General features: G+C 63.4%; 53 protein-coding genes (2 of these 53 only partly in view). 41 read left to right on the top strand and 12 right to left on the bottom strand.

Annotated features, from left to right (window positions below; translation table 11 throughout):
- The 7 genes from sdhA to ACVOLV_RS02470 all read left to right on the top strand — a co-directional run.
- On the top strand, positions 1–103 hold the 3' portion of the coding sequence (sdhA, locus tag ACVOLV_RS02500; protein WP_481552985.1) for a succinate dehydrogenase flavoprotein subunit. 1,688 nt of this gene lie to the left of the window's left edge; the window shows 103 of its 1,791 coding nt (coding positions 1,689–1,791); its start codon lies beyond the left edge, outside the window; its stop codon occupies positions 101–103.
- An 18-nt stretch (positions 104–121) separates the two neighbouring features.
- Complete coding sequence (locus ACVOLV_RS02495) at positions 122–907, top strand: succinate dehydrogenase iron-sulfur subunit (protein ID WP_481517949.1); 786 nt, start codon at positions 122–124, stop codon at positions 905–907.
- A 161-nt stretch (positions 908–1,068) separates the two neighbouring features.
- Positions 1,069–1,323 carry an FAD assembly factor SdhE gene (locus ACVOLV_RS02490; RefSeq protein WP_481552984.1) on the top strand — a complete coding sequence of 85 codons (255 nt, stop codon included), beginning with the start codon at positions 1,069–1,071 and terminating at the stop codon, positions 1,321–1,323.
- A 31-nt stretch (positions 1,324–1,354) separates the two neighbouring features.
- Positions 1,355–1,723 carry a hypothetical protein gene (locus ACVOLV_RS02485; protein ID WP_481552983.1) on the top strand — a complete coding sequence of 123 codons (369 nt, stop codon included), beginning with the start codon at positions 1,355–1,357 and terminating at the stop codon, positions 1,721–1,723.
- Between the two features lie 24 nt (positions 1,724–1,747).
- Positions 1,748–2,989 carry a lipoprotein-releasing ABC transporter permease subunit gene (locus ACVOLV_RS02480; RefSeq protein WP_481552982.1) on the top strand — a complete coding sequence of 414 codons (1,242 nt, stop codon included), beginning with the start codon at positions 1,748–1,750 and terminating at the stop codon, positions 2,987–2,989.
- Positions 2,982–3,692 carry a lipoprotein-releasing ABC transporter ATP-binding protein LolD gene (gene lolD, locus ACVOLV_RS02475; protein WP_481552981.1) on the top strand — a complete coding sequence of 237 codons (711 nt, stop codon included), beginning with the start codon at positions 2,982–2,984 and terminating at the stop codon, positions 3,690–3,692. The genes ACVOLV_RS02480 and lolD overlap by 8 nt, the downstream gene beginning before the upstream one ends.
- Positions 3,693–3,798: 106 nt before the next feature.
- On the top strand, positions 3,799–4,260 hold the full coding sequence (locus ACVOLV_RS02470; protein WP_481552980.1) for a DUF6491 family protein: 462 nt from the start codon (positions 3,799–3,801) through the stop codon (positions 4,258–4,260).
- A 205-nt stretch (positions 4,261–4,465) separates the two neighbouring features.
- On the opposite strand, the gene ACVOLV_RS02465 is transcribed toward ACVOLV_RS02470, so the two are convergent.
- The 4 genes from ACVOLV_RS02465 to htpG form a co-directional block, all read right to left on the bottom strand.
- Positions 4,466–4,741: an oxidative damage protection protein gene (locus ACVOLV_RS02465; protein ID WP_481552979.1), complete on the bottom strand. Its 276-nt coding sequence runs from the start codon at positions 4,739–4,741 to the stop codon at positions 4,466–4,468.
- Between the two features lie 17 nt (positions 4,742–4,758).
- Positions 4,759–5,814 (bottom strand): A/G-specific adenine glycosylase, encoded by a 1,056-nt coding sequence (mutY, locus tag ACVOLV_RS02460; RefSeq protein WP_481552978.1) that lies wholly within the window; start codon positions 5,812–5,814, stop codon positions 4,759–4,761.
- 153 nt (positions 5,815–5,967) lie between these two features.
- The gene (ftsY, locus tag ACVOLV_RS02455; protein ID WP_481552977.1) at positions 5,968–7,368 is read right to left on the bottom strand and encodes a signal recognition particle-docking protein FtsY; all 1,401 of its coding nucleotides are present in this window, start codon (positions 7,366–7,368) and stop codon (positions 5,968–5,970) included.
- A 226-nt stretch (positions 7,369–7,594) separates the two neighbouring features.
- Positions 7,595–9,499, bottom strand: a complete 1,905-nt coding sequence (gene htpG / locus ACVOLV_RS02450; RefSeq protein WP_481552976.1) for a molecular chaperone HtpG — start codon at positions 9,497–9,499, stop codon at positions 7,595–7,597.
- Between the two features lie 203 nt (positions 9,500–9,702).
- Here htpG and rsmD point away from each other — a divergent pair, with 203 nt between their 5' ends.
- The 7 genes from rsmD (at position 9,703) to ACVOLV_RS02415 (ending at position 15,903) form a co-directional block, all read left to right on the top strand.
- Positions 9,703–10,323: a 16S rRNA (guanine(966)-N(2))-methyltransferase RsmD gene (gene rsmD, locus ACVOLV_RS02445; RefSeq protein ID WP_481552975.1), complete on the top strand. Its 621-nt coding sequence runs from the start codon at positions 9,703–9,705 to the stop codon at positions 10,321–10,323.
- Positions 10,320–10,823 carry a pantetheine-phosphate adenylyltransferase gene (coaD, locus tag ACVOLV_RS02440; protein ID WP_481516224.1) on the top strand — a complete coding sequence of 168 codons (504 nt, stop codon included), beginning with the start codon at positions 10,320–10,322 and terminating at the stop codon, positions 10,821–10,823. Before rsmD ends, coaD begins: the two co-directional genes overlap by 4 nt.
- Positions 10,824–10,863: 40 nt before the next feature.
- Positions 10,864–11,352 carry a hypothetical protein gene (locus tag ACVOLV_RS02435; RefSeq protein WP_303746713.1) on the top strand — a complete coding sequence of 163 codons (489 nt, stop codon included), beginning with the start codon at positions 10,864–10,866 and terminating at the stop codon, positions 11,350–11,352.
- Between the two features lie 360 nt (positions 11,353–11,712).
- The gene (locus ACVOLV_RS02430) at positions 11,713–11,997 is read left to right on the top strand and encodes a YfhL family 4Fe-4S dicluster ferredoxin (protein WP_481510864.1); all 285 of its coding nucleotides are present in this window, start codon (positions 11,713–11,715) and stop codon (positions 11,995–11,997) included.
- Positions 11,994–13,736 (top strand): gamma-glutamyltransferase, encoded by a 1,743-nt coding sequence (gene ggt / locus ACVOLV_RS02425; protein WP_481552974.1) that lies wholly within the window; start codon positions 11,994–11,996, stop codon positions 13,734–13,736. Before ACVOLV_RS02430 ends, ggt begins: the two co-directional genes overlap by 4 nt.
- A 342-nt stretch (positions 13,737–14,078) precedes the next feature.
- Entirely contained in the window at positions 14,079–14,969 is an 891-nt protein-coding gene (locus ACVOLV_RS02420) for an MBL fold metallo-hydrolase (RefSeq protein ID WP_481552973.1), read from the top strand.
- Positions 14,970–15,066: 97 nt separating this feature from the next.
- Positions 15,067–15,903 (top strand): alpha/beta hydrolase family protein, encoded by an 837-nt coding sequence (locus ACVOLV_RS02415; protein ID WP_481552972.1) that lies wholly within the window; start codon positions 15,067–15,069, stop codon positions 15,901–15,903.
- 136 nt (positions 15,904–16,039) lie between these two features.
- Here ACVOLV_RS02415 and ACVOLV_RS02410 read toward each other — a convergent pair whose 3' ends face one another.
- Together ACVOLV_RS02410 and upp are read right to left on the bottom strand one after the other, a co-directional pair.
- Positions 16,040–16,450, bottom strand: a complete 411-nt coding sequence (locus ACVOLV_RS02410; RefSeq protein ID WP_481552971.1) for a g-type lysozyme inhibitor — start codon at positions 16,448–16,450, stop codon at positions 16,040–16,042.
- Positions 16,451–16,505: 55 nt separating this feature from the next.
- The gene (gene upp / locus ACVOLV_RS02405) at positions 16,506–17,138 is read right to left on the bottom strand and encodes a uracil phosphoribosyltransferase (RefSeq protein WP_481552970.1); all 633 of its coding nucleotides are present in this window, start codon (positions 17,136–17,138) and stop codon (positions 16,506–16,508) included.
- Positions 17,139–17,413: 275 nt separating this feature from the next.
- Between upp and ACVOLV_RS02400 the strand changes: the two genes are divergently transcribed.
- The 7 genes from ACVOLV_RS02400 (at position 17,414) to ACVOLV_RS02370 (ending at position 25,080) form a co-directional block, all read left to right on the top strand.
- Positions 17,414–17,923: a hypothetical protein gene (locus ACVOLV_RS02400; RefSeq protein WP_481552969.1), complete on the top strand. Its 510-nt coding sequence runs from the start codon at positions 17,414–17,416 to the stop codon at positions 17,921–17,923.
- A gap of 28 nt (positions 17,924–17,951) precedes the next feature.
- Entirely contained in the window at positions 17,952–18,464 is a 513-nt protein-coding gene (locus ACVOLV_RS02395; RefSeq protein ID WP_481552968.1) for a hypothetical protein, read from the top strand.
- Positions 18,465–18,732: 268 nt separating this feature from the next.
- Complete coding sequence (locus ACVOLV_RS02390) at positions 18,733–21,279, top strand: TonB-dependent receptor (protein WP_481552991.1); 2,547 nt, start codon at positions 18,733–18,735, stop codon at positions 21,277–21,279.
- Positions 21,276–22,385, top strand: a complete 1,110-nt coding sequence (locus tag ACVOLV_RS02385) for a phytase (protein WP_481552967.1) — start codon at positions 21,276–21,278, stop codon at positions 22,383–22,385. Before ACVOLV_RS02390 ends, ACVOLV_RS02385 begins: the two co-directional genes overlap by 4 nt.
- 59 nt (positions 22,386–22,444) lie before the next feature.
- A complete protein-coding gene (locus ACVOLV_RS02380; protein ID WP_481552990.1) occupies positions 22,445–23,773 on the top strand; it encodes a purple acid phosphatase family protein in 1,329 nt (442 codons plus the stop codon).
- Positions 23,774–23,777: 4 nt separating this feature from the next.
- Complete coding sequence (locus ACVOLV_RS02375) at positions 23,778–24,389, top strand: inorganic diphosphatase (protein WP_481552966.1); 612 nt, start codon at positions 23,778–23,780, stop codon at positions 24,387–24,389.
- Positions 24,390–24,591: 202 nt separating this feature from the next.
- Positions 24,592–25,080 carry a hypothetical protein gene (locus ACVOLV_RS02370; protein WP_481552965.1) on the top strand — a complete coding sequence of 163 codons (489 nt, stop codon included), beginning with the start codon at positions 24,592–24,594 and terminating at the stop codon, positions 25,078–25,080.
- Positions 25,081–25,215: 135 nt separating this feature from the next.
- On the opposite strand, the gene ACVOLV_RS02365 is transcribed toward ACVOLV_RS02370, so the two are convergent.
- Complete coding sequence (locus tag ACVOLV_RS02365; RefSeq protein ID WP_481552964.1) at positions 25,216–26,238, bottom strand: LysR family transcriptional regulator; 1,023 nt, start codon at positions 26,236–26,238, stop codon at positions 25,216–25,218.
- 513 nt (positions 26,239–26,751) lie between these two features.
- On the opposite strand from ACVOLV_RS02365, the gene ACVOLV_RS02360 reads away from it, so the two are divergent.
- The 4 genes from ACVOLV_RS02360 (at position 26,752) to ACVOLV_RS02345 (ending at position 33,510) form a co-directional block, all read left to right on the top strand.
- Positions 26,752–27,948, top strand: a complete 1,197-nt coding sequence (locus tag ACVOLV_RS02360) for an efflux RND transporter periplasmic adaptor subunit (RefSeq protein ID WP_481552989.1) — start codon at positions 26,752–26,754, stop codon at positions 27,946–27,948.
- A gap of 105 nt (positions 27,949–28,053) precedes the next feature.
- The gene (locus tag ACVOLV_RS02355; protein ID WP_481552963.1) at positions 28,054–31,224 is read left to right on the top strand and encodes an efflux RND transporter permease subunit; all 3,171 of its coding nucleotides are present in this window, start codon (positions 28,054–28,056) and stop codon (positions 31,222–31,224) included.
- Between the two features lie 130 nt (positions 31,225–31,354).
- Positions 31,355–32,092 carry an SDR family oxidoreductase gene (locus ACVOLV_RS02350; RefSeq protein WP_481552962.1) on the top strand — a complete coding sequence of 246 codons (738 nt, stop codon included), beginning with the start codon at positions 31,355–31,357 and terminating at the stop codon, positions 32,090–32,092.
- Positions 32,086–33,510, top strand: a complete 1,425-nt coding sequence (locus ACVOLV_RS02345) for an efflux transporter outer membrane subunit (protein ID WP_481552961.1) — start codon at positions 32,086–32,088, stop codon at positions 33,508–33,510. The genes ACVOLV_RS02350 and ACVOLV_RS02345 overlap by 7 nt, the downstream gene beginning before the upstream one ends.
- A 74-nt stretch (positions 33,511–33,584) precedes the next feature.
- Here the strand turns inward: ACVOLV_RS02345 and ACVOLV_RS02340 are convergent, their stop codons facing one another.
- Entirely contained in the window at positions 33,585–35,081 is a 1,497-nt protein-coding gene (locus ACVOLV_RS02340) for an aminotransferase class III-fold pyridoxal phosphate-dependent enzyme (protein ID WP_481552960.1), read from the bottom strand.
- Between the two features lie 118 nt (positions 35,082–35,199).
- Here ACVOLV_RS02340 and ACVOLV_RS02335 point away from each other — a divergent pair, with 118 nt between their 5' ends.
- From ACVOLV_RS02335 to fabV, 10 genes are all read left to right on the top strand, one after another.
- Positions 35,200–35,631 (top strand): Lrp/AsnC family transcriptional regulator, encoded by a 432-nt coding sequence (locus ACVOLV_RS02335; RefSeq protein ID WP_282271858.1) that lies wholly within the window; start codon positions 35,200–35,202, stop codon positions 35,629–35,631.
- Between the two features lie 149 nt (positions 35,632–35,780).
- Entirely contained in the window at positions 35,781–36,824 is a 1,044-nt protein-coding gene (gene queA, locus ACVOLV_RS02330; protein WP_481552988.1) for a tRNA preQ1(34) S-adenosylmethionine ribosyltransferase-isomerase QueA, read from the top strand.
- 93 nt (positions 36,825–36,917) lie between these two features.
- The gene (locus tag ACVOLV_RS02325) at positions 36,918–37,994 is read left to right on the top strand and encodes a Fe(3+) ABC transporter substrate-binding protein (RefSeq protein ID WP_481552959.1); all 1,077 of its coding nucleotides are present in this window, start codon (positions 36,918–36,920) and stop codon (positions 37,992–37,994) included.
- A 72-nt stretch (positions 37,995–38,066) separates the two neighbouring features.
- A complete protein-coding gene (locus ACVOLV_RS02320; RefSeq protein WP_481552958.1) occupies positions 38,067–39,719 on the top strand; it encodes an ABC transporter permease in 1,653 nt (550 codons plus the stop codon).
- Positions 39,709–40,710: an ABC transporter ATP-binding protein gene (locus tag ACVOLV_RS02315; protein WP_481552957.1), complete on the top strand. Its 1,002-nt coding sequence runs from the start codon at positions 39,709–39,711 to the stop codon at positions 40,708–40,710. The genes ACVOLV_RS02320 and ACVOLV_RS02315 overlap by 11 nt, the downstream gene beginning before the upstream one ends.
- Before the next feature lie 74 nt (positions 40,711–40,784).
- On the top strand, positions 40,785–41,924 hold the full coding sequence (tgt, locus tag ACVOLV_RS02310) for a tRNA guanosine(34) transglycosylase Tgt (RefSeq protein ID WP_481552956.1): 1,140 nt from the start codon (positions 40,785–40,787) through the stop codon (positions 41,922–41,924).
- A gap of 126 nt (positions 41,925–42,050) precedes the next feature.
- A complete protein-coding gene (gene yajC / locus ACVOLV_RS02305) occupies positions 42,051–42,380 on the top strand; it encodes a preprotein translocase subunit YajC (RefSeq protein ID WP_303746693.1) in 330 nt (109 codons plus the stop codon).
- Between the two features lie 57 nt (positions 42,381–42,437).
- Positions 42,438–44,282 (top strand): protein translocase subunit SecD, encoded by a 1,845-nt coding sequence (gene secD, locus ACVOLV_RS02300; protein ID WP_481552955.1) that lies wholly within the window; start codon positions 42,438–42,440, stop codon positions 44,280–44,282.
- Positions 44,283–44,343: 61 nt separating this feature from the next.
- Positions 44,344–45,312 carry a protein translocase subunit SecF gene (gene secF, locus ACVOLV_RS02295; protein WP_481552954.1) on the top strand — a complete coding sequence of 323 codons (969 nt, stop codon included), beginning with the start codon at positions 44,344–44,346 and terminating at the stop codon, positions 45,310–45,312.
- 189 nt (positions 45,313–45,501) lie between these two features.
- A complete protein-coding gene (fabV, locus tag ACVOLV_RS02290) occupies positions 45,502–46,761 on the top strand; it encodes an enoyl-ACP reductase FabV (RefSeq protein ID WP_481552953.1) in 1,260 nt (419 codons plus the stop codon).
- A 314-nt stretch (positions 46,762–47,075) separates the two neighbouring features.
- On the opposite strand, the gene ACVOLV_RS02285 is transcribed toward fabV, so the two are convergent.
- The 3 genes from ACVOLV_RS02285 to ACVOLV_RS02275 form a co-directional block, all read right to left on the bottom strand.
- Positions 47,076–49,145: an EAL domain-containing response regulator gene (locus ACVOLV_RS02285; protein ID WP_481552952.1), complete on the bottom strand. Its 2,070-nt coding sequence runs from the start codon at positions 49,143–49,145 to the stop codon at positions 47,076–47,078.
- Positions 49,146–49,338: 193 nt separating this feature from the next.
- Positions 49,339–50,529 (bottom strand): BaiN/RdsA family NAD(P)/FAD-dependent oxidoreductase, encoded by a 1,191-nt coding sequence (locus ACVOLV_RS02280; protein ID WP_481552951.1) that lies wholly within the window; start codon positions 50,527–50,529, stop codon positions 49,339–49,341.
- Between the two features lie 6 nt (positions 50,530–50,535).
- Positions 50,536–51,084, bottom strand: coding sequence for a YaeQ family protein (locus tag ACVOLV_RS02275; protein WP_481552950.1), 549 nt, complete (start codon positions 51,082–51,084; stop codon positions 50,536–50,538).
- 63 nt (positions 51,085–51,147) lie between these two features.
- On the opposite strand from ACVOLV_RS02275, the gene ACVOLV_RS02270 reads away from it, so the two are divergent.
- On the top strand, positions 51,148–52,017 hold the full coding sequence (locus ACVOLV_RS02270) for a pseudouridine synthase (protein WP_481552949.1): 870 nt from the start codon (positions 51,148–51,150) through the stop codon (positions 52,015–52,017).
- Between the two features lie 3 nt (positions 52,018–52,020).
- On the opposite strand, the gene ACVOLV_RS02265 is transcribed toward ACVOLV_RS02270, so the two are convergent.
- Positions 52,021–52,506, bottom strand: coding sequence for a YaiI/YqxD family protein (locus ACVOLV_RS02265; protein ID WP_481552948.1), 486 nt, complete (start codon positions 52,504–52,506; stop codon positions 52,021–52,023).
- Positions 52,507–52,815: 309 nt separating this feature from the next.
- On the opposite strand from ACVOLV_RS02265, the gene ACVOLV_RS02260 reads away from it, so the two are divergent.
- The 5 genes from ACVOLV_RS02260 to ACVOLV_RS02240 all read left to right on the top strand — a co-directional run.
- Positions 52,816–53,025: a cold-shock protein gene (locus ACVOLV_RS02260; protein WP_054659637.1), complete on the top strand. Its 210-nt coding sequence runs from the start codon at positions 52,816–52,818 to the stop codon at positions 53,023–53,025.
- Between the two features lie 178 nt (positions 53,026–53,203).
- On the top strand, positions 53,204–53,896 hold the full coding sequence (locus ACVOLV_RS02255) for a glutathione S-transferase family protein (protein WP_481552947.1): 693 nt from the start codon (positions 53,204–53,206) through the stop codon (positions 53,894–53,896).
- A gap of 37 nt (positions 53,897–53,933) precedes the next feature.
- The gene (locus ACVOLV_RS02250; protein WP_481552946.1) at positions 53,934–55,496 is read left to right on the top strand and encodes a protein adenylyltransferase SelO; all 1,563 of its coding nucleotides are present in this window, start codon (positions 53,934–53,936) and stop codon (positions 55,494–55,496) included.
- Positions 55,497–55,511: 15 nt separating this feature from the next.
- Positions 55,512–56,054: an adenine phosphoribosyltransferase gene (locus tag ACVOLV_RS02245; protein ID WP_481516195.1), complete on the top strand. Its 543-nt coding sequence runs from the start codon at positions 55,512–55,514 to the stop codon at positions 56,052–56,054.
- A gap of 35 nt (positions 56,055–56,089) precedes the next feature.
- Positions 56,090–56,541: the 5' portion of a thioesterase family protein gene (locus ACVOLV_RS02240; RefSeq protein WP_481552945.1), read on the top strand. 331 nt of this gene lie beyond the right edge of the window; only the first 452 of its 783 coding nucleotides appear in the window; it begins with the start codon at positions 56,090–56,092; its stop codon lies off the right edge, out of view.

Raw genomic sequence — 56,541 nt, 5'->3', positions numbered from 1 at the left:
TGTCGACGACAAGGGCAAGTGCAGCTTCGATTACCGCCCGGTGCACATGTACACGCTCAGCGATGACGTGTCCGTGGTGCCGCCGAAGCCGCGCGTCTACTGATCCGGGGAACTTACGAACATGGCTGAATTTGCACTCCCGAAGAACTCCCGGTTGACCAAGGGCAAGCACTTCCCCGCCAAGGGCGGCGCGAAGAACACGCGTACCTTCAAGATCTACCGCTGGAGCCCCGACGACGACCAGAATCCGCGTACCGACACCTACGAGATCGATCTCGATGCGTGCGGCCCGATGGTTCTGGACGCGCTGATCAAGATCAAGAACGAGATTGATCCGACCCTGACCTTCCGTCGCTCCTGCCGCGAGGGTATCTGCGGTTCGTGCGCGATGAACATCGACGGCACCAACACCCTGGCCTGCACCCGCGCCATTGCCGATTGCGGCAAGGCCGAGGTGCCGATCTACCCGCTGCCGCACATGGACGTGGTCAAGGATCTGGTTCCGGACCTGACCCACTTCTACGCGCAGTACGCCTCGATCAAGCCGTGGATCCGCACCCAGACCCCGGCCCCGGCAGACCGCGAACGCCTGCAGTCGCCGGAAGACCGCAAGAAGCTGGACGGGCTGTACGAGTGCATCCTGTGCGCGTGCTGCTCGACCAGCTGCCCGAGCTACTGGTGGAATGGCGAGCGTTACCTGGGCCCGGCGATCCTGCTGCAGGCCTATCGCTGGATCATCGATTCGCGCGATGAAGACACCGGCGCACGCCTGGACGATCTGGAAGATCCGTTCAAGCTGTACCGCTGCCACACCATCATGAACTGCGCACGTACCTGCCCGAAGGGCTTGAACCCGGCACTGGCAATCGCCGAGATCAAGAAATTGATGATGGCGCGCCGCGCTTGATGCGTTATGCCTTCTCCCTTCGGGAGAAGGTGCCCCGTAGGGGCGGATGAGGGTACGGGCGAAGCCTGCTGCCCTCGATTTCGCGGGAGCTTCGCTCCAACCCTCACCCCAACCCCTCTCCCGGCGGGAGAGGGGCTTTGGTATCAGAGGTACCCGAAGCCATGCAGACTGAAGACGAAATCCTGTTGAAGAAGCTGCGCTGGCGCTGCCGGCGTGGGATGCGCGAGCTGGATCAGCTGTTCGGGCGCTATCTGGACCGTCGCTGGCTGGATGCACCTGCCGCCGAACGCGAGGTATTCCTGCAGTTGCTGGAAACCGAAGACGATAAATTGTGGCGCTGGTCCATGGGCTACGAGGTCTGTTCGGATGCGTCGCAGGCGCAACTCATCGCCTATATCCGCGCCCTTCCGGTGTGAGTGGCGCCCATCGCGCTGGCTGAGCTGCGCCTTGCTGGGTCTGGCGGTATTTGCCGCCATTTCGATAGTGAACTGTAGATTGGAGCCGGGCCATGCCTGGCCCTTGGCTGTGTGCGTGCTTGGTTGGGGGCTGCTGCAGATGCGCGCAGAGGCGCGCAAGCCAAGCCGGAACATCCTCATACCGTCGCCACCAAGTCCGCCCTGTATCGACGCCGAATCCATGGAGCAGATCGAACTGCTCGAGCGCGGCCCGCTGCTGGTGCTGCGCTGGCGGCTGGGCAAGCAGCGCCACCAGCTGCTGTTCTGGCCCGATACGCTGCCCAGGGCGCGGCGACGTGAACTGCGACTGGCCGTAAAGGCGCATGGCGTTTCCCGCCAGCCGCCGGGAATGGCACCATAGCGACCAGTTCACGGGCAGACACGCATGTTCAAACCCTTACCTGTCGCAATCGGATTGCGCTATCTGCGCGCCAAGCGCCGCAATGGCTTCATTTCCTTCATCTCCATGGCCTCCATCCTTGGCATCGCGCTCGGGGTGATGGTGCTGATCACCACCTTGGCGGTGATGAGCGGGTTCCAGAAGGAGATCCGCGACCGCCTGCTGCAGATGTCGGCCCATGCCACGGTCAGTGCTGACGGCGAGCCGATGGCCAACTGGCAGCATGCCATCGACGTGGCGACCAAGGACCCGCGTGTAGCCGGTGCCGCGCCTTACATCGAGATCCAGGGCATGTTGAGCGGCCTGCGGGTGCAGGGCGCGATCATCCAGGGCGTTGATCCGGCACAGGAGTCCAAGGTCTCGGTGCTGGCCGAGAAGATGACCAAGGGCAAGCTGGACAGCCTGCAGCCCGGCGAATTCAACATGGTGGTCGGCAAGGAATTGGCGATCTGGTTGGGCGTGGATGTCGGCGACAGCGTGGTCGCGACGCTGGCCGAAGTGCAGGGCACGCCGATGGGTGCCATGCCGCGGGTCAAGCGCTTCAAGGTCAGTGGTATCTTCGAGGCCGGCTCCAATGAAGTGGACCGTGGCGTCGCCTTCACCAACATGCAGGACATGGAGCGCGTGCTGCGCATGGACGGCGTCACCGGCGTGCGCCTGAAGATGCACGACATGGACCAGGCCTATACCGTGGCCCGCGATCTGGCAGTCAACCTCAACGGCTATTACCGGGTGAGCGATTGGACGCAGGAGAACGCCAACCTCTACCACTCGCTGCGCATGGAAAAAACGGTGATGGGCATCCTGCTGTCGCTGATCGTAGCGATGGGTGCGTTCAACCTGGTGTCCTCGCAGGTGATGCTGGTCACCGACAAGCAGGCTGATATCGCCATCCTGCGCACGCTTGGCCTGACGCCTGGCGGAGTGATGCAGGTGTTCATGGTGCAGGGCACTTTGATCGGTGTGTTCGGCACCATTGTCGGCGTGATCAGTGGCATCACCTTGACCCTTAATCTGGAGCGCATCCTCGGCCTGATCGAGACCGTCTTCAACATCAAGCTGCTGCCGGAGGATGTGTACTACATCACCGGCCTGCCGACCGACATGCAGACCGGTGACATCGTGGTGATCACCATTGTCGCGCTGCTGATGAGCTTTGCCGCGACCCTTTACCCGGCGTGGCGCGCAGCCCGCACCCAGCCGGCCGAGGCGCTGCGCTATGAATGAGAACGCATTGATGGAATCGGTAATCCGCGCCGAAGGCCTGGGCAAGACCTACGCCGAAGGCAAGATGCACACGCCGGTATTCGACGGCCTGGACTTGAACGTTGCTGCGGGCGAAACCGTGGCCATCGTCGGCGCGTCCGGCGCGGGCAAGAGCACCTTGCTGCATCTGCTGGGCGGCTTGGATATCCCGACCGCTGGTGAGGTTTATGTTGCCGGCCAGCGCATGTCGGCGCTGTCCGATGCCGCGCGCGGCAATCTTCGCAATAGTTCGCTTGGCTTCGTGTATCAGTTCCATCATCTGCTGCCGGAATTCACCGCGCTGGAGAATGTGATGATCCCGGTGATGCTGGGTGGTAGTGATGTTGCCGGCGCCAGTACCCGGGCCAAGGCATTGCTGGAGTCGGTTGGGCTAGGCCACCGCCTGGATCACAAGCCTGGCGAGTTGTCCGGTGGCGAGCGCCAGCGCACCGCGGTTGCGCGCGCCCTGGTCAACCAGCCGGGCTGCGTGCTCGGCGATGAGCCAACCGGCAATCTGGACGACAAGACCGCCGCCACCGTGTTTGATCTGATGCTGGAGTTGAACCGCGAGCAGCGCACCAGTTTGGTTCTGGTCACCCATGACCGCAGTCTGGCGCGCAAGCTGGATCGCGTGCTGGAGCTGCGTCAGGGCCGCCTGCACGAGTTGGCCAGTAGCGGGGTTTGAATCCGCCCGGCAGCATGGCTCCGACGAGCTGGTGGAGCTACGATGCCAGTACGGTGCTCGTTTCGGCTGTGAAAGCAGGTTGTTTCCTTCAATGAGGATTGCCGCCATGAAGAAAGTGCTTGTTGCGATGGTGCTGACTGCCGTTCTCGGCGGTTGTGCGACGACCGGAAAGCTGAGCAGCACCGAACGGCTTGAGCTGTACCGGGCCCACGCCGGTGCGCCGGTGAACAATTTCAAGTATTTCGGTTCGTTGAACGGCTGGACCGAGTTGGGCGACAGCGCCCTGGCGGTCTGGACCAAGCCGGCCGAAGCCTGGCTGTTGAATCTGAGCGGGCCGTGCATGGATTTGTCCTATGCGCCGGCCATTTCCATCACCAACATGATGGGCCAGGTATCTGCGAGGTTTGATCGTGTGATCGTGCACGGCGGTGGCCCGATGTCGCACGTGCCATGCCGCATCGAAAGCATCCAACCGCTGGATGTAAAGGCGCTGCGTGCATCCGAGAAAGAGCTGCGCGAAGCCAAGATCTCCGAGCGCGCCGCAGATCAGGGCACCGAAACGAATTGAAGCACCATCTGTAGTGCCGAGCCATGCTCGGCAGGGCTTCACCGGCAATGTTTCGCAGCCCAGGCCGAGCCATGCTCGGCAGGGGCTTCACCGAAAATGCATTCTGTAGGAGCGGCGTAAGCCGCGAAGCCCGCAATCCAATCGATCGCGGGCTTTTCTTCGTGCTTTCATTGATGTCAGCTTCGCGGCTTACGCCGCTCCTGCATCAATCCGTTTCCGGTGCGACGTAACCCGCCGGCTTTTCCGCGCCGCCGGAGAACAGATACTTCACCAACTCTTCCTCAAGGAAGGCGCGGTGCTTCGGGTCGCGCGGCGACAAACGGTTCTCGTTGATCAGCATGGTCTGGTGCGCCAGCCATGTTGCCCAGGCCGGCTTGCCGATGTTGGCGAAGATGCGCTGGCCCAGCTCGCCGGGGTAGGGCACGAAATCCAGGCCCTCGGTTTCGCGTTGTTCGTATTGGCAGAAGACGGAGCGGGGCATGATGTGGTCCTGTCGAATCAGTGCGCCGGATGGCGTTCCAGCAGTTTGCGGATGGGTGCGGGCAGGCCGATTGCGGCGAGCTCGTCACGCGCTACCCAGCGTAGCTCGGCATTGTCGCCGACCTTGGATTTGAGTGCGACCTTGCGCAGGTGCAGTGGCTGCAGATGCAGGCGATAGTGGCTGAAGGTATGCACGATCAGTGGCAGCTCATTGGCGTTGTCGTAGTTGCCTTTGATGCTGGCGGCAAACCACTCGCGCAGCGCGCTGTCAGTATCGGCCTGCGGCAGCGTCCACAGCGAGGCCCAGATACCGGTTGGCGGACGCTTGAGCAGCAGGATGCGGCCTTCGGCGTCTTCCAGCAGCAGGGCGCTGGCTTCGCGCTCGGGCAGCACTTTGCTGGGCTTGGGGGTAGGCAGCGAATCGACCAGTCCCTGCGCATGTGCGGCACAGCTGCCCTGCAGCGGGCACAGGATGCAGGCCGGCTTTGCCCGGGTGCACAGGGTTGCGCCGAAATCCATCTGCGCCTGGGTGTAATCGGCCATGCGCCCGGCCGGCACCTGCGCGACGTGTGCTTCGGCCTGCGCCCAGAGCTGTTTTTCGATAGCCGGCAAGCCGGGGAAGCCAGTGATGCCGTGGTAACGGGTCAAGACACGTTTGACGTTGCCATCAAGGATCGCAAATGGGTCGTTCCAGGCCTGGCTGAGGATTGCACTGGCGGTGCTGCGGCCGATGCCGGGCAGTGCCAGCAGGGCATCGAAATCACGCGGCAATTCTCCGCCATGCAGCTCGACGCATTGCTTGGCTGCTGCATGCAGATTGCGGGCACGGGCGTAGTAGCCCAGGCCGGCCCAGTGCGCCATCAAGGTGTCGTTGTCGGTGGCGGCCAGATCGCGCAGCGTCGGAAACGACTGCACGAAACGCTGGAAATATGGCGTTGCCGTGGCGACCTGAGTTTGCTGCAGCATGACTTCCGACAGCCATACCCGATACGGCGAACGCGGATGCTGCCAGGGCAGATCGTGGCGGCCGTGCTGGGCGAACCAGGTGAGGAGTTGGCTGGGGAAGTTGGGCATTGGCTCGCAGGCGATGGCGGTTGCTTTCGCATTCCTTCTCCCGCGCGCGGGAGAAGCTGCCCCGTAGGGGCGGATGAGGGGAGCTTTTGATCCTGCTCGTAGAGCTTCCCCTCACCCCAACCCCTCTCCCGTAAACGGGAGAGGGGCTTCAGATCAAGCGCCCAGCGCCTGCGGCAACAGCGCGTCGACAAAGGCTTCAGCATCAAACACGCGCAGATCTTCCGGGCGTTCACCGATACCGGCGAAGCGAATCGGAATGCCGAACTCGCGGGCCAGCGCAAACACCACGCCGCCCTTGGCGGTGCCGTCCAGCTTGGTCACCACCAGGCCGGTGACACCTGCGGCGGCATGGAACTGGCGCAGCTGCGACAGCGCGTTCTGGCCGGTGGTGCCGTCGATCACCATCAGCACCTCGTGTGGCGCGCTGTCGTCGATCTTGCCAAGCACACGGCGGATCTTGCTCAGCTCGTTCATCAGGCCGGTCTGGGTGTGCAGGCGACCGGCGGTGTCGGCGATCAGTACGCTGGTGCCACGCGCCTTGCCGGCCTGCAGAGCGTCGAATGCGACCGAGGCGGCATCGGCGTTCTGACCCTGGGCGACCACGGCCACGCCATTACGCTCACCCCAGATCTGCAACTGGGCGACGGCGGCGGCGCGGAAGGTGTCGCCAGCGGCCAGCATCAGGCTGTGGCCCTGATCCTTGAAGCGCTTGGCCAGCTTGCCGATGGTGGTGGTCTTGCCGACGCCGTTGACGCCGACGGTAAGGATCACGAATGGCTTTGCATTGGGGTCGATGACCAGCGGCTTGGCGACTGGTTCGAGCATGGCGATCAGGTCGGCGCGGAGTGCGGCCAACAGCGCATTGGCATCGGCGAACTCACGCGACTTCATGCGCTTGCGCAGGTCTTCGACCAGTGCCGTGGTCGCCGGCATGCCGACGTCGGCGGTGATCAGTGCGGTCTCGATCTCGTCGAGCAGGTCGTCATCGAGCTTGGGGTTGCGCGAGAACAGGCCGCCGAAGCTGCGGGCGAAGCTGCTGTTGCGCAGGCGATCACGCCAGCCGAGTTTGCCTTCAGGCGCAGCTGGTGCAGCGTTGACCGGGATCAGCGCTGCGTCTGAGTCGGGGGAGCTGGGGGCGATGACTTCGGCTACAGCCGGAGTGGGAGCCGGTGCTGCAGCAGGAGCGGGAGCAGCAACGGGCTCCATGGCCTGTGGAGCGATTTCCACGACTGCAGGGGAGGGCGCTTCAGCGGCAACCGGTGCTTCGATCTGGACTGGTGCTGCAACAGGGGCTACGTCAACTACGACAGCTTGTTCGACGACCGGCACAGGTGCTGCTGCGGTTTCGGTTGCAGGCTCTACCGGCGTTTGAGCAGCGACCGGGGCTTCGACCGGCACTTGCGCGGTTTCAGTCTGAATGGGTTCTGCCGGCAGCGGCGCTTGCGCCGACGGTGCCTGCGGGAAGGCGGCGGCCAGTTCCTCAACACTCAGCGTGGACGGCTTTGCGGGCTGTTGGGCGTCGTCGGTCTTTTTGCGGCGAAAGAAGCTGAACATGGAGGAAAAGGCCTGAAATCAGATGTCTATGTTACCACCGGCGGTCAGGTGGCCGGCGTTGCAGGCAGCACGACGGCAGTTGATTGAAGCCCCTCTCCCGTTCACGGGAGAGGGGTTGGGGTGAGGGGGGCTTTTCGGGCTTTACCGGGAAAGCTTCTGCCGAGCATGGCTCGGCACTACGGGCTTTACGGGTAAAGCTCCTGCCGAGCATGGCTCGGCACTACACTCAGGCCGACAGTTCCAACAGCAGCTTGTTCAAGCGGCGTACGTAACCGGCCGGGTCCTTCAGGCTGTCGCCAGCGGCCAATGCGGCCTGGTCGAACAGCACGTGGGCCAAGTCGTTGAAGCGGTCCATATCAGCTTCCGCATCCAGCTTCTCAATCAGCGGGTGGGCCGGGTTGAACTCGAATACCGGCTTGCTGTCCGGCACCTTCTGGCCGCTGGCTTCCAGGATCTGGCGCATCTGCAGGCCCAGGTCCTGTTCGCCGATGGCCAGGATGGCCGGCGAGTCGGTCAGGCGGTGCGAGACGCGCACTTCGGCAACTTCTTCGCCGAGCACGGTTTTCAGGCGCGCGGCCAGGCCTTCCTTGGTCTTGGCGACCTCTTCCTGTGCCTTCTTGTCTTCCTCGGTCTCAAGCTTGCCCAGGTCCAGATCGCCGCGGGCGATGTCGGCGAAGGACTTGCCGTCGAACTCGGTGAGGTAGCTCATCAGCCACTCGTCGATGCGATCGGTCATCAACAGCACTTCGATGCCCTTCTTGCGGAACACCTCAAGATGCGGGCTGTCCTTGACCTGCTGGAAGCTCTCGCCGGTCAGGTAATAGATCTTGTCCTGGCCTTCGATCATGCGGCCGACATAATCGGCCAGGGCAACGCTCTGCTCGCCGCTGCCGTCATGGGTTGAGGCGAAGCGCAGCAGGCCGGCGACCTTCTCGCGGTTGCCGTAGTCCTCGGCCGGGCCTTCCTTCAGCACCTGGCCGAAGTTCTTCCAGAAGCCTGCGTATTCTTCCGGCTTGTCCTTGGCCAGCTTCTCCAGCATGTCCAGCGAACGCTTGGTCAGCGCCGACTTCATCGAGTCGATCACCGGGCCGGACTGCAGGATTTCGCGCGATACGTTCAACGGCAGGTCGTTGGAATCGACCACGCCCTTGATGAAACGCAGGTACAGCGGCAGGAACTGCTCGGCCTGGTCCATGATGAAAACGCGCTGCACATAGAGCTTCAGGCCCTTCGGTGCGTCGCGGTGGTACAGGTCGTACGGCGCGCGGCCCGGGGTGTACAGCAGCGAGGTGTACTCCAGCTTGCCTTCGACCTTGTTGTGGGTCCAGGCCAGCGGGTCGGTCGGGTCGTGCGCGATGTGCTTGTAGAACTCTTGGTATTCCTCGTCCTTGATCTCGGGCTTGGCGCGGGTCCACAACGCATTGGCGCGGTTGACGGTCTCCCACTCCGGCGTAGCCGGCTTGTCGGCTTCCTCGCCGTGATGTTCTTTCTGCAGCTCGATCGGCAGGCCGATGTGGTCGGAGTACTTCTTGATCAGGCTGCGCAGCTGCCAGCCGTCGGTATAGCTGTCTTCGCCTTCCTTCAGATGCAGCACGATGCGGGTGCCGCGCTCGGGCTTGTCGATGGTCTCGACTTCGAACTCGCCTTCGCCCTTGGACGACCAATGCACGCCTTCGCTGGCCGGCAGACCGGCACGGCGGCTGTAGACGTCGACCTGGTCGGCAACGATGAAGGCCGAATAGAAGCCCACGCCGAACTGGCCGATCAGGTTGGAGTCTTTCTTCTGATCGCCGGACAGGTTTTTCAGGAACTCGGCAGTGCCCGACTTGGCGATGGTGCCGAGGTGGGCGATGGCCTCATCGCGGCTCAGGCCGATGCCGTTGTCGTCGATGGTCAGGGTGCGCGCGGCCGGGTCGGCCTCGATGCGGATGCGCAGCGGCGCGCCGCCTTCGAGCAGCTCGGGCTGGGTCAGCGCTTCGAAGCGCAGCTTGTCGGCGGCGTCGGCGGCATTGGACACCAACTCGCGCAGGAAGATTTCCTTGTTCGAGTACAGCGAATGGATCATCAGGTGCAGCAGCTGCTTCACCTCGGTCTGGAAACCGCGGGTTTCCTTGTGATTCTGGTCGGTCATCGGTCGGGGTGCTCCGTTGCTGATTAGGTCGCGCAGCTGCGCGGTGACTGCAGCTTGGGTAAGGGTGAATGGGCCGATTTCAAGGTGGGCGCAGCCGGGGCGGGTGCTGGTCTATCATCTGCAGTACTCAGAGCTGTTGGATCCAGGTCGCCGATGTATTTGATTTGCCACGTTTTGTCTCTGCTTTTGCCGGTGCGGGTCGGATGAGTCCGGTCCGTGGCAAGGCGCCTGCGGCCAGCGGGCAGGTGCGTATCGTCGGTGGGCGTTGGCGTAATACCCGTTTGCAGGTTCCTGAATTGCCGGGCCTGCGGCCTACCAGCGACCGGGTCCGGGAGACCCTGTTCAATTGGCTGATGCCGAAGCTGCCCGGGGCCCGTGTCCTGGACCTGTTCGCCGGTAGCGGCGCGCTTGGCCTTGAGGCGGTATCGCGTGGCGCGGCTTCGGCACAGCTGGTGGAACGTGATTCGCAGTTGGTAGCTGCGCTGCGCGGGGTGGTCGGGCGGCTGCAGGCAGGTGAGCAGGTCGAGGTGATTGCCGGCGACGCCCTGCAATGGCTGGCCAGCGCAGCCCCGGCACAGGCTGACGTGGTGTTCCTGGATCCGCCGTTCGCAGCGGGCTTGTGGGAGCAGGTGATCGAACGCCTGCCCCGGCACCTGGCCGAGGGCGCCTGGCTCTACGTGGAAGCGCCGGTGGGTGCGGCCCTCTTGCTGCCGCCCGAATGGCAGCTGCGGCGTGAGGGCAGTACCCGTGAGGTGGCCTATGCCCTCTATCGTCGAGCCGCTGCTACACTTCGCAGCGACATGAACGCGACCGAACCCGCATGACTTCAGCCAATCGCCGCATCGCCGTGTACCCGGGCACTTTCGACCCGATCACCAATGGTCATATCGACCTGGTGAATCGTGCCGCGCCGTTGTTCGAGAAGGTGATAGTCGGCGTGGCGCAGAGTCCTTCCAAGGGCCCGACGCTGCCGCTGGAGTTGAGGGTTGCCTTGGCGGTGGAAGCGCTGCAGCACCACGACAACGTGGAAGTGGTCGGCTTCGACACCTTGCTGGCGCACTTCGTACGCTCGGTGCATGGCGGGGTACTGCTGCGCGGGCTGCGCGCGGTGTCCGATTTTGAATACGAATTCCAGATGGCGAGCATGAACCGGCATCTGATTCCGGAGGTGGAGACGCTGTTCCTCACCCCCTCCGAGCAGCACAGCTTCATTTCCTCCTCGCTGGTGCGTGAAATCGCCCGGCTGGGCGGGGATGTCTCCGGCTTCGTGCCGGCCACTGTGCTTGAAGCGTTGCGCAAGGCCCGCGAAGCGCGCGGGCAGTAAGCCTTTTTCAGTAACACGACTTTTCAACGGGAGAACGATCATGAAGAACACGATGCGCGTGCTGCTTGCCGCCTCGATGGTGCTGGCTGTAACCGCCTGCAAGAAAGAAGAAGCACCGGTAGTCGAAGCGCAGCAGGCGCTGGTCGCCCCGGCCAAGGATGACGACGCGGGTTGGAAGAAGTACCTGCAGGCAGTTGCCGTGCAGAACATGGGCAACATCACCGCCAGCCCGTTCCTGTACTACCTGCCGCCGGCATCGGACCCGGAATTCGCCGCCAAGTACGACCGCCAGGTTGAGAGCGCAACCACCGCCATTGGCCGTGGCATCCAGCCGGGCAACATGCTGGCCTTTGGTTCGTCGAACTCGGCAAAGATGGGCGACCTGATCGAAACCGGCTTCAAGGACGTGCAGGCTGATTCGATGAAGGGCGTGCGCGTGGTGTTCATCGGCGATGCCGCTGACAACGCCCGCGTGCAGACCATCGTCAAGCCGACCGGCGCCGACTACATCTTCGTCGAAGCCAAGTGACGCACTGGCGCGGGGCCGCCTAGCGGCCTCGCCTGTGCCAGTGCGTCATCCCCGCGAAGGCGGGGATTGCTTTGGCTGTTGCTCCAGCTTCTGCTTTGGTTTTAGCTTTTGCTGCAACTGGCGCGGGGGCGCCTAGCGACCCCGCCTTTGCCAGTTCGTCATCCCCGCGAAGGCGGGGATCGCCCACGAGAACCAGCATCCACACCCGCAGAACGCTGTGGAAGCAGGAGCTTGGACCCCGGCAAAACCAGTATCCGGTAAGCTTGCTGTCGGCGCTGTCCTTGGCAGGCCATGAACAGCAGGACCGATGAACCGGCAGGCGCCGGTTGCAAGCCCCGCTCTGACGGGAACACCGCAGCAATGTCTTTGAAAATCAATGAGCTCTGCGTCAACTGCGACGTCTGTGAGCCAGCCTGTCCCAATCAGGCCATCGCAATGGGCGAGACGATCTATGTGATCGATCCGGCCCGTTGTACCGAATGTGTCGGTCATTTCGATGAACCGCAATGCGTGGTGGTGTGCCCGGTCGAATGTATCGACCCGGACCCGGAAATCGTCGAAACCGAAGATCAGCTGCTGGCCAAGCTGGCCGGCCTGCAACGTGATCACCCTGAGTTTTACCAATCGGAGAATCCAACGGCATGAAACTCGTTGCCCGTTCCCTGCTGCTGTTCGCACTGGTGCTGTCGCCGGCCGCGTGGGCAGCCGACACCGCGCCGGCCCGCGCCGCACGCCCCGATGGCGCCGCGATTGCCAGCGGCCATTCGCTGGCGACCCAGGCCGGTATGGAAATCCTTGGCAAGGGCGGTAACGCGTTCGATGCCGCGGTGGCCGTGTCCTCCACCCTGGCCGTGGTCGAGCCGATCAGCTCGGGCCTGGGCGGCGGCGGGTTCTTCCTGCTGCACGATGCCAAGACCGGCAAGGACGTGATGCTGGATGCGCGCGAGACCTCGCCCGAATCCGCAACGCCCGATCAGTTCCTGGACAAGAACGGCAATCTGGACCGTGACCGCTCGGTCAATGGCCCGTGGTCGGCCGGCATCCCCGGCTTGCCGGCGGCGCTGGTGAAGCTGGCGCGCGAGCATGGCAAGTTGCCGCTGAGCGAGTCGCTGGCGCCGGCAATCCGTGTCGCCACCGATGGTTTCCCGGTGTATGCACGCATGGCCCGTGGCTATGCCAGCCGTCGTGAAGTGATGGACCGTTACCCGGGCACCCGCGAAGTCTACCTGCGCAACGGCAAGCCGATTGCCGAGGGCGATATCTTCAAGCAGCCGGAGCTGGCGCATACGCTGCAGCTGCTGGCCGCCAACGGCTTTGATGGCTTCTACCGCGGCGAGACCGGGCGCAAGCTGCTGGCTGGCGTGAAGCAGGCCGGCGGCCGCTGGACCGCCGAGGAACTGGCCGGCTATACGGTCAAGACCCGTGAGCCGATCGTGTTCAACTACCGTGGCTGGAAGATCACCACCGCCTCGCCGCCGTCCTCCGGTGGCATTGCGCTGGCCTCGATGCTGCAGATCCTGGAACCCTGGGATCTGAACAAGATGGACCAGGCACACAGTACCCATCTGGTGGTGGAAGCGATGCGTCGCGCCTATCGCGACCGTACCTTCTTCCTTGGCGATCCCGACTTTGTCGATATCCCGCAGAAGGTGCTGACCAGCCGCGACTACGCGCAGGGTCTGCGTGCAACCATCCATCCGGAAAAGGCCACGCCGAGCGACCTGCTGTCGGGCAACCCGACGCCGTTGGAGGATGACGAGACCACGCACTTCTCGATCATCGACAGCGAAGGCAATCGCGTTGGCGGTACCCAGACGGTGAACCTGCTGTACGGCTCGGGTCTGATCCCGGCCGGCACCGGTGTGCTGCTGAACAACGAGATGGACGACTTCGCATTGAAGCCGGGCACGCCCAACGCCTTCGGTGTAATGGGCTACGCGGCCAACGCGCCGGCCAAGGGCAAGCGCATGCTCAGCTCGATGACGCCGACCTTCATGGAAAATGATGACAAGGTCGTGGTGATTGGCACGCCGGGTGGCAGCCGCATCATCACCATGGTCCTGCTCGGCATCCTCGGCTATGACGCCGGCCTGGACGCACAGCAGGTGGCCGCGTTGCCGCGTTATCACCACCAGTGGTTGCCGGATGAGATTTCGGCGGAGACCGGCGCGTTCTCGCCGGAAGTCGCCAAGCAGCTGCAGGCGATGGGGCATAAGGTTGAATTGCCGGGTGATTCGGCCGAAGGCGGGCGCGGCTCCAGCCATGTATGGGGCAACCTGCAGACGGTGGAATGGGATCGGCGCAGCAATGTGCTCAGCGGCGGCAGCGACCCGCGTAACCCGGTGGGCAGTGCCGAGGTTCGCAAGTCGGGAAAGGCCGACTGAGATGACCAGCAAGCCGCGTTTCGGCGGGATTGCTTTTCACTTGAGCGTTTGAATCCCCCTGAATCCGATGCCAGTTGCTGGCATCGGATTTTTTGTGGGAGCGGCGTCAGTCGCGAGGCAGGTAAATCATCAGTTGGCACCGTTGCCAAGCGCTTCCGCGGCGTCAGCTCCGCGGCTGACGCCGCTCCCACAAAGTAGCCCGCGCTGGCCCGGCATCAAAGCAGGCGGTAAGCGCTCTTCAAACGCACACAGCACGACGTCCCCCGCCAGTACCGTTGCCCGTCAATTATCCGCCACCGATTCCTTGCGAATATTTAACGCACTGCGGGTAGAATTTTTCATATGAAACTATGGTCGATCCGCGGTAACTCGCAAAAACTCGATGGCGGTGCGATGTTCGGCAACGCTCCCAAGGCATTGTGGGAGCGGTGGGCGCCGGCCGATGACGCCAACCGCATTGAACTGGCATGCAGGGCGTTGTTGGCCAGTCCGTTGGGTGGCAAGACCGTGTTGTTCGAAACCGGTATCGGTGCCTTCTTCGAGCCCAAGCTGCGTGAACGCTATGGTGTGCAGGAGCAGCGTCATGTACTGATCGATTCACTGCGCGAAGCCGGCTTCGAGCATGAAGACATCGATGTGGTCGTGCTAAGCCATCTGCACTTCGATCATGCCGGTGGTCTGCTGGCACCGTGGTCGGAAGGTCGCGAGCCGGAACTGTTGTTTCCCAATGCGACCTTCGTAATTGGAGCCGAGCACTGGGAGCGTGCCAGGCATCCGCATCCGCGTGACCGCGCCAGTTTTATTCCCGAGTTGAGCGGTTTGCTGGAAGCCAGCGGTCGTCTGGAGATCGTCAGCGGCGCCTATTCAAAGGCACTGGGTGAATCGGTGCGTTTCAGCTTCAGCGATGGCCATACGCCAGGCCTGATGCTGGCTGAAATCATTGGTCCTGAGCGGGTCAATGGCCAACCGCGCGGTGGCGTGGTGTTCTGCGCCGACCTGATACCGGGGCGGTCCTGGGTGCATGTGCCGATCACCATGGGCTACGACCGCAATGCCGAGTTGCTGATCGACGAGAAGCGGGCCTTTCTAGAGGACAAGCTGGCGCGCAACGTGCACTTGTTCTTCACCCATGACCCGCAATGCGCGATGGCGCAGGTAGTGCGCGATGACAAAGGGCGCTTTGCCACCGCCCATGAAGTGGCCGAGTTGAAGGCGCGTACGCTGGCGGCCTGAGCTGACCAACGGCAGCTGAAAAAACTGACTTCCGGCACTGATTCCGGAAGTCTTCAAAACCGACATTGGTCCCATCATTCAGATCCGGGGCAATGCCATGAAACTTCCTTCTCTGCTGCGACGCGCCGGGCTTGCCGTGCTCATGTTGCTGGGGCCCGCTGCTGCTGCGCTGGCGGCCCCAACCCAGGTGCTGCCATTGCAGGTCAGTGCCGAACGCTCCACCACCTTGGCGATATGGGAGCCGGCACAGGTGCGTGGGGTGGTGCTGTTCTCCTCGGGACACGGCGCCTGGCCGGAGCGCTACGAGCGCCTGCTGCAGTCCTGGGCGGATGCCGGATTCGTGGTGCTGGCACCGCTGCACGTGGACTCGATGAAGTATCCGCAGCGCGAACAGTTCTCGCTGCAACAGGGCTTGACCGAACGCTTCGTCGACATGCGTGCAGTCAGTAGCTACGCGGCGAAGCATTGGCCCGGGATGCCGGTTGCTGCAGCCGGCCATAGTCTTGGGACGCTGATATCGGCGACGCTTGGTGGTGCATTGGGCGGCTTGGGGCCGTTGCGCGATCCATCGGTGGAGGCTGTGCTGGGCTTTTCGTCGCCGGGCCGGATTCCGGGGCTGATCAACGAGCAGTCATATGCCTCGCTGGCGGTGCCTTTGCTGCTGGTCACCGGTGACGAGGATCTGGTGCCGGGTTTCGTCAGCGACCCAGTCGATCACCTCTATCCCGTCGAGACGGCGCCTGCTGGCGACAACACCGGCGTGGTACTTGCCGGAGGCGACCACAACCTGATTGGTGGAGAACCTGAGCTGTTGTTCGAACGAGCCCGCGAGCTGGGCACGGCGTTCCTGCGTGCCCAACTGCTCAAGGACGAGCAGGCGCGGCAGCTGCTGGCGGCACCTGCCGCTGCCAATGAGCGCTGGCTGCGACGCTGAAATGGCGCAGTTGGAGCGGCCAACTGGGTGTAGCGGCCAAACTCGCCTCAGCCGCTTTCAGTGGGTTTGTGCGGCGTGACTGTGGTTGCTGGCAAGACCATTCCCGCCATGCCGTTGCGCATGGCGGGGATTACCGTCAATGAATCGCAAAGGTGATGGCATAGGCCGCCTGCGCACCGCGCCTGGCTGCCGCACGCACCTGGTACACCTGCACGGTGTAGGTCCCGGAGGCAGGCAATACGCCGTTCCAATCCTGTCCCAGGCTGCCACTGCCCAGTGCGGTGGCAACGCCGGGAATATCCCCCGGGGCATAGATGTTGAAGCCGACATTGCTGCTGCCGCTAAGGCTCACCCGCATGGATTGCTCGGTTCTGGCATCCAACGTGTAGTTCACGCTGTCATAGCCAAGCAGGCTGCCGTTGGTGCTGAAGCTGCTCATGCCCTTGGCGAACTGAACGGGCGTCGTGGTGACCTTGTCGGCGGCGCCGGCAGCCTGTGCGCCTAGTGCAAATGCCGCTGCCAGAACCAGGGTGATGGCGCGTTTCATCGGATTCACCATTCAAGTGGGGAGATGGCGGCGGCAGCTGGGCTGGCCACCAGGGTCAAGCAATGCGGGTGCCGAAGATGCGATCACCGGCATCGCCAAGGCCCGGCATGATGTAACCCTTCTCGTTGAGGCGCTCGTCGATGGCGGCGGTGTAGATTTCCACGTCCGGATGCACGGCTTCCAGTGCCTTCAGGCCTTCCGGTGCGGCGACCAGGAAGATGCCCTTGATGCGGCGTGCACCCGCCCGCTTGAGCATGTCGATGGTGGCGATCAGGGTACCGCCGGTGGCCAGCATCGGGTCGAGGATCAGTGCGTCGCGTTCTTCCAGGCGGCCGGTCAGGCGCTCGAAGTAGGGCACTGGCTGCAGGGTTTCCTCGTCGCGCTGCAGGCCGACAACGCTTACGCGCGCGGCCGGAATCAGTGACAGCACACCGGTCAGCATGCCCAGGCCGGCGCGCAGAATCGGTACCACGGTGATCTTGGCGCCGGCGATGCGCTGCACCTGCACCGGGCCGGCCCAGCCCGCCATGGTGTGGCTCTCGGTCTCAAGATTCGCGGTGGCCTCATAGGCCAGCAGGGTGCCAAGCTCATTGACGACTTCGCGGAAATCCTTGGTACTCATGGATGCATCGCGGAGTAAGCCGATCTTGTGCTGGACCAACGGGTGGCGGACTTCGACGATTTTCATGGGAGTGATCAAGCAGGGAGAGAAATGTCATTTTAGCGCGTCTGCGATCGTGGCTTCGGCACAGACGCGTACATCTGCACAGCGGCCAAGCCGAAACCCCTGAACAGGTAGAGCTGGCAGTACTGGGGGAGCGGATGCCCAGTTCAAGTGATGATGCGCACGCCCAGCGTTCTGTGGCTCCGCGAGTGATAACCATGGATGATGTGTGCAGGCCGTTGCGGCGAAAGATGAAGCTTCAAGGGGAGGGTATGCACGGACGATACGAAGCTTGGATCGTGAGGGGTCTGCTGCTGCTCGCGCCTTGGACCGGGGCTGCAGTCGCTGCGCCGGTACTGCCGCCGTTGCAGGAGGAGGCGGTGAATCCCAGCGAGGTGATTTTTCGCAGGGGGACGGCTTACATCGATCTGGGACATGGCCGGCTGGAGCCCTTGCACAAGCGTCGGCGCAATGGCGAGGAGCTGTACTACCGGCTGGTTCGTTACGACGCGGAGTTCGGCTACGTCAAGGAGCCTGAGCCTGAAGTGGAATTCGTATACAGCGCCAGCCCGCGTCCGCCGCCTGTGGCTGACAGCCATGACATTGAGAGTCGCATAGTAGGCAGCTTTGAAGGGTGGGCCGGCAATACCTTGTTCCGCCTGCAGAATGGGCAGATATGGCAGCAGACGGATGGACGCGTACGACGAGCGACTGGGAGTTCGCCACGTGTGACGTTGACGCGACGGGGGTTCGATTACGAGATGAAGGTTGATGGGGAGTCGGGGACAATCATGGTGCGGCGGCGTTGATGTGCTTCACAGCGGTGGAGGTTGACGCATGCATGCGATGAATTGGCTGGCTGCGTTGGCTTGGCTGCTGCCAGGCCTTGCGTGGGCTGGTGATTGCCATGTGGCCAACGTGATCGGGCCCGAACGGTTGGAGGGGCGCATTGGCGAGATCATCACCTTGTCCGATCGCAGCATGTGGGAGTTGACCTCGGGCCCCGGATATCTGGGCAGGCAGCGGGGGGAGGTGATCGTGTGCCCGTCGAGCAACGAAATAGGTGTTGGCGCCCAGGTGTTGCGCGTGCGCCGGATCGAGCGCTCGCTTTCCGCGTGGGCGGACAGCTCAAGCAGGATCGACTCCATGATCAAAGGCAGATTCAATGGCTGGAGCGGAAGTACCGAGTTCACCCTGGCCAATGGTCAAGTCTGGCGGCAGATGCAGCGCGGTTACTTTTCTGGAACGGCGACTGACCCCAAGGTGCGGTTGAACAGGAAGCCAGGCGCTGCCTACGAGATGCAGGTGGAGGGCTTCAATGCCAAAGTTGAGGTGATCCGGATCAGGTGACCGACGCATTGGTCAGTGAGATGTGAGCGGCCATGGAGCTGCGCCGTGAGTCGCTGAACAGTGCCGCGATGGTGGGTAGTATCGCTGAAGCTGGTGATGCCGGCCGCCATGCTGCAGCGAACTGTCGTTGGCCGCGCTGTACCTGCGGAGCAACAGACTGAAATATTCCAGCCGTGTCCCTGTAACTGTCGCGTAACTGAACGGACATACCGTGCGCACCCATCCTTTACACAGATTGGGGGCGGTAGTGCGCAAGAGCGTCTTGGTGATGGCGGTGACGACAGCGGTGGCCTGCATGGCTGCCGCACCTGCATATGCACAACAGGCCACGGCCGATGGCACGACCACACTGGCCAGTGGGGCGGCTGCAGCCATCGATCTGGAGCGTATCGAGGTGCGTGCGCAGCGCGAAGCCCAGATCCGTGCGGTGGAGCTCAAGCGTGACGCCAATGGCGTGCAGGACGCGGTTGCCTCCGACTCGATGGGCGACTACCCGGACATGAATGTTGCCGAGTCGCTGCAGCGGCTGCCCGGCGTCAGCGTCACCCGCGACCAGGGCGAGGGTCGCTTCGTGGTGATCCGAGGCCTGGATGCGGCCTTGAACAGCGTCAGCATCGACGGCATCACCATCGGCACGCCGGAGGACTCCTCCCGCGCAGCGCCGCTGGATGTGATTCCGTCCGAGTCCACCGAGCGCCTGCGGGTGATCAAGTCGGCCACGCCGGATATGCCGGGTGATGCCATTGGCGGCGCAGTGGTGGTGGAATCAGCCTCGGCCTTCGATCGCGATGGCCGCTCATTGAAGGGCAAGCTGGAAGCCAGCCACCAGGAGCTGTCGGGCGAAACCAGCCCGAAGGCTGCGTTCAACTACAGCGAGGTGTTTGCAGAAACCTTCGGTGTAGCGCTCGGCGTGAACTACCAGAAGCGCAGCTTCGAGTCCGACAATACCGAGGTTGAGTACGACAAGTTCGATGGCGGCGCCAAGGATGATCTGGTGGCGGTCGAGGTTCAGCGCCGCAAATACACCATCGAGCGCGAGCGCACCGGTGCCAATCTGAACTTCGATTGGCGTCCGGACGATGACAATCGTTACTACCTGCGCACCCTGTACAGCCAGTTCGACGATGCTGAAACGCGGCAGCGCACGATCTTCGGATTTGGTGATGCGGACTCGATCACCGCCCTGGGCGGCGGTCGCTATCAGGTGGACGATCTGCCGGCCGATGCCATCAGCAAGCGCATGCGCTACCGCACCAAGGAAGAGAACACCTTTGCGGTCAGCCTGGGCGGTGAGAACAAGTTGAGCGACGCGGTTTTGGACTACAAGGTGGGTTATACCAAGACCCGCGAGCGCGTGAATGACGAAATGGAAGCGCGCTTTGACTATGACGGTGGCGATATGTCAGCCATCCTCAACCAGAACAGCGGCGTCCCGGGCATCAGCCTGAGTGACAGCGGCTGGATGGACAACGGCAACTATGTCTTCGATCGCGTGGTGCTCTCGCCCAAGCAGATCGACGACAGCGAACGCAGCGCGCAGCTCAACATCCGCTTCGATGGAGACAAGGCCAGCTACAAGTTCGGTGTGCTGGGCCGTTGGCGCGAGCGTGACGTCAATGTGGACGAGGTCGAGCTGCGTACCGGCCCTGCGGTCGATCTGTCCAGCTGGAACGGCAAGACCCTGGATCATCGCGGTGGCAGCCTCGGCCAGGGCATGAGCTCGGCGGCGATGCGCGCGTGGTGGGCGGCGAACGGCAGCAAGTACAGCGCCAAGTCCGGCGACGTTGCCGGCAACAAAATGACCTCGCTGGAAGAGGACTACGTTGCCAGTGAAGACATTTTTTCGGCCTATGCAATGGGCACCTGGGACATCGGCGCGCTGCGCGTGATCGGCGGCGTGCGCGTCGAGAACACCCAGTTCAATGCTACCGGCAACGACGTGGATATCGCCAGCGACGGCAAGACCGTGGTCGTCACGCCGCGTATCGCCAACAACAGCTACACCAGCGTGCTGCCGGGTCTGCACCTGCGCTACGACACCAATAGTGATTGGGTGCTGCGTGGCGCGCTCAACAAGACCGTGGCGCGCCCGTCGTTCGGTGACGTCTCGCCGCGTTTGGCCGTGAACCGTGACGACAAGGAAGCGCGTATCGGCAATCCGAACCTGGATCCGTACGAGTCGACCAATCTGGATTTCTCGTTCGAGCGCTACCTGGGCGACAGCGGCATCATCTCGCTGGGCTTGTTCCACAAATCCATCGATGGCTACATCGTGCAGGTCGAGAGCAAGACCGATCCCGAGTATCCGGGCTTCGACGTGACCCGCTCGATAAATGGCGACAAGGCCAAGGTGTTCGGCGCCGAGTTCAACTGGCAGCAGCAGCTGAGCTTCCTGCCGGGCGCATGGGCTGGCCTGCTGGTCGGTGCCAGCGGCACCTGGCTGGATACCGATTTCGATCCGGGCATCGCTGACCGCGAGGGTGAGGACTTCAACCTGCCGCGTGCGTCCAAGAACATCTATAGCGCGCATATCGGTTATGAGTGGGGTGGGCTCAGCACGCGTCTTGCTGGCGTCTATCGCAGTGAGTACCTGGACACCATCGGCGACAGCCGCGCCTTTGATATCTATGTCGCGCCGCATACCCAGCTCGACTTCAGCTTCGACTACAAGCTGAGCAAGAACGTGAGTCTGTACCTGGAAGCCTCCAACCTGCTGGACGAGCCGCTGGAGCTGTATCAGGGTGTGTCTTCGCGCACGTTGCAGAACGAGGAATACGGCCGTACCTACGCGATCGGCGTGAAGGTGGCACTGTGAGGGCCGCGCTGCTTGCCACTGTGGTGGCGCTGGCGCTGAGCGCCTGCCATCCAACCCCGAAATCCACCACGCCGCCGACCGCCGCCGATCTTGCCGAGGGCGCGACCGCAGTCCCGTCCACGCTGATCGCCGAAGCCTTCCTGACCCCGATGACGCCGGCCGACAACATCGATTCGCCGGCCAGCTGGCGCGGTGCCGACGGCCAGTTGTGGTTGATCGCCACTGCCAAGGCCACCGACAAGCTGGTGGTTTACGACGGCCAGAGCGGTAAGCATCTGCGCGATATTGGCAGCACCGGCACCGCTCTGGGTCAGTTCGATCGCCCCAATGGCATCGCGGTGCAGGGCGACCTGGTGTTCATCGTCGAACGCGACAACCATCGTGTGCAGGTATTGCAGTTGCCGGATTTCAAGCCGCTGGGCGTGTTTGCCGGCAATGACCTGCGCAAGCCATATGGCCTGTGGGTCAACCCGGTGCAGGGTGGTTATGACGTATACGTCACCGATTCCTACGACGATGGCGAGGATGCGGCGGGCAATGACATCCTGCCGGCCCTGGAGCGTTTGAACGAGCGCGTGCGTCGTTATCACGTCAGCGTTGCCGGCGGCACGGTGCAGGCCAAGCTGGTGCGCAGCATCGGCGACACTTCGCCGAAGGGTGCCTTGCGCGTGGTTGAGTCGATCTGGGGAGATCCGGCCAACGACCGCCTGCTGATCGCCGAAGAAGACGAAACCTATGCCAGCGAGTTCAAGGTCTACAGCCTGGCCGGTGACTTCAGTGGCGAGACCTTTGGTCGCGGTTTGTTCAAGGCACAGGCTGAAGGCGTGATGCTGCGTACCTGCGGTGATGGCGGTTGGTGGATCACCACTGAGCAGGGCAAGCAGCGCAGCACCTTCCATCTGTTCGATCGCAAGACGCTGGCGCCGGTGGGTTCGTTCCATGGCAATACCGTGGCCAATACCGACGGCATCTGGAACAGCCAGCAGGTCTCGGCACGTTTCCCGCAGGGTGCGCTGTATGCGGTACACGACGATCAAGGCGTGGTGGCCTTCGATTGGCGTGATATCGCCAAGGCGCTGTCGCTGCCGCAGGACTGCGGCAAGTGAGGGGGCATGGTTTCTTGAGGAAGCGGCTGCCGTTGGTCGCTCTGATTGGTGCAGCGCTGATGGGCGCAGCTGGAGCGGTGGGGGCCGCTCCAGCTGCCGAGCCCAATACGCAGGTGCCGGCGGGGAGCCGGCACTACGCGGCCAGCGGCTTCCCTGATCGCATCGTCGCTTCGCCTGCGCAGGACGCCAGTACCGGCTTTGCGGTGGCATGGCGAACCGCGCCGCTGGCACAGCCGGCCTCGCTGGAACTGACCGTGGCTGGCGACTCACCGGACATGGGCCAGGTGCGGCAGGTGCGCGCCAGCAGCCAATTGCTGCAGACCGAGAATGGCAGCAGCCAGCATCACCGTGCGGTGATTGATGGTCTGCAGGCGGACACGCTGTATGCCTACCGCGTGCAGGGGCAGGGCACCTGGAGCGCATGGCAGCACTTCCGTACTGCCGCTGCGGCCGGTGAGCCGCTGACCGTGCTGTACTTCGGCGATACCCAGAACAAGAACCTCAGCCATGTCAGCCGGGTCATGCGACAGGGTTGGCAGACCGCACCGGAGGCGCGGCTGACGCTGTTTGCGGGTGACCTGGTCAGTGGCGGTGATGGCGAAGACGACAACGAATGGGGCGAGTGGTTTGCCGCCGGTGGCTGGTTGCTGCCGGGCACGGCAGTCGCACCGGCCGCTGGCAACCACGAGTACTTCGAAGAGTTCGAGGACACGCCGCAGGAAAGGCGTGTGCTGGGCAAGCATTGGCCAGTTGCCTTCGCGTTGCCGAATAATGGCGCGCCAGCTACCGCCAGCACGACCTATTGGTTCGATTATCAGGGTTTGCGCGTGGTGGTGCTGGACGGCACCTCGGCATTGGATCTGGGTACCGCCAAGGCCCAGGCCGGCTGGCTGGAGGCTGTGCTCGGCAGCAGCCGTCAGCCCTGGAACATCGTGGTCGTGCATCAGCCCTTGTATCCGTTGCGCGCCGAGCGCGACACCTCGGTGCTGGCCAGCGAGATCCGCCCGGTACTGCAGCGACACAAGGTCGATCTGGTGCTGCAGGGGCACGACCACACTTATGGCCGTCGCGCCGATGAAGGTGCGGCGCTGCCGCAATACGTCTCTTCGGTAGCGGGCCCCAAGCAGTACCGTTTGTCGCCGGAAGCACGCGCGACGATGAAACCGACTGCCGAGGACACCCAGTTGTTCCAGGTGCTGCGTATGGACGACAAGGGCTTGCGTTACGAAGCGCGCACGGCAACCGGTCGTCTGTATGACGCCTTCCGGATCAGCCGCAGCACCGATGGTGGCAAGCGGTTTGAGGAGATCACCGAAGGGCGTATCCAGCAGCGGGACTGCCCGCGCGCGGTTTCGCCCAAGGGGCGCGACGACCGGTGCTGGGAATAAACCGATGAAGACGATGCAGGCAGCGCTCTGCAGCGTGTTGTTGGCCGCGACTTGCAGCGGGGCGTCGGCAGGGGAGCTGCTGCATCCCTTTGCATTGCCTCAGCCTGCCAATGCCCCGGAGGAGGTGTTGCTGACGGTGGAGATCCCCGCAGGCGGCGCGATCAAGTACGAGCTTGGCGAGCATGGCGAGCTGCGCGTGGATCGCTTCCTGTCGATGCCGGTGGCCTATCCGGCCAACTATGGCTCCATGCCGCAGACCCTGGCCGGTGACGGCGATCCGCTGGATGCGCTGGTGCTCACCCGCTTCCCGATCCAGCCGGGGGCGGTGGTGCGCTTCCGCCCGCTGGGTGTGCTGCGCATGGTCGACAAGGGCGAGGCCGACGAGAAGATCGTTGGTGTGCCGGTCGATGCGATTGACCCGACCTACGCAAAGGTACAAACCCTGCAGGATCTGCCGCTCATGGAGGTCCAGCGCATCGAGGCCTTCTTTCGCACCTACAAGCAGCTGCCGGCTGGCGCCGACATCCAGCTCAACGGCTGGGGCGATGCGGCCGAGGCCCGGCAGGTGATAAGCCAGTCATTGCAGGAGTACCAGCGGGTGAAGCCGGTGCGTTGAGTATCCAACCGGTTTCACGGCTCTGGCTGCTGCTTGCTCCTATAATGAACACGGATTTGTCCGAATCTGCTGTCGCGTGCATGCCGACAAGGCTGCGCGCCAAGACGGCAACCGGTAGCAATGACGGCCCGGCCAAGGGTGTTGGTCGGGCGATCACGGCGGACTGCCGTTAGCGGCAGGTGCCCAATCAAGGAGGGTGGTCATGCGCATTATGGGTAAGGCTTGGAACAAGCTGGCTGTAGCAGCCATGTTGCTTGCAGTAGCAACGAGTGCGGCGGCGGAACCGCCGTTGGAAGAAGAAATCGTCAACCCCAGCGAGGTGTTGTTCGAAGGCGGCAAGGCCTATGTAGATGCTGGCGGCGGGCAGATGGAGCAGCTGCGCAGTCGCAAGCAGGGTGGCGAGACCATCTATTACCGGTTGGTCCGCTATGACAACGAGAACGGCTATGTGGGTAACGACGGCGGGCAGGTGCTGGCGCAGACCTTCCGCACGGAGTCCAGCATTGGTCAAACGCCGTACCGTTACGACGGCGCCGGCCATTTCTCGCGTCCTGACTTCTACAACAGTCCTTACAACCGCGATGCGCGCCAGCGCTACTCCGGTCCGGGCTACTTCGGCAGCTGCAGTCGCTATGACGGCTGCAAGGAAGTGCAGATCGTGCCGTTGTGGCCGTATTACCGCGGCTATTGATGTTGCATTGATGGCTGGACAACACCCTGGGTGCAGCGTGCTTGCCCGGGCTACGAGCCAGCGCTATATCGCTGGATGCAAACAGAAACGGCGGCCCTGATGGCCGCCGTTTCTGTTTGGCGCGTAGCGCCGTGCTCAGGCGCTGAGTGCTTCCACCACACGCAGTTTCGGATGGCCCTTCGAGCGTTGCTGATACTCCTGCTCGATATCGGCCAGACGCTTGGCGTTTGGACACTGCAGCATCATGTAATTGGCGTCGAAATTGAGCTTGGCAACGAGGAAATCGATGAACGCGCGAACCTTGGGTGAGACCAGACGGCCGCCCGCAAAGACCGCATTGAAGTCGTAGTCCGGGCCGGTCCAGCCGGGCAGGATCTGCCTCACCATGCCGGATTCGACGAAAGGCTTGGCCATCACGTCGCTGCTCAACATCAGGCCTTCGCCTGCAACCAAGGCAGCATTCAGGGCTGAAGGGTCGTTCGCAACGATCAGTGGGGTTACCGGAAATTCGCGCATCTCGCCGCCATTCTCGGCCAAGGTCCAGGTAAAACGCTGGGTTTGCCCGTGGTGCGCCTTGCGGATGGCCAAGGTGCGGTGGAACTGCAGTTCGTCGGGATGCTTGGGCTCGCCATGCACGGCGATGTAGGCCGGGCTGGCAAACACCTGGGTACGCAGGCTGCCCAGTTTGCGCGCGATGAGATTGGAGTCGGGCAGTGGGCCGACGCGCAGCGCCATGTCCACTTCACCGGCGATCAGGTCCAGCGTCTCATTGCCCAGATGCATGTCGACCCGGATTTCCGGGTACTCACTCTGGAACTGGCCCAACAGTGGGGCAATCCAGCAGGTGCCTATCGAATACGGCACGGTGAAGCGCAGCCAGCCGCGCGGCCCGGACTGCAACTGGCTGACCGCGCTTTCGGCCTGGTCAAGCTCGCGGGCAATGCGTTGGCAGTGCTCGTAATAAACCGTCCCGGCCTCGGTCAGGCCCAGCCGGCGCGTGGTCCGGTGCAGCAGGCGTGCGCCCAAGCGGGTTTCCAGCTCCTGCACCTTGCGGCTGACCGTGGTCTTGGGTTGGCCGAGCAGCCGCGCAGCGGCGGTAAAACTGCCCTGTTCGACCACTTTGACGAAGATCAGGGTGTCGTTGAGATCGTTGGCCATGGGTAGGACTCTTGCGGCAGCGGAATTGTGCCGGCGACGGGATGATTATTCCCTTCAATCCGTACTAATCAAGTCTGGATTTGAGGCATATCTTGTATGCCTGTATCCAACCCGGACATGCCGTCATGCGTATGCGCTCTCCCATGGCCCTGCCAGCGCCACGCCGCGAACCCAGTTACCGCAATGCTTTGCCCTCAAGGTTGGCCTGCAATCAATTGAATCCATTGCAGTTTGAGGCATTGCTTGAGGGCTCGTCTGTGCAGCGCCGGGCACCGGCGCGGGGTAACAGGGTGGCCGCTTTGTGGCGGTTGCTGGGTCGCGTTGTCCCATCGGTGGGCCAAAAATTTCCGCGAGCGGGACAGTGATTCTGCCGCAGCCAGTGCTGTTTCCGCCGGCGGAGGTCCCGTTGCGCAAGAAGTCGCGCGGCGAGCCGCCGCCCCGGCGATGTTGAGCTCCGCTTTGTAGTCCTGAAATCCCCTGATCACCTCCCCCTTGGAGCACGAAATGAAAGGTATCTCCTCATCCCCCACGTTGCGCCGCGTTGCCTTGGCAGGCATGTCGGCGCTGAGTCTGGCCGTCCTGGTCGCCTGCAGCGGCGGTCATGCGGAAAACGCCGCGCCGCCGGCACCCGAAGTCAGTGTTGCGCCGGTGCTGATCAAGCAAGTTGCGCAGTGGGACGAGTTCAGTGGCCGTATTGAAGCGGTGCAGAGCGTTGAGCTGCGTCCGCGCGTCTCTGGCTACATCGACAAGGTCAATTACGTCGAAGGCGATGAAGTGAAGAAGGGTGACGTGCTGTTCACCATCGACGCGCGCAGCTATCAGGCGGAGTTCAATCGCGCGCAGGCCGAGTTGAACCGTGCCCGCACCCAGGCTGGTCTTGCACGCAGCGAGTCCGAACGTGCGCGTCGTCTGGCCGAACAGCAGGCCATCGCTGCCGAGACCGCCGAGCAGCGGCGTGCCAGTGCCGATCAGGCCGGCGCGCAGGTGCAGGCCGCGCAGGCTGCACTGGATGCAGCACGGCTCAACCTGGAGTTCACCAAGGTACGTGCGCCGATCGATGGCCGTGCAGGCCGCGCGATGGTGACCGCTGGCAATCTGGTCACCGCCGGTGATGCAGCCAGCGTGCTGACCACGCTGGTGTCGCTGGATACCGTGCATGTCTACTTCGACGCCGACGAGTCCACCTATCTGCGCTATGCGCAGATGGCACGCAACGGTGAGCGTCCGAGCGAGCGTGACCAGGCCTTGCCGGTGAAGGTTGGTCTGAGCGGCGAGCAGGGCTATCCGCACGAGGGCAAGGTCGACTTCCTCGACAACCAGATCACCCGCAGCACCGGCACCATCCGCGTGCGTGCGCTGCTGGACAACGCCGGTCGTCAGTTCACTCCGGGCCTGTTCGCTCGCGTGCAGCTGCTCGGTAGCGGCCAGTTCCAGGCGGTACTGGTGGACGACAAGGCCGTGCTGACCGACCAGGACCGCAAGTACGTCTTCGTGCTGGACAAGGACAACAAGGCACAGCGTCGTGATGTGCAGCTTGGCCGCAATGCCGAGGGCCTGCGCATCGTCGAGCAGGGTCTGGCTGCCGGCGACAAGGTGATCGTCGACGGCGTGCAGAAGGTGTTCATGCCGGGCATGCCGGTGCAGGCCAAGCCGGTTGCGATGCAGCGCGTTGCTGCAGCTGCCACCCAGGCCGTGAGCAGCATCAACTAAGCCGCTACTACCTTTGCCGGCGTGGCTGCCGGCCGTGCGCGTCTGCTCCTGTTGGGAGCGGACAGGGCGGCTGCAGCCTGACGCCAGCTTTTCCAAGGATTTCCCATGGATTTTTCAAGATTTTTCATCGACAGGCCGATCTTCGCGGCGGTGTTGTCGATCATGATTTTCGCCGCTGGCCTGGTCAGCATTCCCTTCTTGCCGATTGGTGAGTACCCGGAAGTGGTGCCGCCGTCGGTGGTGGTGCGCACCGTGTACCCGGGTGCCAATCCCAAGGTGATCGCCGAAACGGTGGCTACGCCGCTGGAAGAAGCCATCAACGGCGTTGAGGGCATGATGTACCTCAAGTCGGTGGCCGGTTCCGATGGCGTGCTGCAGATGACCGTCACCTTCCGTCCGGGTACCGATCCCGACGAAGCGGCTGTGAAGGTGCAGAACCGTGTTGCGCAGGCGCAGGCGCGTTTGCCTGAGGACGTGCGGCGCCAGGGTGTGACCACCCAGAAGCAGTCGCCGACCTTCCTGATGGTCGTGCATCTGACGTCGCCCAAGGGTAACTACGACACCTTGTACCTGCGCAACTACGCACGCCTGCACGTCAAGGACGGACTGGCGCGTATTCCGGGTGTTGGTGACGCGCAGATCTTCGGCGGCGGCGATTACGCCATGCGTGCCTGGTTGGATCCGGACAAGGTCGCCTCGCGCGGCTTGACCGCCAGTGACGTGGTGCGCGCCATGCGCGAGCAGAACGTGCAGGTGTCGGCCGGCCAGCTTGGTGCCGAGCCGATGCCGAACAGTCAGTTCCTGACCTTGATCAACGCGCAGGGTCGTCTGCGCAGCGAGCAGGAGTTTGGTGACATCGTGCTCAAGAGTGGCACCGACGGCGAAGTCGTGCGGCTGTCGGATGTGGCGCGTATCGAACTGGGAGCCGGCGACTACACCTTGCGCTCGCAGCTGGATGGCAAGAACGCGGTGGGTATCGGCATCTTCCAGGCACCAGGTGCCAATGCGCTGGATATCCGCGATGCGGTAATCGGCCGTATGGACGAGCTGCAGAAGACCTTCCCGGCCGACGTGAAGTACGAGGCGGTGTACGACACCACCATCTTCGTGCGTGACTCGATCAAGGCTGTTGTAACCACACTGTTGGAAGCCATCGCGTTGGTGGTGCTGGTGGTGATCCTGTTCCTGCAGACCTGGCGTGCCTCGATCATTCCGCTGATCGCTGTGCCGGTATCGATTGTGGGTACCTTCGCTGCGCTGTACATGCTCGGCTTCTCGATCAATACGCTGAGCCTGTTTGGTCTGGTGCTGGCGATCGGCATCGTGGTCGACGATGCGATCGTGGTGGTGGAGAACGTCGAACGCAACATCGAAGAAGGCCTGTCGCCGACCGCAGCCGCCCATCAGGCAATGAAGGAAGTGTCCGGCCCGATCGTCGCGATTGCGTTGGTGCTGTGTGCGGTGTTCGTGCCGATGGCGTTCCTGTCCGGCGTTACCGGCCAGTTCTACAAGCAGTTCGCGGTGACGATTGCCATCTCCACGGTGATCTCGGCGATCAACTCGCTGACCCTGTCGCCGGCCCTGGCCGCGCGTCTGCTCAAGCCGCATGGCGCCGCCAAGGATGCGCCGAGCCGTTTGATCGACAAGCTGTTTGGCTGGGTATTCCGTCCGTTCAACCGCTTCTTCAAGACCAGCTCGGAGAAATACGAGCGCGGCGTATCGCGCATCCTCGGCCGTCGCGGCGCGGTGTTCGTGGTGTATGCGGTGCTGCTGGTAGGCACCGGGGTGATCTTCAAGCTGGTGCCGCCGGGTTTCATCCCGACCCAGGACAAGCTGTACCTGATTGCCGGTGTGAAGCTGCCGGAAGGCTCGTCGATTGCACGTACCGATGAAATGCTGCGCAAGGTTGCCAAGATTGCCCAGGAGACCGATGGCGTTGCCCACACCATCTCGTTCCCCGGCTTGAATGCACTGCAGTTCACCAATACGCCCAATACCGGCGTGGCCTTCATTCCGCTCAAGCCGTTCAACGAGCGCAAGGGGCGTACCGCAGCGCAGATCAATGCCGAGATCAACCAGAAGATCGCTGGGCTGCAGGAGGGCTTCGCGTTCGCGATGATGCCGCCGCCGATCCTCGGCCTGGGCAACGGCAACGGCTACCAGATGTTCATCGAGGACCGTGGCAATCTCGGCTACGGCGCCTTGCAGAACGCGGTACAGAGCATGCAGGGTGCAGTCGCACAGACGCCGGGGATGGCCTATCCGATCACCAGCTACCAGGCCAACGTGCCGCAGCTGGATGCGGAAGTAGACCGCGTCAAGGCCAAGGCGCAGGGGGTGCAGCTGACCGAGTTGTTCGACACGTTGCAGACCTACCTGGGCTCGGCGTACGTCAATGACTTCAACCAGTTCGGCCGTACCTGGCAGGTGATCGCGCAGGCCGATGGTCAGTTCCGTGACAGCGTGGAAGACATCGGCAAGCTGCGCACCCGCAATGATCGCGGCGAGATGGTGCCGATTGGCTCGATGGTGACCGTCAAGGAAACCTATGGTCCAGACCCGGTGCTGCGCTTCAATGGTTACCCGGCGGCTGATCTGGCCGGTGAAGCCGACCCGCGCATGCTGTCTTCGGCTGAGGCGATGAACAAGCTCACCGAGATTGCCGGGCAGGTATTGCCGGCCGGCATGGTCACCGAATGGACCGACCTGAGCTACCAGCAGGCGACCCAGGGCAAGGCTGCCTTCATCGTGTTCCCGGTGGCGATCCTGCTGGCCTTCCTGGTGCTGGCCGCGTTGTATGAGAGCTGGTCGCTGCCGCTGGCGGTGATCCTGATCGTACCGATGACCTTGCTGTCGGCATTGTTCGGGGTATGGCTCACCGGCGGTGATAACAATGTCTTCGTGCAGGTAGGTTTGGTGGTGTTGATGGGCCTGGCGTGTAAGAACGCGATTCTGATCGTCGAGTTCGCCCGCGAGTTGGAGATGGGTGGCAAGGGTATCGTCGAGGCGGCATTGGAAGCCTGCCGCCTACGTCTGCGCCCGATCGTGATGACCTCGATCGCCTTCATCGCCGGCACGGTGCCGCTGGTGCTTTCGCATGGCGCCGGTGCCGAGGTCCGCTCGGTGACGGGTATTACCGTATTCGCTGGCATGTTGGGTGTGACCCTGTTCGGCCTGTTCCTGACCCCGGTGTTCTATGTGGCGCTGCGCAAGTTCGTGTCACGTAACGGCGGTGGCAAGCTGGTACAGCATGGTGAGCCGACCATCCACCATTGATGGCAGGTGTAACTCCGTTGCGGGAGGCTGCAGATGTGTTGCCTCCCGCAGGTCCTTGCCACCTTCACCGGCAATGACGGTCTGAAATGTTATCGGGCTTGTATCAATTCATTTCTCCAAGGAAAAGCAGATGAATACCCAGAACACCAAAGTTGCCCTGGTCACCGGCGCCACCCGCGGCATCGGCCTTGAGACCGTGCGCCAGTTGGCCGCCGCAGGCGTGCACACGCTGCTGGCTGGCCGCAACTACGACACTGCTGCCGCAAAGGCGCAGGCGCTGCAGGCAGAAGGCCTGCCGGTGGAAGCCATCCAGCTCGACGTCAACGATACCGACAGCATTGCGGTAGCGGTTGAGCGTGTGACCCAGCAGCACGGCAAGCTCGACATCCTGGTCAACAACGCCGGCGTGCTGATTGATGACCTGCAGGCAGGCGCCAGCGGCCAGTCGCTGGAAACCTGGCGCAGCACCTTCAATACCAACCTGTTCGCCGTGGTTGAAGTGACGGCGGCCTTCCTGCCGCTACTGCGCGCTGCACCGGCTGGGCGCATCGTCAATGTGTCCAGCATCCTCGGCTCGTTGACCTTGCATACGCAGCCCGGCTCTCCGATCTATGGTTTCATCGTGCCGGCCTACAACGCTTCCAAAAGCGCGCTGAACGCCTGGACGGTGCAGCTAGCGCATGAACTGCGCGAAGGTCCGATCAAGGTCAACGCGGTGCACCCGGGCTACGTCAGGACCGACATGAACGGTGGTGAAGGCGAGATCGATGTTGCCGAAGGCGCACGCTCCAGCGTGGGCATGGCCTTGCTTGCGGCCGATGGTCCGACCGGCAGCTTCAGCTACCTCGGCGAGGTGCTGCCGTGGTGACGCGTGTGCTGGTAACCGCAATGGCCAGCGCCTTGCTGGCCGGCTGCGTGAGCGTTGGCCCAAACTACAAGGCAGCACCGGTCGAAGCGGTGAGCCTGCAGGGGGCGGCAGATGCCGCGTTCACAAGTGCACCACCGGTCGCCAACTGGTGGGCGCAGTTTGATGATCCTGTCCTGGGGCAGCTGGTGCACGATGCACTGGGCGACAACCTGGACCTGCAGATTGCCATGGCCCGTGTGCGCGCCGCACGCGCGGTGTTTACCGAGCAGCGCCTGGATCAGCTGCCGCATATCACTGCAGGCGGCAGCCAGGACAGGCGCATGCAGCCGGATGCATCGCTGGGTGGTGAGCGTGCTTTCAGCGAGACCTACCAGCTCGGCTTCGATGCTGGCTGGGAACTGGATCTGTTTGGTCGGCAACGGCGTGCGGCTGAAGCTGCACGCGCCGACCTCGGCGCCGAGCGCGATAATCTGGCCGATGCGCAGGTGATGGTGGCAGCCGAAGTGGCACGCAACTACTTCGAACTGCGTGGCTCGCAGAAGCGGATTGCGGTTGCGCGCGACACGCTGCTCAATCTGCGTGAGACCCAGCGGCTGACCGAAACCCGGTTGGAACTGGGGGCGGGCAGCGAGCTTGACGTGCAGAGCAGCCGTGCCCGTTTGAAGGCGATCGAGGCGGATATTCCGTTGCTGGAAGTTGCCGAGGTGCAGTCGCGGCATCGTCTGGCCGTGCTGCTTGGGCAGCGTCCCGGTTCGCTGGACGCCTTGCTGCAGCCGCGTGACGTGCCTGCATTCGCCAAGGCCTTGCCGCTGGGTGACACCAGCGACCTGCTGCGGCAGCGTGCAGATGTACGCATGGCCGAGCGACGACTGGCCGCTGCTACCGCGCGTGTTGGCGTGGCAACGGCGGATCTGTTTCCGCGCATCAGCCTGAGTGGCTTCGTCGGCTTTCTCGGCGGTGATGCCTCCGGTCTGGTGAACGGCAACAACAAGGCCTGGTCGTTGACCCCATCAATCAGCTGGGCGGCGTTCGACTTCGGCACCGTGCGCGCGCGCCTGCGTGCCAGCAAGGCGCAGGCCGATGGCGCGGCCGCTGAGTACGAGAAGGCGGTGCTGCTGGCCTTGGAAGACACCGAGAACGCACTGACCCGTTATGCCAAGCAGCAGGCGCGGTTGGGCATCGTGGCCGAGCAGGCCCAGGCCGCGCGCAAGGCGGAGTCGCTTGCACAGCTGCGTTATCGCGAAGGCTCCGAAGACTTCCTGGCGTTGCTGGATGCACAGCGCAATCAGTTGGCTGCCGACGATGCACTGGCGGCAGCGGAAGCGTCGGTGAATGTCAGTGTCGTTGCTGTCTACAAGGCACTGGGCGGTTGGGGCGGGCAACCAGGGCCTGCGTTGGCGGTTACCAGCGTGCGTTGAGAGAGCGGAAGCTTCTGGAACTGCAGAGAAACAGGCGGCCATTGGCCGCCTGTTTCGTTACGCATCACAGGAAATCAGGCAGCGTCAGCTTGCGCTCGACGCGGGCCTTCAACCAGCGCGCGACCTACCATGTCCACCAGCACGTCGAGTTCTTCCTCATCCATGCCGAAGTGCGGGGTGAAGCGCAGCGAATTCTCGCCACCGTGGATCACGTTTACGCCATGCATGCGTAGCCACTCTTCGGTGGAGCCGGCGCCATAGCACTTGAACTGCGGGGCCAGTTCGCAGGAGAACAGCAGGCCGGTGCCCTGCACCTTGGTAATCAGGCCGCCGAGCTTGGTCTTGAGCGCTTCCAGCTTCTGCACGGCCTGCTCGCCACGCAGGCGGATGTTCTGGCGCACTTCCGGCGACAGGCGGGCCAAGGTGGCAACGGCTACATCCAGCGCACGCGGGTTGGTGGTCATGGTGTTGCCGTATACACCCTTGCGGTAGAGCTTTGCGGCATGTTCGGTGACGGCCAGTACCGACAGCGGGAACTGCGCGCCGTTCAAGGCCTTGGAATAGGTTTCCATGTCCGGCGGATCCAGTGTCTCGTAGCCCGGGTAGTCGACGAAGGACAGGGTGCCGTGCGCACGCAGTGCGGCCTGGATCGAGTCGATCAGCAGCAGGCTGCCGTGCTCGCGGGTCAGCTCGCGGACCAGCTTGTAGAAGCTGGCCGGTACCGCGCGGCCAGGGTCGCCTTCGCCCATCACCGGCTCCAGGAACACTGCTTCGATGAACCAGTTGTTGGCCTTGGCATCGGCGAATACCTTGCGCATTGCCGCTTCGTCATATGGCGCAACGGTGATCACGCTGTTCTCGCCGCGGTAGCTGGCCAGGTGCTGGTCATAGGCCTTGCGGCTGGAGTCCGAGTACAGCGCGGGGCGGTCGGTGCGGCCGTGGAAGCTGCCCTTGATCACCACGCGCTTGATCGTGGCGCCGGCATGCGGTGCGCCTGGATCGGTCTGCAGCTTGGCGTTGATATCGGCGATGCGTGCGGCCAGGCCGACGGCTTCGGAGCCGGAGTTCAAACACATGAAGTGGGTGAACGGACAGCCGCCGCGGCGGTGGCCGATCTCTTTCTTCATGGCCTGGACAAAGCGGCGCTGGGCCAGGCTCGGGGTCATGATGTTGGCCATGACCTGCGGTTTTGCCGCGGCGGCCATCACATCGGCCGGGGTGTGGCCGAAACCGAGCATGCCGTAGCCGCCGGCGTCATACAGCACCGCGCCCTTGAGCGAGATTACCCACGGTCCGCAGGCGGCCAGGGCGATATAGGGAACGATGGCATCGTCGGCATAGAAATTGACGAAGCCGGCCTGCATGGCGTCGATCTGGTCCTGTTCGTCCAGATCCAGCAGGTCGGCAGCTTCGTCCTTGATACGGGCGTATTCGCTGGCGGCGGCGGCGATTGCGCCGGCCAGGTCCGGGTGAGCAACGGCCAAGCGTTCAACGCTGGCGTCGTCCAGGCCTTGGGTCAGGCGGCTGCCGGCGTGCGCGCGAAGCGGGGCGAGGGGGCCGAGTACGGTCATGCTCATCTCCAGAAGTTTCTTGTATATATCCATTATGTGGAGATTCTGGACATATGGCAGCTATGATCTCGACGTATTTTCGGGTAATTTCGTCGAATCGACGAAGCTGGTTTGCAATGTGAATATTTCTCCTGCTGACGAGCGCCTGTTGTCCGTGCTCCGTGAGGATGCGCGCGCATCAACCGCGCAGATTGCCCGTCGCCTGGGATTGTCCCGGACCACGGTGCAGAGCCGCATCGACCGGCTTGAGCAGTTGGGGGTGATCGCCGGCTACACGGTGCGAACCCACGAGGACTACGAGCAGGGCCAGGTGCGTGCGCACGTCCTGATCACCGTGCTGCCGAAGAAGATGCCGGCGGTGGTCAAGGCGCTGCGCGATATCACCGAGGTGCGTTCGCTGCATTCCGTCAGTGGCAACCATGACCTGATCGCGATGGTGGTGGTCGGCGGGGTCAGTGAGATGGATGTGGTGACCGATGCGATCGGCGCGGTGGATGGGGTGGAGCGGACCAACAGCGCGATCATTCTTTCCACGAAGTTTGAACGTTGATCCAGACGGGCCGGTGCCGGACGGGTCGCCGTTTCGGCTTCCGTGGCTGTTGATCCAAAGCGGTCCCCGCAGCGGAGCCGAAACCTGAAAAACCGGCTCTTCCGCCCGCGAGAGCTACAATGCCCGGCTCTCCGTACGAAGTTCCGGCCTTGAAGAAGTCCGATTTCACCTATGACCTGCCTGAGGAATTGATCGCCCAGGCGCCCTTGGCCGAGCGTTCGGCCAGCCGTCTGCTGCTGGTTCCGCCGGCACCGGCCGCGTTCGATGACCGCCAGGTGCGTGATCTGGCCGAGCTGCTGCAGCCCGGCGACCTGCTGGTGTTCAACGACACCCGCGTCATTCCGGCACGCCTGTTCGGGCAGAAAACCAGTGGCGGCCGCGTCGAGATCCTGATCGAGCGGTTGCTCGGCGGACAGCAGGCGCGTGCACAGATCGGTGCCAGCAAGTCGCCCAAGGCTGGCAGTCGCATTCAGCTTGATGCCGGTGGCGAAGCCGAGGTGCTTGGCCGCGATGGCGAGTTCTACGTGCTGCGTTTCGATATTCCGGAGTCTCTGGAGTCCTGGTTGGTGCACGAAGGCCGCCTGCCGCTGCCGCCCTACATCCATCGCGAGCCGGGCGTGGACGACCGTGAGCGCTACCAGACGGTGTTCGCCAAGCAGGTAGGTGCCGTGGCTGCGCCTACCGCTGGCCTGCATTTCGATGAGGCGCTGTTGGCGCAGCTGCGCGAACGTGGCGTGCAGTTCGGCCACATCACCTTGCATGTCGGCGCAGGTACCTTCCAGCCGGTGCGGGTGGATGATCTTTCCCAACATGTGATGCACCGCGAATGGCTCAATGTAGGTGCCGAGCTGGTCGATCAGGTGCGCCGCACCCGCGCCGCTGGTGGCCGCGTGATCGGCGTTGGTACCACCGTGGTGCGGGCGCTGGAGAGCGCCATGCGTGAGGGTGAGCTGCTTCCCTATGCCGGTGAAACCCAGATCTTCATCACTCCCGGATACCGCATCCGCAGCGTCGATGCGATGGTCACCAACTTCCATCTGCCGGAAAGCACCTTGCTGATGATGATCAGCGCGTTCGCCGGCAAGGAGCGTGTTTTCGAGGCCTATGCGCACGCTATCGCGCAGAAGTACCGCTTCTTCAGCTATGGCGACGCGATGCTGTTGTTCCCGGCTGCGGAAGGTGCGGCTGTTTGACGCAGTGCACGGGCGGATCAAATGAGATAAGTTCTCATTTGATCCGTGTCCGGCCATCGTGGCCGGGACCGACGACCACTTCCGGAGTAATCCATGCGTCATCCGAAGCGTGCCGCCGGCCATCTGGCTGCCCTGTGTTCCCTCGTCCTGCTTGGTGCCTGCGCCAGAACCAGTGATACCACCACGCCTGCGGCCGCGCCGCCGGCAGCAGCGGGTGAAGTCAATCTCTACACCACGCGTGAGCCCGGGCTGGTGCAGCCGCTACTGGACGCGTTCACCGCGGACACAGGCATCAAGGTCAATACGGTGATGCTCAAGGACGGCTTGACCGAGCGGCTCGCGGCAGAAGGCGAGCGTTCGCCGGCTGACGTGCTGATGACGGTGGATACCGGGCGCCTGCTCGACGTGGTCGAGGCCGGCCATACCCAGGCGGTGAAGTCGCCGGTGCTGGAGGCTGCGATTCCGGCACATCTGCGTTCGCCAGAAGGCCAGTGGTTCGCACTGTCGCTGCGTGACCGCGTGGTCTATGCCGACAAGGATCTGGACCTGACCGGCTTCACTTATGAAGATCTGGCCGACCCGAAGTGGAAGGGCCGGGTATGCATCCGCTCCGGCCAGCATCCCTATAACACCAGCCTGTTCGCGGCGATGATCGCGCACGATGGTGCGGAGAAGACCGAAGCCTGGCTGCGCGCGGTCAAGGCCAACCTGGCGCGCAAGGCCGCTGGTGGTGATCGTGATGTGGCCCGCGACATCCTTGCCGGTATCTGCGATATCGGTGTAGCCAATGCGTACTACGTCGGTCGCATGAAGAATGCCGAAGAAGGCTCCGAGCAGCGCGCTTGGGGTGATGCCATCCAGGTGGTGCGGCCGGTGTTTGCCAGTGCCGCCGATACCGGTACCCACGTCAACATCTCCGGCGCCGCTGTCGCCCGCCACGCGCCCAATCACGACAACGCGGTCAAGCTGCTGGAGTATCTGGTCAGTGACAGCTCGCAGAGCCTGTATGCGCGCGCCAACTACGAGTACCCGGTCAAGCCCGGCGTTGCACTGGACCCGGTCGTCGCCAGCTTCGGTCCGATGAAGGTGGATCCGTTGCCATTGGCCGAGGTCGTCGCCAACCGCAAGTTGGCCAGTGAGCTGGTGGACAAGGTCGGCTTCGATAATTGAACCTGCGGGTTCCCGACAGGCCGGCGTTGCGTATGCGGTGCCGGCCTGCTGCTTTGTAATGGATGGCGCTTGATGGTGTTGCGATGGAATCCGTGGCTGCTGGCTGCGACATCGGTGGCAGCCTTGATGCTGGCGCCGCTGCTGGGCCTGGCGTGGGCGGCCAGCGACGGCAGCGCCGGTCTTTGGGCGCATCTATGGGCCAATGTGTTGCCGACTGCGCTGCTCAATACCGGTCTGTTGTTGCTGGGTGTGGGCGTCCTGGTCGGTGTGCTTGGTACGGGCAGCGCGTGGTTGGTGACGGCGTTCGCCTTCCCCGGGCGCAAGCTGTTGAGCTGGGCATTGTTGCTGCCCTTGGCCGTGCCCACCTATATCGCCGCGTTCGCCTATCTGGATGTGCTGCATCCGCTTGGCCCGGTGCAGGGCTTGATCCGTGATCTGCTGGGCTATGACAGCCCGCGCCAGTTCCGTCTGCCGGACATCCGCCATCTCGGCGGTTGCATCGTGTTGCTCGGCTTCGTGCTTTATCCCTATGTGTACCTGACCACGCGTGCCTTGTTCATGACCCAGGCTGCGGGCTTGCTGGAAGCGGCGCGCAGTTTGGGCGCAACGCCATTGCAGGTGTTCTGGCGGGTAGCGCTGCCGTTGGCGCGGCCGGCAATCGCAGTGGGTGTGGCGCTGGCCTTGCTGGAAACCCTCAACGACATCGGCGCCTCCGAATTCCTCGGCGTGCAGACGCTGACGGTGTCGATCTACACCACCTGGGTCAGTCGCGGTGATCTGGCTGGTGCAGCCCAGATCGCGCTGGCGATGCTCGGTGTGGTGGCCTTGTTGCTGGCGTTGGAGCGGCACGGTCGGCGGCGGCAGCGTTACGCCAGCGTGCTGCGGCCGCGTCCGTTGCAGCCACTGCAATTGTGTGGTGCACGTGCGGTGTTTGCGCTGCTGTTGGGGCTGCTGCCGGTGCTGCTGGGCTTTCTGGTGCCGGCGGCCTATCTGCTGTGGGAGGCGGTCGCGCGTCTGCAGCTTGGCGGGGTTTCGCCGCAGTTGCTGACCGCCTTGTGGAACACGTTGCGCGTGGCCTTGCTGGCAACGTTGGTGGCGATGACGCTTGGACTGCTGGTGGCCTGGGCATTGCGTCTGGCGCAGGCGCGGCGGCGTGATGGCTTGGCCGCCATCAATAGTCGTACGGCCGCCTTGGGTTATGCGATACCGGGCACGGTGCTTGCGATCGGGTTGTTGCTGCCGCTGGGTGGGCTCGATGCGATGCTCGGGCGGGGGCTGGCGCTGTTTGGTGGTTCGCCGCAGATGGTGTTGATGGGCTCGGTCACTGTGCTGGTGCTTGCGTACACGCTGCGCTTTCTTGCGGTGTCTGTCGGCGGGATTGAATCGGGTCTGGCGCGCGTTCCGCTGTCGCTGGATCAGGCTGCGGCCAATCTGGGCGAAGGTGCGGCCGGCATGCTGCGGCGCGTGCATCTGCCGTTGTTGCGTCCAGCCCTGGCTGCGGCCGCGCTGCTGGTGTTCGTCGACACTATGAAAGAGTTGTCGGCCACCTTGGTGCTGCGGCCAATGAATTTCGAAACCCTCGCAACCTGGCTATACGCGGAAGCGGCGCGGGGCACGTATGAGGAAGGGGCCGTAGCGGCCTTGCTGATTGTGGTCAGCGGCCTGTTGCCGGTGATCCTGTTGGCGCGTGCCGGTGCTGCATATGGAGTGGAAAATGCACGTTGATGCACAGCTGTTGTTGCAGGACCTGCAGATTGGTTACCCCGCCGCAGGTGGGTTCAAGCGGGTTGTGGATGGTCTATCGCTGCAACTCGGACGCGGCGAGATCGGTTGCCTGCTCGGTGCATCCGGCTGCGGCAAGACCACGGTGCTTCGCAGCATTGCCGGCTTCGAGCCACTGCAGCAGGGCCGCATCGTGCTTGCCGGGCGGCAGTTGGCGACGCCGCAACAGGCGCTGCCGGCCGAACAGCGCAGGGTCGGCATGATGTTCCAGGACTACGCCTTGTTCCCGCATCTGGATGTGGCAGCGAACATCGGCTTCGGCCTGCGTGGTTTGCCGCGCGCGCAGCGCAAGGCGCGGGTGCAGGCCTTGTTGCAGTACGTGGGATTGCCGGGGCTGGAGCAGCGCTATCCACATGAGCTGTCCGGAGGCCAACAACAGCGCGTGGCGCTGGCCCGCGCCTTGGCGCCGGCGCCGGACCTGCTGCTGCTGGATGAGCCATTCTCGAATCTCGATGTCGATACCCGCCAGCGGCTCGCAGGCGAACTGCGCGATCTGCTCAAGGCCGCCGGCACCACCGTGCTGATGGTGACCCATGACCAGAGCGAGGCCTTCGCCATGGCCGACCGCATCGGCGTCATGCACGACGGCCGTTTGCTGCAATGGGACACGGCGCAGGCCCTGTACCAAGCGCCGCTGGATCCGTTCGTGGCCGGCTTCATTGGCCGTGGCACGGTTGTGGATGCTGCGCAGCTTGGAATGGGCGAGGGTGGGCGGGTGCTGGTGCGGCCGCAGAGCCTGCAACTGGACCCGCAGGCGTTGCTGCGCGCAAGGGTGGAGGCCGTGGTATTCCGCGGGCCGGGCAGCAGCGGTTGGGTGCGACTGGCCGGTGGTGAACGTTTGGAGCTGGACTTCGCTCCCGATCAGCTGCCGGAAATCGGGGCTGAAGTCGGCGTAGGCTGGCACGATCCGGCGCCGGTCCGCTTCGCTGACTGAGCAATCCGGGTTCAAAGTTCGCCCTGCTGGCCCATATCCGCGACAATTGGCGCAACTGACGCCTCAATGCTTCCATGTCCAGATTGCAGTTCAAGCTCCAGAACACCGATGGTCGCGCCCGCCGTGGCCAGCTGTCCTTCCCGCGCGGCACCGTGCAGACCCCGGCGTTCATGCCGGTCGGCACCTATGGCTCGGTCAAGGGCGTGCTGCCAGAGCAGGTGCGTGCGCTCGGGGCCGAGATCATTCTCGGCAATACTTTCCATCTATACCTGCGCCCGGGCCTGGACGTGATCGCCGACCACGGCGGCCTGCATGGCTTCTGCCAGTGGAATGGCCCGATCCTGACGGATTCGGGCGGTTTCCAAGTGTTTTCGCTGGCGCATCGCCGCAAGATCACCGAAGAAGGCGTCACGTTCGCCTCGCCGACCGACGGCGCCCGGGTCTTCCTGGGCCCGGAAGAGAGCATGAAGATCCAGAAGGTGCTGGATTCGGACATCGTCATGATCTTCGACGAATGCACCCCGTACCCGGCCACCGAACCGGTGGCACGCAAGTCGATGGAGCTCAGCCTGCGCTGGGCCCAGCGCAGCCGCAACGCGCATGACGCCATGGGCAACGACGCAGCGCTGTTCGGCATCGTCCAGGGCGGCGTGCACACTGAGCTGCGCAGCCGCTCGGCCGAAGGCCTGCAGCAGATCGGCTTCGACGGCTATGCCATCGGCGGCCTGGCGGTGGGCGAGCCCGAGCACGAGCGCAATGCCATGCTTGACCACATGCATCCGATCCTGCCAGCCGACCGTCCGCGCTACCTGATGGGCGTGGGCCGGCCGGAGGATCTGGTCGAAGGCGTGGCCCGCGGCGTGGACATGTTCGACTGCGTCATGCCGACCCGTAATGCCCGTAACGGCCACTTTTTCACCTCGTTTGGCACGGTTCGCATCCGTAACGCCCGCTATGAGCGGGATATGGACGTGATCGAGCCGGGTTGCGGCTGCCACGCCTGTACCGGCGGGTATACGCGCTCCTACCTGCGTCACCTGGACCGCTGCAACGAGATGCTGGCGCCGATGCTGGGCACCCTGCACAACCTGTTCTATTACGAAAAGCTGATGGCCGACATGCGTGCGGCCATCGAGGCGGGAACCTTCCTGGCCTTCCGCGAGTCCTTCTATGCAGCCCGGGGCCTGAGCGTCCCGGCGTTGTCAGGGGAGTAGCGGTCTTCACACGGTCCGGGACGTGCTCCCGGACGCGTGGCATACTTCACGGCTGACCCCGTTTCGCGGTAACTGCTGCAGGCCATCCGGCCTGCATGGGCGCCGCCCAACATCAAGGATTACAAAATGACTCTCATGGCTATCCTGCTCCCCGTCGCCCAGGCCGCTCCGGCCGCACCGGGCATGGGCACCTTCCTGCTGCCCATCGCGCTGATCGCAGTGATGTACTTCCTGATGATCCGCCCGCAGATGAAGCGTCAGAAGGAACACAAGGCAATGCTGGAGAAGATCTCCAAGGGTGACGAAGTGCTGACCTCCGGCGGCATTGCCGGCGTGGTCACCGACATCGGCGACAACTTCATCACCGTGGAAGTGGCCGACAACGTCCGCATCCGCGTGCAGAAGGGCTCGGTCGGCAACGTCCTGCCCAAGGGCACGCTGAAGAACGCCGCCTGAGGCTGATCCCTTTCCGTCACGTCGTGACGCCGCACCGGCGTCGCGCAGGATCCTGCAATGCTTGAATTTCCGCGCTGGAAGTACTTCCTGATTCTGATCGTTCTGGCGGTCAGCGCGCTGTACGCGCTGCCCAACATCTACCAGAAGGATCCGTCCGTTCAGATCACCGCCAACCGTGGTGGGCAGATTGATGATGCGCTGCAAGAGCGCGTCAGCAAGGCGCTGGGCGAGGCCGGTGTCACCGCCAAGTCGGTGGAGAAGGAGGGCGAGAACAACCTGATCGTCCGCCTGACTTCGCTGGACGCCCAGTCGCGCGCCAACGAGGTGCTGCGTGAAACGGCCGGTGAAAACTACACCGTGGCCCTGAACCTGGCCTCGACCGTCCCGGATTGGCTGGCCAATCTCGGTGGCAAGCCGATGGTGCTGGGCCTGGATCTGGTTGGCGGCGTGCATTTCGCATTGCAGGTGGACCAGAAGGCCGCGGTGGACAAGCGCTTCGAAGCCTTCACTGAAGACGTGCGTACCACCCTGCGTGACAACCGCGTCTCCTACCGTTCGGTCGAGCGTCGTGGCGAAAGCGATATCTCGGTCGCGCTGACCAATGCTGCCGATGCCGACAAGGCACGTGCTGCACTGGCCAAGTCGCAGCCGACCTTCACCTATTCGGTGAGTGGTGACCGCATTACCGCGACCGTGCCGCAGGCGGAAATGCTGCAGATCGCCTCCGGCGCCATCGAGCAGAACCTGACCACTCTGCGTAACCGCGTCAACGAACTGGGCGTGGCCGAGCCGATCATCCAGCGCCAGGGCGAAGACCGCATCGTGGTCGAGTTGCCGGGCGTGCAGGATACCGCCGAAGCCAAGCGCATGATCGGTGCCACCGCGACGCTGGAATACCGCGCCGTGGTTGATGGCAATGCCGAGGATGCCGCCAGCACTGGCCGCATCCCGCCGGAAGCCAAGCTTTACCGCGACCGTGCCGGTCGCCCGGTGCTGTTGAACAAGCGCACCATCGTCACCGGTGACCAGATGGTCAAGGCAGCGACTTCCACTGACCAGAACGGCCTGCCGTCGGTCAGCGTGACGCTGAACAGCGTCGGTGGCCAGCGCATGTTTGATTTCACCAGCGCCAATGTCGGCAAGCCGATGGCCGTGGTCTACACCGAGCGGATTCCGCAGGTGACCATGGTCAACGGCGTGGAGCAACGCAGCTTCCGGGTCAAGGAAGAAGTGATCTCCGTGGCCAACATCAATGGTGTGTTCGGCAAGGAATTCCAGACCACTGGTCTGGAGAAGACCGAAGCCGATGGCCTGGCCAAGCTGCTGCGTGCCGGCTCGCTGGCTGCGCCGATGGACTTCGTCGAGGAATACGTGATCGGCCCGAGCCTGGGTAAAGAGAACGTGGATCGCGGCGTCAAGGCAGTGGTGTTCTCGTTCATCTTCACCCTGGTGTTCTTCGCCATCTACTACCGCATGTTCGGCGTGATCACCTCGGTGGCGCTGCTGTTCAACCTGCTGATCGTGGTGGCGGTGATGTCGATGTTCGGCGCGACCATGACCTTGCCCGGCTTTGCCGGTCTGGCCTTGTCGGTCGGCTTGTCGGTCGACGCCAACGTGCTGATCAACGAACGTATCCGTGAAGAGTTGCGCCTGGGCATGCCGGCCAAGAAGGCCATCGCGGAGGGTTACGAGCGCGCCTCGGGCACCATCCTCGACGCCAACCTCACTGGCCTGATCGTCGGTGTGGCGCTGTACGCGTTCGGTACCGGCCCGCTGAAGGGCTTCGCGCTGACCATGATCATCGGTATTTTCGCCTCCATGTTCACGGCGATCACCGTGTCGCGTGCTCTGGCAACGCTGATCTACGCCAAGCGCAAGAAGCTGAACTCCGTGGCCATCTGACGCGAATCTCTTCGCAGAAGCCCGCACCTGACCGGTGCGGGTTTTCCAAGGAACTCCTTGCATGAAACTGTTTCCACTTCACATCGTTCCGAACGACACCAATATCGACTTCATGAGTCACCGCAAGCCGGTGCTCGCGATCATGGTGGTGTTGCTGCTGGCCTCGTTCGCCATCATCGGCTTCAAGGGCTTCAACTACGCGCTGGAGTTCACCGGCGGCACGGTTGTGCGTACCCACTTTGAAAAGAGCATCGACGCCGACACGGTGCGCGAGCGTCTTGAAAAAGCCGGCTTCGACAATGCCCAGGTGCAGAGCGTTGGCGGCGGCAATGACTTGATGATCCGCCTGCCGCCAGATGGCGAGCACAACAATGCTGCCGATGCCGCACAGAAGGTTGCCGAGAATGTCCGCGTTGCGGTGACTGCGGCGGATAACGTCGCCACCGTGCAGCCGGGTGAATTCGTTGGCCCGCAGGTCGGCAAGGACCTGGCGATGAACGGCATCTACGCCACGCTGTTCATGGTCATCGGCTTCCTGATCTACATCGCCGCCCGCTTCGAATGGAAGTTCGCCATCGTCGCCAGCGTCACCGCGTTCTTCGACCTGATCCTGACCATCGCCTACATGTCGCTGGTTGGCCGCGAGTTCGACCTGACCGTGTTGGCCGGTATGTTGTCGGTGATGGGTTTTGCCATCAACGACATCATCGTGGTGTTCGACCGCGTGCGCGAAAACTTCCGCAGCCTGCGCGTGGAGCCGCTGGAAGTGCTGAACCGCTCGATCAACCAGACGCTGTCGCGTACGGTCATCACTGCGGTGCTGTTCTTCCTGTCCGCACTTGCGCTGTACATGTTCGGTGGCGAGTCGATGGAAGGCCTGGCCGAGACCCACATGGTCGGCGCCGTGATCGTGGTCATCTCCTCGATCATCGTGGCCGTGCCGCTGCTGAGCATCGGTCCGTTCAAGGTCACCAAGCAGGATCTGCTGCCCAAGGCCAAGGATGAGGAAGAGCTGGCCCGTCGTCCCTGACGGTACCGCACTGCCTCGCTGAAAAGCCGCGCCCTGCGCGGCTTTTCTTTTGCCCGCAATCCGAGTGAGGGCAGGGCAGTCCATGCGGTGGCGTCGGTTGTTTTCGCTGCGGCAGCGCACTACGATCCTCCCGGTTCAGCGCGCAAACTGCTTGTGCTGCTGTCTTCTGTTTAGCCAACCGAGGTTTTCATGGTCATCAAACCGCGTGTGCGCGGCTTCATCTGCGTCACCACCCATCCGACTGGTTGCGATGCGGCGGTCAAGGAACAGATCGATTACATCAAGGCCCAGCCCAAGCTGGCCAACGGCCCGAAGAAGGTGTTGGTGCTCGGTGCCTCCACCGGCTACGGCCTGGCTGCACGCATCAAGGCTGCGTTTGGCAGCGATGCCGCCACCCTGGGCGTGTTCTTCGAGCGCCCGGGCAGCGAGACCAAACCAGGTACAGCGGGTTGGTACAACAGCGCCGCGTTCGAGAAGTACGCACACCAGGCTGGCCTGTATGCGCGCAGCGTCAATGGCGATGCATTCTCCGACGAGGTGAAGCAGAAGGTCATCGAGATCATCAAGGCCGATCTGGGCCAGGTCGATCAGGTGGTCTACAGCCTTGCCGCGCCGCGCCGCAAGCACCCCAAGACCGGCGAGATCATCAGTTCCACGCTCAAGCCGATCGGCGCGCCGATCACCTTGCGTGGCCTGGATACCGACAAGGAAGTGCTGACTGAAACCACGCTGCAGCCGGCAACGGCCGAGGAAATCGCCGGCACCGTGCAGGTCATGGGTGGCGAAGACTGGCAGATGTGGATCGACGCCCTGCTTGAAGCTGGCGTGCTCGCGCCGGGCGCCACCACGACCGCGTTCACCTATGTCGGCGAAGAGATCACCCAGGCCATCTACTGGAACGGCTCGATCGGTGCCGCCAAGAAGGACCTGGACAACAAGGTGCTGGCCATCCGCGACAAGCTGCAGGTGCTCGGTGGCGATGCGCGCGTATCGGTGCTGAAGGCCGTTGTGACCCAGGCCAGCTCGGCGATCCCGACCATGCCGCTGTACCTGTCGCTGTTGTTCAAGGTGATGAAAGAGCAGGGCACGCACGAAGGCTGCATCGAGCAGCTCGATACCCTGTACGACATTCTGTACAACGGCCCGCAGGGCGGCGCCAATGCGGCCGAGCACATCCGCCAGCAGCTGCAGGACGCGCAGGGCCGTGAGATCGCGCTGGTGGACGGCGAAGGCCGTCTGCGTGCGGACTACAAGGAAATGGCGCCGGAAGTGCAGAGCAAGGTGCTGGAGCTGTGGCCGCAGGTGACCAATGAGAACCTGTACGAGATCAGCGACCTGGCCGGCTACAAGGCTGACTTCCTGCGTCTGTTCGGGTTTGGCATCGACGGCGTGGATTACGAGGCCGACGTGAATCCGGATGTGGCTATTCCGGGGATTGTTGAGGTCTGAGTTTCTCGGTTTTTTGGATGAGAGAAGGCCGCGCTTTGCGCGGCCTTCTTTTTTGCATCTCTAGCCAGGAGCTTCCCCTCACCCCAACCCCTCTCCCGCGCGCGGGAGAGGGGCTCTAAAAGCTGCGGTTGCAGACATTGCTCGCGCTCGCGGATTGCTGGCCCCTCTCCCGCCAGCGGGAGAGGGGCTTTAAAGCTGCGGTTGCAGACATTGCTCGCGCTCGCGGATTGCTGGCCCCTCTCCCGCCTGCGGGAGAGGGGTTGGGGTGAGGGCAGCTTCTAGCGCCGAACGTCAGGACGCAGCCCAATCACCCATCAACCAAACTCAAAATCCATCTCAGCCGTAGGTGGCCCGACAAAATCGCCTTCCACGTAATCCACGCCGGCACTGAACAACAAGCTCATCGTCGACGCATCGGCCACAAACTCGGCGATGGTCAGAATGCCCGCCGACTGTGCCTTGCTGGTGATCTCCTGGGTTTTCTCCAACTGCTCCTTGGCCAGCGAAGGATCAGCAGTAAACGCGCTATCCAGCTTCAGGAAGCCAGGCTGGAAATGCGCCAGCAGCTGGAACGAATCCAGGCCCGAGCCAAACTGCTCCAGGCCGACCTTGCAGCCCAGTACGGTGACATCACTGAGGAACTGCTGCGCATTGCGCAGATGGGTGAACACCTTGGCTTCGGGAATCTGCAGCCACAGCTGCGCGCCTTCCACGCCTTCGGCCAGCAGGCCGGTGCGGATCACCGACAGCAGCTCCGGGTCGGAGAATGACTCCGGGGTGATGCGTACCATCAGGTGCGTGCGGTGACCGGCGCGGCGACGCTCGCCCAGCGCGCGGATGGCGTTGGCCACCACCCAGCGGTTTATCGGTGCCAGCAGCTCGTGCTCCTGCGCGATCGGCAGGAACGTCGCCGGCCCGACCATCTCGCCGTTGTTCTCCATCTGCAGCGAGGTGTCATACAGCTGGATAGGCTCGCCCATCAGGTTCAACACAGGCCGGAAGCGGAGATGGAAGCCATCGCCTGCCACCGCCTGGCGGATGCGCTGCACCCAGCTCTGGATGCGTTCTTCCTCGACGCGGTCAGCCGCGCCAGGATCGAATACCTTGAACGTATTGCCGCCCAGCTCGATCGCCGCGCGCGCGCAGTCATTGGCGCGGTTCAGGACCTGGCCGACGCTGGCGATCTTCTCGCCTACCTGCACGCCGCCAATGCTGACGGTGACGGTTGCCGAGCGCTCGCCGATGCTGAATACCGAAGAGGCAAATGCAGTACGAACGCGTTCGGCCATCTGCGAGGTGTGCGCGTAGTCGCCTTCCGTGAGCAGGGCGAAATTATGTTCGCCAAAGCGTGCCAGCTGTGCGTCTTCGCCGATTGCCTGGGCCAGCTTCTGGCCGAGGGCTGCAATCAATGCATCGGCCGAGTCCAGGCCGATATCGGGCAGCAGGCGCGCGTAGTGATCCGGCTCGACCAGCAGGAAGCCGTACTGGCCATCGCTGCGGCCGACCTGGGCAACCGCGTTCTCCAGCTGCACCATAAAGGTCGGGCGGTTGAGCAGGCCGGTGACCTGGTCGCGCTGGCGCAGGGCCTCAACCTCGCGCGCCAGCTCCGGGTCGAACTCCTCGCGGCGGCGGAACACGATCTGGAAGCAGCTCTCGCCTTCATAGGTGGCGGCGGTGAATTCCATGGTCGCCGGGAAGGTATCGCCATCCTGGTTGCGTGCGTGCACTTCGTACTGCGGCGGTGGCGCTTCGCCCTTGCTCAGTGACTTCAGCAGCTGCTTGAAGTTCTCCACGTGCTGCGGCGCCACCATGTCCAGCAGCGAGATGCCTTCCACGTCCTCGAAGGATTCAAAGCCGAACATGTCCAGATAGGCTTCGTTGGCACGGATGTGCATGCCTTCGTGGATGTAGGCGATGGGGTCGCGCGAGGACGAGATCAGCGCATCGCAGCGGCGCTCGGTCTCGCGCATCTGTGCTTCGATCCGGCGCAGGCCGCGTCGCGCCTGCAGGTCGGTCCATTCGTTCTGCACCACCGACAACAGGTGATCCGGCTGTTGGCGCAAGGCGATGGCGCGGATGCCATTGGCGGCTGAGTTCAGCAACATCTGTGCATCGATGCTGTCGCTCAGCAGGATCATCGGAATGTCCTTGCCGCTGGCCGCGACCTGCTGGGTCAGCAGCAACTGGGGAATGGCGTAAGAGTTGGCTGCCAGCACCAGGTCGATGGGCTGGCCCAGTGCCTGGTTCAGCTCGTCGGCGCTTTGCGGCCGCGACGGACGCACCGCGATGCCGCTGTTGCGCAAGGTGCTGACGATGGCCTCGGCGCTCTCGGCGCTGTCATCAACGATCAGCAAGCGCAAGGTGATGTCTTTGGCGTTCTGCATTCAAGACTCCCGGGGGACGGGGTTTAATACACGATGCACGGCGCTGGCGTCTATGCGCAGATCGCTTGCCTGTGACGTGCTCCCGTGAGTGTAGTCGCAAGGCGGGTGGTGGGACGTCGCCGTCGCCGGCCGGGGTGCGCTGCAGCGGGGGGCGCATGGCCACGTGGCGGGTGCCATGACGCGATGAATCCGCTTACACCGCCATGCCGGCGGCGCGGCCAGAGGCCCAGGCCCACTGGAAGTTGTAGCCGCCCAGCCAGCCGGTCACGTCCAGTACCTCGCCGACAAAATGCAGGCCGGGGACGAGCTGCGATTCCATCGTCGAGGAGGAGACCTTGCGGGTATCGACGCCGCCCAGGGTGACTTCGGCGGTGCGGTAGCCCTCGGTGCCGCTGGCCACCAGCGAAAAGTCGGACAACAGGCTGGCGGCCGCCTTGAGTTCGGGCTCGTCCATCTGCCGCATCGGCTTGTCCTTCAGCCATTGCTCGCACAGGCGCAGCGCCAGCCGCCGCGGCATGACGTCGGACAGCACGGTGCGCAGCTCGGAGGCGCCGCGTTCGCGCTTCATCTGCCGCAGCCATTCAGCTGCATCGTGATCGGGCAGCAGGTCCAACCGCAGGTCATTGCCGGGCTGCCAGTACGAGGAAATCTGCAGGATCGCCGGGCCACTGACACCGCGATGGGTGATCAGCATGGAGTTGCGGAAGCGCTGGCCGTTGCAGCGAGCCTCGACTGGCAGCGCAACGCCGCTGAGCTCGGCAAAGCGTTCCTGGTGGGTGCCGCTCAGGGTCAGCGGCACCAGACCGGCGCGGGTCGGCAGCAGCTCGTGGCCGAAGTTGCGTGCCAGCTCGTAACCGAAGCCGCTGGCGCCCATGCTGGGAATCGACAAGCCACCGGTGGCGATCACCACCGAGGCGCTGTGGAACAGGCCCTGCGCGGTCCGCACGCGGAAGCCATCGGCGCCACGCTCGATCTGCTGCACGCCGCAATCAGTTCGAATCTGCACGCCAGCGTCGGAACACTCGTCCAGCAGCATCTTTACGATCTGCTTGGAGGAGATATCGCAGAACAGCTGGCCGAGCTCCTTCTCGTGATAGGCGATGCCGTGGCGTTCGACCATCTCGATGAAATCGGCCGGCGTATAGCGCGCCAGCGCCGATTTACAGAAATGCGGGTTGTTCGAAATGAAGTTCGCTGCGGTGGTGCCGGTATTGGTGAAGTTGCAGCGGCCGCCGCCGGACATCAGGATCTTCTTGCCAACCTTGTTGGCATGATCGATCACCTGCACGATACGGCCGCGCTGGCCGGCGGTGAGCGCGCACATCAGCCCGGCCGCGCCTGCGCCGATCACCAGTACGTCGCAGCGGATTAGCTTGTCTGCCACTACTGCTTACTCCGCCGGGCGCTTGCGCCAGACCGGGATCACGTCCAGCTGGATCTGATCATTGAGGATCTGCACCTCGCCATCCTGGATCAGCACGCTGAAGCGCATTGCCCGCTGCACCAGTTCGCCCCAGCGTTCGACAAACGCGGACGGCAGGTCGACCACCGACAGGTTGTTGAAGCGGGTCAGGTGCTTGCCCTGCTTCTGCCACCAGATATCGGAGGCATTGCCGCCGTAGTTGACGATCTGCACGCGACGGCTGCGGTTGCAGGCCTTGCGCACCCGCGATTCGTCCGGGTGGCCCAGGTCGATCCACTGTTCGATATCGCCGGTATAGTCCAGTTGCCACAGGTCCGGCTCGTCCTCGCTGCTCAGGCCTTTGCCGAACTCCAGCCGGTCCTCGGCATTGAGGGCGAAGGCGAGCAGGCGCACCATCAGGCGCTCGTCGGTTTCGGAGGGATGCTGGGCCAGGGTCAGGTTATGGGTCGCGTAGTAGCCGCGGTCCATGTCGCTGATCTGCAGCTCGGCCTTGCGGATGGTGGCGGTGAGGGCCATGGGAATACCGGGGACAAAGACCGCCCATCATAATGCCTTGCCCTGTAACGGACCCGCCCCGACGTGCCTGATCATGATCTGCCCAGCCGCCTGCAACTCGCGCCAGGCCCGTGGAACAGCCTGCTGGAGGGTTTGTGTGCGCGGTTTCCGGCAATAGACCGGGCGCAATGGCAGGACCGGTTTGCGCGCGGCAGGGTGCTTGGCAGTGACGGTCAGGTGCTGACGCCGACGCAGCCGTGGCGGGCAGGGCAGGAGATCCAGTACTTCCGCGAGGTCGCCGACGAGCCGGAAGTGCCGTTCGCCGAGCAGATCCTGTACCAGGACGAACACCTGCTGGTGGCCGACAAGCCCCACTTCCTGCCAGTAACACCGGCCGGCCGCTTCGTGCGCCAGACCTTGCTCGCCCGACTGATCGCCAGCACCGGTAACCGCGAGCTGGCGCCTTTGCACCGGATTGATCGTGGCACTGCCGGATTGGTCCTGTTCTCCTGTAACCCGGACACGCGCGCTTTGTATCAGCGGTTGTTCGCCGAGCGCCGCATCGACAAGGGCTACGAAGCCCTTGCTCCGGCCTTGCCGGCGCTGGAATTCCCGCTGCTGCGCAGCAGTCGCATTGGCCGTGGCGAGCCGTTCTTCCGCATGGCTGAGCTTGCGGGCGAAGCCAATGCGTTGACCCGGGTGGAGGTCATCGAGCGGCGTGGCGAGATGTGGCGCTATGCGCTGGAGCCGGTGAGCGGGCGCAAGCACCAGCTGCGCGTGCATATGGCGGCGCTGGGCGCGGCTATCATCGGTGACGATTACTACCCGCAGGTGCTCGAGCGCGCGGCCGATGACTACAGCCGGCCGCTGCAACTGCTGGCGCGGCGTCTGAGCTTCATCGATCCGCTCGACGGACGGCAGCGGGCGTTCCGTAGTGTGCGTGAGCTGCTGTGATCTTCAGCGGCGTTGCGCCAGCCAACGGTCCAGCTGCGCGGCAAACGCCTGGCGATCACGCGCGTGCAAGGTGGCCGGGCCGCCGGTCTGGATGCCGGCCCCGCGCAGTTCTTCCATGAAGTTGCGTATCGATAGCCGCTCGGCAATGGTGTTGGCGGTGTAGAGCTCGCCACGCGGGTTCAGTGCGATGGCGTTCTTTTCCAGCACGCGTGCTGCCAGCGGAATGTCCTGGGTGACGACCAGATCGCCGGGATTGACCCGTTCGGCGATGGCATCGTCGGCAACATCCGGGCCGCCGGGCACCTGCATGGCACGGATGAAGCGCGAGGGCGGGGTGCGCAGCCATTGGTTGGCGACCAGTACGGTCTCGACCTTGGCCCGTTCGGCGGCGCGGAACAGGATTTCCTTGATCACCACGGGACAGGCGTCGGCATCGACCCAGATCCGGGTGGGTGAAGGAGTGGCGGAAACGGCGTCTTCAGGGCTCATGCCGCGCAGTCTATTGGATTTTCAGACTTTGCTGGTTCTGGGCTATCGTCAGAAAATTGACTATTTTCAGCAACTTAATGGACGGACTGAATCAAATTGGGTTTCTGAATGCGGTAATTATCGCTTTTTGGAACAAAGCCGCGTATCGTCCATCCCACTGTGCTTGCAAGGGTCACCGTGAATCGTGGCCTGATGCAGTTGATCTTCTTGATCGGCTCATCGATCCGCTTTACCAACGCCTGCAACTCAGTCTCGGCCCCGATCTCCGGTGGCTGCGATTATTTCAACTTATGTTTCAGGAGTTAGTACATGTCTGATCGTCAGACCGGCACTGTCAAGTGGTTCAACGACGCTAAGGGCTTCGGCTTCATCACCCCGGAAAGCGGCCCGGACCTGTTCGTGCATTTCCGCGCCATCCAGGGCAACGGCTTCAAGTCGCTGCAGGAAGGCCAGAAGGTGACTTTCGTCGCCGTGCAGGGCCAGAAGGGTATGCAGGCTGACCAGGTGCAGGCGGTCTAATCGACCCCTTGCTACCGTAAGGTTGCTTGGAACGCCGGAAGCGAAAGCTTCCGGCGTTTTTATTTGTGCTTTTTTATTTGTGCCTTCCCATCGGGCTTTGTCTCGCACTGACGCTGCGTTCTGCCGGCGCTGGTTAGGATGCAGCTTCGATTTCGATTGAATTGGGCTGGAGCCAGCGATGATCACGGTGCACCATCTGGAACAATCGCGCTCGCAGCGCGTGCTGTGGATGCTGGAAGAACTTGGCCTGGCCTACGACGTGGTCAGCTACAAGCGTGACCCCAAGACCTGGCTGGCGCCAGCGGAACTGCGCAGGGTGCATGCGCTCGGCAAGTCGCCGGTGCTGCAGGACGGGGCGCTGATCCTGGCCGAATCCGGGGCCATCCTCGAATACCTCGCCGACCGCTACGACCCGGAGCGCAAGTTGTCGCCGCAGCCGGTGCCGGTGGAAGCGCCGGAGCGCCTGCACTATCACTACTGGATGCACTACGCCGAAGGCTCGGCGATGCCGCCGCTGGTGATGAGCCTGGTGTTTGCCAAGGTGCGCAAGGCGCCGCTGCCGTTTTTCGCCAAGCCGATCGCCCACAGCATCGTCGACAAGGTGATGAAGAGCTTCATCAGCCCGCAGCTGCGCCTGCACCTGGGCTGGATGGAGCAGGCGCTGGCCGAATCGACCTGGTTCAGCGGCGAGCGCTTCAGTGCGGCCGATATCCAGATGAGCTTCCCGATCCAGGCCGCTGCGCTGCGTGCCGGCCCGATGACCGATTACCCGAAGCTGCAGGCTTTCCTGGCACGTATCGCCGAGCGCCCGGCCTATCAGCGCGCCGAGCAGCGTGGCGGTGCGCTGGACAAGGTCGGTGGCGCGCGCTGAGCTTGCGGCGGCGGCTGGCAGTCCCCATTTCCAACTGATGAACGACACGCTTCCGCAATTTGATAACCGCTTCCAGCACGAGCTGCCGGGCGATCCCGAATCCGGTGCGCGTCGCCGCGAGGTACTGGGGGCCGTCTGGTCGACGGTAATGCCGACGCCGGTGGCTGCGCCGCAGCTGCTGGCGTACTCGGCCGAGGTCGCGGCGTTGCTTGGTTTTGAGCAGGCAATGGTCACCAGTCCCGAATTCGCCGAGGTCTTCGGCGGCAATGCCTTGTTCGCCGGAATGCAGCCGTGGGCTGCCAATTACGGCGGCCATCAGTTCGGCCATTGGGCCGGGCAGCTTGGCGATGGCCGCGCCATCTCCCTGGGGGAGTTGCTGGCCAATGGCAGGCGCTGGGAGCTGCAGCTCAAAGGTGCTGGCCCAACCCCGTACTCGCGCGGTGCCGATGGCCGCGCGGTACTGCGTTCTTCGCTGCGCGAGTTCCTGTGCTCCGAGGCCATGCATCATCTTGGTGTGCCCAGCACCCGCGCACTGAGCCTGGTTGCTACGGGCGAGCCGGTGATGCGCGACATGTTCTACGACGGTCATCCACAGGCCGAGCCCGGCGCGGTGGTGTGCCGGGTCGCGCCGTCGTTCATCCGCTTTGGCACATTCGAGCTGCCGTCGGCGCGCGGTGATGTCGCGCTGCTGCGGCAGCTTGTCGATTTCTGCATTGCCCGTGATTACCCCGAGCTGCAGGGCAATGGCGAGGCGCTGTATGCCGACTGGTTTGCGCAGGTCTGCACGCGTACCGCGGTGATGGTGGCGCAGTGGATGCGGGTCGGTTTCGTACACGGCGTGATGAATACCGACAACATGTCCATTCTAGGTTTGACCCTGGATTACGGCCCTTACGGCTGGGTCGAGGACTACGATCCGGACTGGACGCCAAACACCACCGATGCGCAGGGCCGCCGCTACCGCTTCGGTACACAGATGCAGGTGGCGTATTGGAACCTGGTGCGGCTGGCGCAGGCGTTGTCGCCGCTGTTTGCCGAGGTTGCACCTCTGCAGGCCGGATTGGATAGGTTCCGTGCGCGCTATGAAGCCGAAGAGCGTGCGCATCTGGTCGCCAAGCTCGGCCTGGGCGAATTCCGTGACGGCGACGTCGAGCTGATGACGCAGTTCCAGCAGCTGCTGCAGGAAGGCGAGATGGACATGACGCTGGCGTTCCGCGCCTTGGCGTCCATTGATATCGACGCGCCGCAGATTGCCCCGCTGGAGCAGTCCTTCTACTCGCCGATTGCTCGGGAGCAGGTGCTGCCGGCACTGACCGACTGGCTGCAGCGTTACTCCGCGCGGGTTCGGGACGCTGGGCAGTCGCCGCAACAGCGCCGTGATGCCATGCAGGCCGCCAACCCCAAGTACGTGTTGCGCAACTGGCTGGCCCAGCAGGCCATCGACCGTGCCGAACAAGGCGATCTGGCCGGAATCACGGACTTGCTGGACGTGATGCGGCATCCTTATGACGAACAACCCGGGCGCGAGGCATTTGCCGGCAAGCGCCCGGAATGGGCGCGCGACCGCGCCGGCTGCTCGATGCTGTCGTGCAGCTCCTGAGCACTTTCTTCTTGAATGACTGATATGACCACCTCTGCCTACCCCGAATGGTCGCGCCCGATCCGCGACATCGCCGACTTCCCCAAGCCCGGCATCCTGTTCAAGGACATCATCCCGCTGCTGGGTGATGGCGCCTGTTTCCGTGCCGCCGTCCAGGCCATGGCCGAGCCGTGGCGTGATGCCGGCCTGCATGCGGTGCTGGGCGTGGAGGCACGGGGCTTCATTCTCGGCACCGCATTGGCCCTGGAGCTTGGCGTGGGCTTTGTACCTGTGCGCAAGCCGGGCAAGTTGCCGGGTGCGACCTTGAAGCAGGAATACGCGCTGGAGTACGGCACCGATCGTATCGAAGTCAGTGTCGGCGCAACGCCGCCGGGGGCGCGCGTGCTGCTGGTCGACGACGTGCTGGCTACTGGCGGCACCTTGCTTGCGGCCCTGCAGCTGGCTGCGCAGCTTGAGGCGCAGGTTGTAGGTGGCGCGGTGCTGGTCGAGCTGGATGGACTGGGTGGCCGTGAGCGCTGGCCGGATGGTTTGCCGCTGACCGCTACACTGGTTTACTGAGCACCTGATCCAACCCCAAACCTGCGGAGTTCCGAATGCCGACGTTGAGTGAGCTGCTGTCTTCCTTCGATGTTGGACAAGGGCTGCTGCTCCCTGACAGTTGGCGCCAGGGGCGTACCGCCTACGGCGGCGTGCTCAGTGCGCTGGGTGTGGCCGCGGCGATGCAGAGCCATGCAGAACAGCTGCCGCCGCTGCGCTCGATGCAGGTGACCTTCATCGGTCCAGCAGCCGGCCTGCTGCGCTTTGTGCCGGCGGTGCTGCGTGAGGGCAAGTCGGTGGTGAATGTCGGCGTGGATGTGTACTCCGACGATGCACTGGCGGCACGCTTGTCGCTGGTATTCGGGCGCGCCCGCGACAGCGCGGTTGTGCATGATTTCGCTGGCGAGTTGCCGGCCAAGGGGCCTGCCGCGTACCGCGACTTCGATATGGCGGCGATGCCGTTCGCACCGGCCTTCACCCAGAACTTCCAGATGCGTCCTGCCGGTGG

It is taken from the genome of Stenotrophomonas sp. STEN023 (genome assembly GCF_056760135.1).
Note: the sequence above shows the minus strand (reverse complement) of the source record. Positions and strands in the feature narration are given on the sequence as shown.

Excerpts from the sequence above, each read along its gene's own strand:
- ACVOLV_RS02495 (WP_481517949.1), top strand. The coding sequence starts at position 122 with ATGGCTGAATTTGCACTCCCGAAGAACTCCCGGTTGACCAAGGGCAAG.
- ACVOLV_RS02490 (WP_481552984.1), top strand. The coding sequence starts at position 1,069 with ATGCAGACTGAAGACGAAATCCTGTTGAAGAAGCTGCGCTGGCGCTGC.
- ACVOLV_RS02480 (WP_481552982.1), top strand. The coding sequence starts at position 1,748 with ATGTTCAAACCCTTACCTGTCGCAATCGGATTGCGCTATCTGCGCGCC.
- lolD (WP_481552981.1), top strand. The coding sequence starts at position 2,982 with ATGAATGAGAACGCATTGATGGAATCGGTAATCCGCGCCGAAGGCCTG.
- ACVOLV_RS02470 (WP_481552980.1), top strand. The coding sequence starts at position 3,799 with ATGAAGAAAGTGCTTGTTGCGATGGTGCTGACTGCCGTTCTCGGCGGT.
- ACVOLV_RS02465 (WP_481552979.1), bottom strand. The coding sequence starts at position 4,741 with ATGCCCCGCTCCGTCTTCTGCCAATACGAACAACGCGAAACCGAGGGC.
- mutY (WP_481552978.1), bottom strand. The coding sequence starts at position 5,814 with ATGCCCAACTTCCCCAGCCAACTCCTCACCTGGTTCGCCCAGCACGGC.
- ftsY (WP_481552977.1), bottom strand. The coding sequence starts at position 7,368 with ATGTTCAGCTTCTTTCGCCGCAAAAAGACCGACGACGCCCAACAGCCC.
- htpG (WP_481552976.1), bottom strand. The coding sequence starts at position 9,499 with ATGACCGACCAGAATCACAAGGAAACCCGCGGTTTCCAGACCGAGGTG.
- rsmD (WP_481552975.1), top strand. The coding sequence starts at position 9,703 with ATGAGTCCGGTCCGTGGCAAGGCGCCTGCGGCCAGCGGGCAGGTGCGT.
- coaD (WP_481516224.1), top strand. The coding sequence starts at position 10,320 with ATGACTTCAGCCAATCGCCGCATCGCCGTGTACCCGGGCACTTTCGAC.
- ACVOLV_RS02435 (WP_303746713.1), top strand. The coding sequence starts at position 10,864 with ATGAAGAACACGATGCGCGTGCTGCTTGCCGCCTCGATGGTGCTGGCT.
- ACVOLV_RS02430 (WP_481510864.1), top strand. The coding sequence starts at position 11,713 with ATGTCTTTGAAAATCAATGAGCTCTGCGTCAACTGCGACGTCTGTGAG.
- ggt (WP_481552974.1), top strand. The coding sequence starts at position 11,994 with ATGAAACTCGTTGCCCGTTCCCTGCTGCTGTTCGCACTGGTGCTGTCG.
- ACVOLV_RS02420 (WP_481552973.1), top strand. The coding sequence starts at position 14,079 with ATGAAACTATGGTCGATCCGCGGTAACTCGCAAAAACTCGATGGCGGT.
- ACVOLV_RS02415 (WP_481552972.1), top strand. The coding sequence starts at position 15,067 with ATGAAACTTCCTTCTCTGCTGCGACGCGCCGGGCTTGCCGTGCTCATG.
- ACVOLV_RS02410 (WP_481552971.1), bottom strand. The coding sequence starts at position 16,450 with ATGAAACGCGCCATCACCCTGGTTCTGGCAGCGGCATTTGCACTAGGC.
- upp (WP_481552970.1), bottom strand. The coding sequence starts at position 17,138 with ATGAAAATCGTCGAAGTCCGCCACCCGTTGGTCCAGCACAAGATCGGC.
- ACVOLV_RS02395 (WP_481552968.1), top strand. The coding sequence starts at position 17,952 with ATGCATGCGATGAATTGGCTGGCTGCGTTGGCTTGGCTGCTGCCAGGC.
- ACVOLV_RS02390 (WP_481552991.1), top strand. The coding sequence starts at position 18,733 with ATGGCGGTGACGACAGCGGTGGCCTGCATGGCTGCCGCACCTGCATAT.
- ACVOLV_RS02380 (WP_481552990.1), top strand. The coding sequence starts at position 22,445 with ATGGGCGCAGCTGGAGCGGTGGGGGCCGCTCCAGCTGCCGAGCCCAAT.
- ACVOLV_RS02375 (WP_481552966.1), top strand. The coding sequence starts at position 23,778 with ATGAAGACGATGCAGGCAGCGCTCTGCAGCGTGTTGTTGGCCGCGACT.
- ACVOLV_RS02370 (WP_481552965.1), top strand. The coding sequence starts at position 24,592 with ATGCGCATTATGGGTAAGGCTTGGAACAAGCTGGCTGTAGCAGCCATG.
- ACVOLV_RS02365 (WP_481552964.1), bottom strand. The coding sequence starts at position 26,238 with ATGGCCAACGATCTCAACGACACCCTGATCTTCGTCAAAGTGGTCGAA.
- ACVOLV_RS02355 (WP_481552963.1), top strand. The coding sequence starts at position 28,054 with ATGGATTTTTCAAGATTTTTCATCGACAGGCCGATCTTCGCGGCGGTG.
- ACVOLV_RS02350 (WP_481552962.1), top strand. The coding sequence starts at position 31,355 with ATGAATACCCAGAACACCAAAGTTGCCCTGGTCACCGGCGCCACCCGC.
- ACVOLV_RS02340 (WP_481552960.1), bottom strand. The coding sequence starts at position 35,081 with ATGACCGTACTCGGCCCCCTCGCCCCGCTTCGCGCGCACGCCGGCAGC.
- ACVOLV_RS02325 (WP_481552959.1), top strand. The coding sequence starts at position 36,918 with ATGCGTCATCCGAAGCGTGCCGCCGGCCATCTGGCTGCCCTGTGTTCC.
- ACVOLV_RS02320 (WP_481552958.1), top strand. The coding sequence starts at position 38,067 with ATGGTGTTGCGATGGAATCCGTGGCTGCTGGCTGCGACATCGGTGGCA.
- ACVOLV_RS02315 (WP_481552957.1), top strand. The coding sequence starts at position 39,709 with ATGCACGTTGATGCACAGCTGTTGTTGCAGGACCTGCAGATTGGTTAC.
- tgt (WP_481552956.1), top strand. The coding sequence starts at position 40,785 with ATGTCCAGATTGCAGTTCAAGCTCCAGAACACCGATGGTCGCGCCCGC.
- yajC (WP_303746693.1), top strand. The coding sequence starts at position 42,051 with ATGACTCTCATGGCTATCCTGCTCCCCGTCGCCCAGGCCGCTCCGGCC.
- secD (WP_481552955.1), top strand. The coding sequence starts at position 42,438 with ATGCTTGAATTTCCGCGCTGGAAGTACTTCCTGATTCTGATCGTTCTG.
- secF (WP_481552954.1), top strand. The coding sequence starts at position 44,344 with ATGAAACTGTTTCCACTTCACATCGTTCCGAACGACACCAATATCGAC.
- fabV (WP_481552953.1), top strand. The coding sequence starts at position 45,502 with ATGGTCATCAAACCGCGTGTGCGCGGCTTCATCTGCGTCACCACCCAT.
- ACVOLV_RS02285 (WP_481552952.1), bottom strand. The coding sequence starts at position 49,145 with ATGCAGAACGCCAAAGACATCACCTTGCGCTTGCTGATCGTTGATGAC.
- ACVOLV_RS02275 (WP_481552950.1), bottom strand. The coding sequence starts at position 51,084 with ATGGCCCTCACCGCCACCATCCGCAAGGCCGAGCTGCAGATCAGCGAC.
- ACVOLV_RS02265 (WP_481552948.1), bottom strand. The coding sequence starts at position 52,506 with ATGAGCCCTGAAGACGCCGTTTCCGCCACTCCTTCACCCACCCGGATC.
- ACVOLV_RS02260 (WP_054659637.1), top strand. The coding sequence starts at position 52,816 with ATGTCTGATCGTCAGACCGGCACTGTCAAGTGGTTCAACGACGCTAAG.
- ACVOLV_RS02255 (WP_481552947.1), top strand. The coding sequence starts at position 53,204 with ATGATCACGGTGCACCATCTGGAACAATCGCGCTCGCAGCGCGTGCTG.
- ACVOLV_RS02250 (WP_481552946.1), top strand. The coding sequence starts at position 53,934 with ATGAACGACACGCTTCCGCAATTTGATAACCGCTTCCAGCACGAGCTG.
- ACVOLV_RS02245 (WP_481516195.1), top strand. The coding sequence starts at position 55,512 with ATGACTGATATGACCACCTCTGCCTACCCCGAATGGTCGCGCCCGATC.